Source organism: Paenibacillus sp. LHD-117 (assembly GCF_030929555.1).
In the GTDB taxonomy this organism is placed as follows: Bacteria; Bacillota; Bacilli; order Paenibacillales; family Paenibacillaceae; genus Pristimantibacillus.
Genome location: NZ_JAVFVT010000043.1, coordinates 1 through 57,671, shown reverse-complemented (window position 1 = coordinate 57,671; position 57,671 = coordinate 1). Strand labels below are relative to the sequence as shown.

At 52.8% G+C, this 57,671-nt stretch carries 36 protein-coding genes and 1 pseudogene (1 of these 37 running past the window's edge); 3 read left to right on the top strand and 34 right to left on the bottom strand.

All coding sequences use genetic code 11. The annotated features are described in order from the left end of the window. From RB620_RS25990 to RB620_RS25980, 3 genes are all read right to left on the bottom strand, one after another. A protein-coding gene (locus RB620_RS25990; RefSeq protein WP_308099487.1) for an ABC transporter substrate-binding protein crosses the window boundary here: on the bottom strand, positions 1-357 show its beginning. The gene continues 1,005 nt to the left of window position 1, outside the view; only the first 357 of its 1,362 coding nucleotides appear in the window; it begins with the start codon at positions 355-357; its stop codon lies off the left edge, out of view. Between the two features lie 360 nt (positions 358-717). After that, positions 718-1,743 (bottom strand): LacI family DNA-binding transcriptional regulator, encoded by a 1,026-nt coding sequence (locus RB620_RS25985; protein WP_308099485.1) that lies wholly within the window; start codon positions 1,741-1,743, stop codon positions 718-720. Between the two features lie 192 nt (positions 1,744-1,935). Further along, on the bottom strand, positions 1,936-3,342 hold the full coding sequence (locus RB620_RS25980) for a glycosyl hydrolase (RefSeq protein WP_308099483.1): 1,407 nt from the start codon (positions 3,340-3,342) through the stop codon (positions 1,936-1,938). 248 nt (positions 3,343-3,590) lie between these two features. Between RB620_RS25980 and RB620_RS25975 the strand changes: the two genes are divergently transcribed. Then, complete coding sequence (locus RB620_RS25975; protein ID WP_308099481.1) at positions 3,591-5,582, top strand: cellulase family glycosylhydrolase; 1,992 nt, start codon at positions 3,591-3,593, stop codon at positions 5,580-5,582. A 48-nt stretch (positions 5,583-5,630) separates the two neighbouring features. Here the strand turns inward: RB620_RS25975 and RB620_RS25970 are convergent, their stop codons facing one another. The 19 genes from RB620_RS25970 to RB620_RS25880 all read right to left on the bottom strand — a co-directional run bounded on the left by RB620_RS25970 (position 5,631) and on the right by RB620_RS25880 (position 33,401). Further along, positions 5,631-6,188: an NUDIX domain-containing protein gene (locus tag RB620_RS25970; protein ID WP_308099480.1), complete on the bottom strand. Its 558-nt coding sequence runs from the start codon at positions 6,186-6,188 to the stop codon at positions 5,631-5,633. Between the two features lie 43 nt (positions 6,189-6,231). Further along, the gene (locus RB620_RS25965) at positions 6,232-8,094 is read right to left on the bottom strand and encodes an ABC transporter ATP-binding protein (protein WP_308099479.1); all 1,863 of its coding nucleotides are present in this window, start codon (positions 8,092-8,094) and stop codon (positions 6,232-6,234) included. Further along, positions 8,084-9,829, bottom strand: coding sequence for an ABC transporter ATP-binding protein (locus RB620_RS25960; protein WP_308099478.1), 1,746 nt, complete (start codon positions 9,827-9,829; stop codon positions 8,084-8,086). The genes RB620_RS25965 and RB620_RS25960 overlap by 11 nt, the downstream gene beginning before the upstream one ends. A gap of 5 nt (positions 9,830-9,834) precedes the next feature. Beyond that, entirely contained in the window at positions 9,835-10,488 is a 654-nt protein-coding gene (locus RB620_RS25955) for a MarR family winged helix-turn-helix transcriptional regulator (RefSeq protein ID WP_308099477.1), read from the bottom strand. A 473-nt stretch (positions 10,489-10,961) separates the two neighbouring features. Then, on the bottom strand, positions 10,962-11,237 hold the full coding sequence (locus tag RB620_RS25950; RefSeq protein ID WP_308099476.1) for a hypothetical protein: 276 nt from the start codon (positions 11,235-11,237) through the stop codon (positions 10,962-10,964). Beyond that, the gene (locus RB620_RS25945) at positions 11,230-14,667 is read right to left on the bottom strand and encodes a UvrD-helicase domain-containing protein (RefSeq protein ID WP_308099475.1); all 3,438 of its coding nucleotides are present in this window, start codon (positions 14,665-14,667) and stop codon (positions 11,230-11,232) included. Before RB620_RS25945 ends, RB620_RS25950 begins: the two co-directional genes overlap by 8 nt. Beyond that, entirely contained in the window at positions 14,660-17,659 is a 3,000-nt protein-coding gene (locus tag RB620_RS25940) for a PD-(D/E)XK nuclease family protein (RefSeq protein WP_308099474.1), read from the bottom strand. The genes RB620_RS25945 and RB620_RS25940 overlap by 8 nt, the downstream gene beginning before the upstream one ends. A gap of 187 nt (positions 17,660-17,846) precedes the next feature. After that, positions 17,847-18,626, bottom strand: a complete 780-nt coding sequence (locus RB620_RS25935) for a hypothetical protein (protein WP_308099472.1) — start codon at positions 18,624-18,626, stop codon at positions 17,847-17,849. Beyond that, positions 18,614-19,156, bottom strand: a complete 543-nt coding sequence (locus RB620_RS25930; protein WP_308099471.1) for a hypothetical protein — start codon at positions 19,154-19,156, stop codon at positions 18,614-18,616. Before RB620_RS25930 ends, RB620_RS25935 begins: the two co-directional genes overlap by 13 nt. A gap of 225 nt (positions 19,157-19,381) precedes the next feature. Continuing rightward, complete coding sequence (locus tag RB620_RS25925) at positions 19,382-20,257, bottom strand: sugar phosphate isomerase/epimerase family protein (RefSeq protein WP_308099470.1); 876 nt, start codon at positions 20,255-20,257, stop codon at positions 19,382-19,384. 36 nt (positions 20,258-20,293) lie between these two features. Then, a complete protein-coding gene (locus tag RB620_RS25920) occupies positions 20,294-21,706 on the bottom strand; it encodes an alpha-L-fucosidase (protein ID WP_308099469.1) in 1,413 nt (470 codons plus the stop codon). Between the two features lie 265 nt (positions 21,707-21,971). Beyond that, positions 21,972-23,618 carry an ABC transporter substrate-binding protein gene (locus RB620_RS25915; protein ID WP_374121461.1) on the bottom strand — a complete coding sequence of 549 codons (1,647 nt, stop codon included), beginning with the start codon at positions 23,616-23,618 and terminating at the stop codon, positions 21,972-21,974. Between the two features lie 186 nt (positions 23,619-23,804). Further along, entirely contained in the window at positions 23,805-24,704 is a 900-nt protein-coding gene (locus RB620_RS25910) for a carbohydrate ABC transporter permease (RefSeq protein WP_308099467.1), read from the bottom strand. 19 nt (positions 24,705-24,723) lie between these two features. Beyond that, the gene (locus RB620_RS25905; protein WP_308099515.1) at positions 24,724-25,653 is read right to left on the bottom strand and encodes an ABC transporter permease; all 930 of its coding nucleotides are present in this window, start codon (positions 25,651-25,653) and stop codon (positions 24,724-24,726) included. Between the two features lie 274 nt (positions 25,654-25,927). After that, on the bottom strand, positions 25,928-28,159 hold the full coding sequence (locus RB620_RS25900) for a helix-turn-helix domain-containing protein (protein WP_308099466.1): 2,232 nt from the start codon (positions 28,157-28,159) through the stop codon (positions 25,928-25,930). Positions 28,160-28,965: 806 nt separating this feature from the next. Then, entirely contained in the window at positions 28,966-30,018 is a 1,053-nt protein-coding gene (locus tag RB620_RS25895) for an oxidoreductase (protein WP_308099465.1), read from the bottom strand. A gap of 54 nt (positions 30,019-30,072) precedes the next feature. Continuing rightward, on the bottom strand, positions 30,073-30,837 hold the full coding sequence (locus tag RB620_RS25890; protein ID WP_308099463.1) for a sugar phosphate isomerase/epimerase family protein: 765 nt from the start codon (positions 30,835-30,837) through the stop codon (positions 30,073-30,075). A 7-nt stretch (positions 30,838-30,844) separates the two neighbouring features. Then, positions 30,845-31,900 (bottom strand): Gfo/Idh/MocA family protein, encoded by a 1,056-nt coding sequence (locus RB620_RS25885; RefSeq protein WP_308099462.1) that lies wholly within the window; start codon positions 31,898-31,900, stop codon positions 30,845-30,847. Positions 31,901-32,465: 565 nt separating this feature from the next. After that, on the bottom strand, positions 32,466-33,401 hold the full coding sequence (locus RB620_RS25880) for an aldo/keto reductase (RefSeq protein ID WP_308099461.1): 936 nt from the start codon (positions 33,399-33,401) through the stop codon (positions 32,466-32,468). 276 nt (positions 33,402-33,677) lie between these two features. On the opposite strand from RB620_RS25880, the gene RB620_RS25875 reads away from it, so the two are divergent. Beyond that, positions 33,678-34,004, top strand: coding sequence for a winged helix-turn-helix transcriptional regulator (locus RB620_RS25875; protein ID WP_308099460.1), 327 nt, complete (start codon positions 33,678-33,680; stop codon positions 34,002-34,004). A gap of 39 nt (positions 34,005-34,043) precedes the next feature. Here RB620_RS25875 and RB620_RS25870 read toward each other — a convergent pair. The 12 genes and pseudogenes from RB620_RS25870 to RB620_RS25815 form a co-directional block, all read right to left on the bottom strand. Further along, a pseudogene (locus RB620_RS25870) lies at positions 34,044-34,655 on the bottom strand (GH32 C-terminal domain-containing protein); the annotation flags it as partial. Positions 34,656-34,771: 116 nt separating this feature from the next. Further along, a complete protein-coding gene (locus tag RB620_RS25865; RefSeq protein WP_308099459.1) occupies positions 34,772-36,238 on the bottom strand; it encodes a glycoside hydrolase family 68 protein in 1,467 nt (488 codons plus the stop codon). A 104-nt stretch (positions 36,239-36,342) separates the two neighbouring features. Continuing rightward, entirely contained in the window at positions 36,343-37,623 is a 1,281-nt protein-coding gene (locus tag RB620_RS25860) for an ABC transporter substrate-binding protein (protein WP_308099458.1), read from the bottom strand. Beyond that, on the bottom strand, positions 37,620-38,783 hold the full coding sequence (locus RB620_RS25855; protein ID WP_308099456.1) for a response regulator transcription factor: 1,164 nt from the start codon (positions 38,781-38,783) through the stop codon (positions 37,620-37,622). Before RB620_RS25855 ends, RB620_RS25860 begins: the two co-directional genes overlap by 4 nt. Before the next feature lie 4 nt (positions 38,784-38,787). Then, entirely contained in the window at positions 38,788-40,569 is a 1,782-nt protein-coding gene (locus RB620_RS25850; RefSeq protein WP_308099454.1) for a cache domain-containing sensor histidine kinase, read from the bottom strand. Between the two features lie 256 nt (positions 40,570-40,825). Further along, the gene (locus RB620_RS25845) at positions 40,826-41,479 is read right to left on the bottom strand and encodes a M48 family metallopeptidase (protein ID WP_308099452.1); all 654 of its coding nucleotides are present in this window, start codon (positions 41,477-41,479) and stop codon (positions 40,826-40,828) included. Positions 41,480-42,361: 882 nt separating this feature from the next. Continuing rightward, entirely contained in the window at positions 42,362-45,967 is a 3,606-nt protein-coding gene (locus RB620_RS25840; protein ID WP_308099450.1) for an S-layer homology domain-containing protein, read from the bottom strand. Positions 45,968-46,120: 153 nt separating this feature from the next. After that, the gene (locus RB620_RS25835) at positions 46,121-51,310 is read right to left on the bottom strand and encodes an S-layer homology domain-containing protein (protein ID WP_308099449.1); all 5,190 of its coding nucleotides are present in this window, start codon (positions 51,308-51,310) and stop codon (positions 46,121-46,123) included. Positions 51,311-51,457: 147 nt separating this feature from the next. After that, positions 51,458-51,628, bottom strand: coding sequence for an S-layer homology domain-containing protein (locus RB620_RS25830; protein WP_308099447.1), 171 nt, complete (start codon positions 51,626-51,628; stop codon positions 51,458-51,460). Next, positions 51,597-52,766 carry a response regulator gene (locus RB620_RS25825; RefSeq protein WP_308099445.1) on the bottom strand — a complete coding sequence of 390 codons (1,170 nt, stop codon included), beginning with the start codon at positions 52,764-52,766 and terminating at the stop codon, positions 51,597-51,599. Before RB620_RS25825 ends, RB620_RS25830 begins: the two co-directional genes overlap by 32 nt. Before the next feature lie 19 nt (positions 52,767-52,785). Continuing rightward, complete coding sequence (locus RB620_RS25820) at positions 52,786-53,625, bottom strand: alpha/beta hydrolase (RefSeq protein WP_308099442.1); 840 nt, start codon at positions 53,623-53,625, stop codon at positions 52,786-52,788. Positions 53,626-53,737: 112 nt separating this feature from the next. Further along, entirely contained in the window at positions 53,738-56,860 is a 3,123-nt protein-coding gene (locus RB620_RS25815; protein ID WP_308099441.1) for a hybrid sensor histidine kinase/response regulator, read from the bottom strand. Positions 56,861-57,153: 293 nt separating this feature from the next. On the opposite strand from RB620_RS25815, the gene RB620_RS25810 reads away from it, so the two are divergent. Beyond that, on the top strand, positions 57,154-57,444 hold the full coding sequence (locus tag RB620_RS25810) for a hypothetical protein (RefSeq protein WP_308099439.1): 291 nt from the start codon (positions 57,154-57,156) through the stop codon (positions 57,442-57,444). Positions 57,445-57,671 lie beyond the last annotated feature (227 nt).

Below are 57,671 nucleotides of genomic sequence, written 5' to 3'. Positions count from 1 at the left end.
CGCCAGCACGGTCGTCGTGAATTTGTCCATGTACTCTTCGAAAGGTATGTTTATGAATTCGAATTTGAAATTGTAGGCTTTCTCCAGCTCCGCCATCTTGTCGAGGCGCGCGATCTCTCCCGCCGTCTCCCCTTTGGGTTTGTCGTCCCACCAAGCCGCGATGCGGATCGTCCGTCCCCCAAGATCGATGGGCTCCGGAGTGGGCTCGGCTTCGGGCGCTTTCGTCGCCGTCGGATTGGCCTCTGCCGAAGGAGCGTTCGTGGCGTTACCGGAGCCTCCTCCGTTCCCCCCGCTGCAAGCCGTAACGACCAGCGAGCAAGCTAATAACATCATTGTAAGCACTTTCATTTTTTTCATCGTTAATCCTCCCCTAATTGTTTAGACAGAAATTAAGGCAAGTCGTTCTAAGTTGTCGTAAACTAAAACCACCTTTTAGAAACCGCTTACAATCCCCCTTAAAAAAATTTGAAAACGGTATCGGTTATTCCTACCTGACAATCGGCCCTAACAGCCGGCTGCACTAACATCATAACACCGAGCCAAACAATCGTCAATATAGTTTCGCAACAAAATATAACTTTGTTTTTCTTTATGTTATATTTTGTTTGGTTATTACCTAACGAATTACGACATGTTGCGCGCGAATCAGGGGTTACAATAAAAAACGCGCCCCATTAGGGACGCGTTGCCATATAACTTTGAAGCCCACGGCGTTCGTTAGTTCGCGGACGGCTTGGAATATTGTTCACGCACGACCAACTCGCCGGCAATGAGTTTGCGCTCGTAGGCGCTGTCCGGATTCATGATGCGCCAAATCATTTGATCGACGGCGCGTATGCCTAGCAACTCCTTGTTCACGTCGACCGTCGCCAGGATGGGATGCGTTTCGTTCGTGTTATCGAAACCCGTCACAACGCAGTCGACCGGCGTGTCGAAGCCGCGTTTGCGCAACTCGTCCACCAGGAAACCCGCGTTCGTATCGTGCGCGCAGACAAACACTTCGGGGAGTTCGGCAAGCGATAGTTTGGGCATCATCATGTAAATGTCGACCGCTTCGGGACTGATCAGGAGCGGATCCTGCTTCAGCTCGATGTCATGCTCTTCGAGCGTCGTCTTAAAGGCGATCCATCGCTCGTAATAGCTCGGTGCGTCCTTGATGCTGCCGACGAACTGGAACTTCCGGTATCCCTTACTGATCAGCTTGGTCATCAGCTTGCGCATGCCGCTCCAGTTATCCGCGAACACCGTATCGCACTGAAACGCGGGATCTTCATGGTCCACCATGGTGACGGGAATATTCAAGCGGCCGATGTCGAGCAGGATCTGCGTGGAGATGGAGCCGACCGTGATAATGCCTTTGATGGCATCCGGATTCAGCAGGCTGAACATCTTGTCCGTCGTGGGCTCCGTCAAGGTGACGATATCCAGTTTTTCTTGGTCCAGGCGGTTCGTAATGCCTTCGAATACGGGGCCCCAATAGACCGAGTCCCTGTTCTGATAGCGTATGTTCGGGAACAAAATGACGATGGAGCCCGACACCGTATGCTGCTGCGTTGGTCTGACTTCGATGCTGGTTCTGGCGGGCTCGCCAGCGGCGAAATAGCCGAGCTGGCCAGCTGCCTTCAGAATAGTTTCCTTTGTATGCGGGCTGACCCCCGGCTTGGAGCTGAGCGCCCGCGATACCGCGAACTTGGATACGCCGACCAAATCCGCGATTTCTTGCATCGTTACTTTATTCCTCATCCGCCTCATCCGTTCGTTAGCTTCGTTATTTGTCGTGCCGTATTTGCCTGTAAAGAGGTTGTTCTTGAACTCGCACTGTATAGTCCTCATGTAATGATACTATAGGCCTGTGCAATTTGGAATACTGCGAGAACCAAGCAGGTCGTGGCGAGAAATCCTTTATCTTGGCCTATTCAGGATGAGCGGCCGCGGTCAAAAATCGGGAAGCTCGTCGAGCGTCATGACGTATTCATGCTCGAGCACCTTGCGGATATGCTCCTTGCCGTTATGCGAGCCATCGCGAATAAATTCGCCGGTCCAAGTGCAATACCAGCTCCAATTCGCCTTGTATTGCACGAGCCGATCCGGGTCCGGGATCGCTCCGTTCTCGGTCATGGCGACCAGCTTCTTGTCGCCAACCAGCTTTACGAGTTTCTCATAGGAAGCGCTGACGGGACCATAGTCGCCCGGCTCAGGATAGGAGTCGATGCTGACGATATCCACGACGTCGTCTCCGGGATACCAATCAGCCGATTCTGAGTTCCAAATCCAGATCAAGTTATCGATGCCGTGCACGCTCACAATCCTGTCGTAAAGCAGCCTCCACAGCTGCTTCGCGGACTCCGGACCGTGAGCGCCCCACCAGAACCAACCGCCCTCCGCCTCGTGCAGCGGTCTCCATAGAACCGGTATGCGTGCCTCTTCCAAACGCTTCAACTGCTCGGCTATCGCGTCGATATCGCGCAAAATGAGCTTATACCCCTCGGATTCCGGAGCGGCAAGAGCACCCGGGAGATCGAACGTCGTGCCTTCCTTGTAGAACCCCTTCCACCAAGGCTGTTGTTCGGAATTCACAAGATTCGCCGGCGCGTTCCAATGCCAAGCCAGCGTCGTGATACCGCCAAGCTCATGCCACTGCTGGATATCCTCGATCTCCTTGGAGGTAGAGCCGTTCTGCCGCCGCGTCGGCGAATATTCGATCAGGTCGAATCCCGCGATCGCAGGCAGCTTCCCGTAGTCCCACTTTAATTGCAGAGCATCCTTCAGCGTCTGTTGTCCGGATAAAATAACCTTGCCGTATTGCGCGACAAGAAAGTCATGAAGCGCCATGGCCTCCGCCGAAGCGTTCGGGTTCGACAGCACCCGCCGAACGTCATGCTCCGCACGAGGTTCAGCCTTCGCGATCGTGACATAATCGATATCGTACCAGCCCCAATAGGAATGGATGGACAGCTCGTTTTCCCCTTCCTCCAGCCAAACCTTGCCGCCATCGCTTTCGGTGAACGTATCGGACGCCGCCAGCTTCAGGTCGCCGAAAGGCTCGCCGTTCAGAGATAGGCGCGCGGTTTTGTCCCCGCTAACGCTCCGATACCCGATACGCAGCTCGTAGAGCCCTTTCTCCGGCGCTTCCAGCTTCAACGTCAGCTGATCGTCTTCCGCGTCAAATCCCGTCACGTATCCTTCTCCCGAATAACCAACCGAGTCCGCCGCGACATTCACTCCTCTCATCGTCCCGTCCTCCGCCTCGAATCTCCGGACGTTCTCCTCGTTCCCGCCCGAGCAAGCCGTTAGCCCCCATGCCGCGAATGCGACGGCGGCAATGCCAAGTTTCAGCCTCATCTCCAGCGACACCGCCTTCTTCTACCCGAATGAACTGCGCAACGTTTTTGAACTTTACAGGAACCAATCAAAACATTAATATTGTTATGTAATTTGTTTTGTTAAACATAACTTTATAGGCAAACGAAACGCACGTCAATAGCGGGAGCAGATTCCGCAATTCTCGGTAACCTGAATTTCGCGAGAAATCAAACAACTTTTGATAACGCATACATTTTATTGCAGCCTAACGGAAAGGAAGTGGGAAGATGGATACCTCCAAACAAAGGAAATGGCTTGCCGCTTGTCTCGCTGCAGCCTATCTCGCGCCGACAGCCGCGGCTGCGGAAGAAGCCCCGCCTGCTCTCAGCATGCAGCATTATGTCGAGGCCATGCAGCCGGGGTGGAATCTCGGCAACACGTTCGAGGCGAGCGGCGGAGAAACGTCTTGGGGCAATCCGGAAACGACCGAGGAGCTGATAAACCACATTGCGTCGATCGGCTACAAGAGCATTCGAATTCCGATTACATGGAACCATCGTACTGGCGCCGCCCCGGAGCATGCCATCCAACCCGAATTTCTCGCCCGCATGCACGAGGTTGTCGACTGGGCGCTGGACGCCAATCTGCGGGTTATCATCAACCTGCATCACGATTCGCATTGGATCATGCCCATGACGGAGCATCCGGATGCCGTCATGACCAAATTCTCGGCGATATGGGCGCAAATTGCCGACTCGTTTAAACATTATCCCTCCGATCTCAGCTTCGAGGGTTTGAACGAACCCCGGTTTTCCGAGGATTGGGGCAAGGACTCTCCGGACTATTTTGCCATGCTGGACTCTCTCTACGTCTCCTTCCACGATATCGTTCGCCAGTCGGGCGGCCATAACGCCACGCGTCCGCTCATTCTCTCCACCCTGACGGGCTCGCCCGCGCAAGCAAGGCTGGATGAACTTTACCGCACGATCGCCAAGCTCGACGACCCTCATCTGATCGCCACCATTCATTACTACGGCTTGTATCCGTTCAGCGTCAATCTGGGGGGCTACACCGCATTTAACGACGAAGTACGAATGGATATCGTTCAAGCCTTCGATCGGACCCATGCCTCGTTCACGGCCAGAGGCATCCCCGTTATCGTTGGCGAGTTCGGCTTGCTCGGCTTCGACAAATTTATCGATACGATACAGCAAGGCGAGAAGTTAAAATTTATGGAATTTACGACCTATTACGCCAAAGAAAAAGGCTTCACCCACATGCTCTGGGATAACGGCCAGCACATGGACAGGCGCAAGTTAAGTTGGTTCGACGAGGAACTGGGCAACCTGCTGAAGGCAAGCATGTCCGGACGCTCCTCCACCGCCGCAACGGATTCAGTCTACATCGGGGAAGACATGCCTCTCGAGGATAAGAGGATTCGGCTAAACCTTAACGGAAACGAGCTTGCAACCATAAGGATCGGCGATGTTGCGTTAACCCCTGGGCGGGATTACGTCTTGGACGGCGACACGCTGACCTTTAAAGCCCGGCTGCTGGAAGACTCGCTGCGCGAACATACGCTTGGGGAAACCGCGATCGTAACGGCGGCCTTTTCTGCGGGGGCGGATTGGACCTTTCACGTGATCCAGTCCGAGGCACCGAAACTTAGGAGCGTGAGCCAATTGGCGTTGACGGGCTTCTCCATCCCGACAAGCTTTAACGGCGACAAGCTGGCAACTATGGAGGCGACTTATGCCGCGGGAGGCAACGCCGGCCCGGATAGCTGGACCTCCTTCAAGGAGTTCGGCGCTTCCTTTAACCCAAGCTACGATAACAAAGAGATTAGGCTGCTGCCGCGATTTTTTGAGGACTTGGCCGATGGCGAGATTATACTGAAGTTCCACTTCTGGAGCGGTCGAATCGTAAAGTATACGTTAGTAAAAGAAGGCAAGAAAATCGAAGGCATCGCGGACGGAGATCTAGAGCGTTCAGTGGATGCCGGCGTTGCAGGGCCAGGCTCGTCCGAGGATGGCTCAGGCGTTACGCCTGATGGAGATGCCGGTTCGTCTAACGGCTCGGCGAGCGGAGAAGCGGACGGAAGTCCGAGCATGAACCGCGGTACCATAAAGTCTGCCGATGGGGATGCTGCGGACACCGCATGGCATATCCATCCGGCTCTGCGGTTTGCCCTGTTCGCGCTGATTGTCCTGCTGGCCGCGGCGGGAGCTGCGCAGTTGTACGCGGCCGCAAGACGCAACAAAACCTCCGGACGCAAGTAGCGCCGGAGGTCTGCTTATATGCTCCTATTTCGTTATCGCTCGCGTCGCCTACACCCGGAACAACCCGTAGCCGTTCAGCGGAACGACCGGATTCGCGTCCTTCAGCAGGCCTCGGGACTCGCCGCGGAACGAGACGTCGGCCAGCCACTTCGTGAACGGCGCGACGTTCATCTCCGCCATCTCCTCGGGGCTGAAGAAACCTGCGGCGTCCACCTCGACGCCGTCCGGAGTCGGCTCGCCAGCAACGTAGTCCATCGCGAACGCGATATAAACGTTATGGATCGCCCGCGGCTGATCCCGCAGCGCCGCGACGCCCGTCACGACGGCTTCGACGCCGCATTCCTCCATCACTTCGCGCACGATCGTCTCTTCGATCGGCTCGAGCTGCTCGATGTATCCGCCGGGATTCGTCCAATAACCCTTGCCCGGCTCCTGCGCCCGCCTCACGAGCAACAGCTTGCCCTCTTTCTGCACCAGCGCGCCGACCCCGATGCTGTAGCTGCCCCAATGCACGAAGCTGCAGGACGTGCAAGCCCTTCTCGGCGTACCGTCGACATCCCTTGTTTCCATTTCATGCCCGCAGGCGGAACAAAATTTGATTTCCATGTCTTTCCATTACCTTCTTTCCATGCTGTAAAGTTGATTACGTTCATCCCTGCGCGTTTTTGAACTGCTGATGAAACATGCCGTAATAAACGCCGCGCCGCTCCATAAGCTCGTCGTGTTTGCCTTTCTCCTGCAGCTTGCCTTGGTCGACGACCATGATCGAATCCGCATCCCGGATCGTGTTCAGCCGATGCGCGATGATGAACGTCGTCCGCCCCTTCATCACCTTCAGCAGTGCTTCCTGGATATGCAGTTCCGTTCGGGTGTCGATGCTGCTTGTCGCTTCGTCGAGAATGAGGATGGACGGCTTGGCCAAAATAACCCTGGCAATCGCCAGCAGCTGCCGCTGCCCTTGGCTTAGATTGCCGCCGTTCTCGGTCAGCTCCGTGTCGTATTTGTTCGGCAGCCGCTGGATGAACGCGTCCGCGTTGGCCATTCCGGCGGCCTCGGCCACTTCCGCGTCCGTCGCGTCCGGCTTGCCGTATTTGATGTTTTCCTTGATCGTGCCGGAGAACAAGTACGTATCCTGCAGCACAATGCCGAAGCATTGCCGCAGACTCTCGCGCGTATATTCCTTGATGTCGCGGCCGTCGATAAGGATCCGGCCGCCGGTCGCATCGTAGAACCGGGTGAGAAGGTTAACGACGGTCGTCTTGCCCGCGCCAGTCGGCCCGACCAAAGCCGTGCTGCTTTCGCTCGGGGAATCGAAGCTGATCCGCTTCAGAATCGGAACGTCCTCACGGTAGGCGAAATCCACGTTGTCGAATACGACATGTCCCTTCGGATTCGCCAGTACGACCGCGCCGGGCGGATCCTTTTCCTCCTCCTTCTCGTCCAGCACCTCGAACACGCGCTCCGCGCCCGCCACGCCGGACTGCAGCACGTTGTAGATTTGGGCCATCTCGTTCAGCGGCCGCACGAACTGCCGGGAGTAGCCGACGAAGCTGGCGATGAGCCCCACGGTCACATGCCCCTTCACGGCCATGATTCCGCCGATGATCGCGATCACCGCGATGCCGATATTGTTGATGACGCCGAGCAGCGGCATGAGGAAGCCGGACCAGATTTGCGCCTTCAGCGACACCTGCAGCAGCTTGCCGTTCACTTCCTCGAACTGCTCGATCGACCGGCGCTCGTGGTTGAACGCCTTGACGACCGAAAGCCCCGTGATCGTCTCTTCGATATGGCCGTTGAGTCGTCCCAGCTGCGCCTGCTGCTCCTTGAACAGCGGCTGCGTCCGGCGCGTCACGAACTTTGCGAGCAGGAAGACGAGCGGCACCGTGACGAGACTCGCCAGCGTCAGCAGCGGACTTAAGACTAGCATCATCGTTAGTGAACCGACGATGCCGATGCATCCCGCCATCAATTGAACCGTCGATTGAGAGACCGTGTTGCTGACGTTGTCGATGTCGTTCGTCACTCTGCTCATGAGCTCGCCATGAGGCCGCGAGTCGAAAAAGCGGAGCGGCAGCTTCTGCAGCTTCCCGAACAACGTGCCGCGAAGCCCCTTCACGACGCGTTGGGAAAGTCCCGCCATCAGCCAGCCCTGCGTGAACGACAGCGCTCCTTCGCTTACGTAAGCGGCAAGGAGCACGAGAAGCACCGTCTCCAGCAGGCGGAAGTCGACGCCTCCGCCGTCGGCGGAAGTCATCGCGTCGATGCCCATGCCAATCAGGTAAGGACCAGCCACGGAAAGCGCGGAACTGACGACGACGAACAGGAAGATGAGCGTCAACAGCTTCCGCTCGTTGCCGAAATAACGCCACAGCCGCAGCATCGTCGACCGGAATTGTTTCGGCTTCACCGGTTTCCGGACTGCCGCCCCCGCGCCGGGTCTTCCGATTCCCGGAATGGCCGGCGGCACCTGCCCGCTCTGATTTCCATCCTGTCCAGACTTAGCAGACATCGGGCTTCAGCTCCTTTCCTACCTGGGATTCGTAGATTTCCTGGTAGACCCGGCATCGGTCCAGCAGCTTGCTGTGCGTGCCGATGTCGACGATCTTCCCGTGGTCCATGACGATAATGTTATCCGCGTCCATCACCGAGGTGATCCGCTGCGCGATCAGGATACAAGTCATGTTTTTGGCGTACGCCTTCAGCGACTCCTTGATTCTCGCCTCCGTCGTCATGTCGACCGCGCTCGTGCAGTCGTCGAGAATAAGAATGTCCGGCTTCCGGATCAGAGCCCGCGCGATGGATACCCGCTGTTTCTGTCCCCCGGACAGATTCACGCCGCGCTGGCCCAATACGGACGCGTACCCTTCGGGCAGCTTGGCGATGAATTCATGCGCCTCGGACAGCTTGGCGGCGGCGATGACCTCCGCTTCGGTCGCATCCTCCCGGCCCCAGCGGATATTCTCCATGATCGTTCCGCTGAACAGCATCGTTTTCTGCGGCACAATTGCGATGCGCTCTCTGAGCATGGCGGGATCCAGCTCCCTGATGTACGTGCCGTTTACTCGGATGGTACCCGAATCCGCATCGTAAAAACGCGGGATCAGCTCGACCAGGCTGCTCTTCCCGGCGCCCGTCGAGCCGACGATGCCGATCGTCTCTCCCGGCAAACACCGGAAGGAGACGCCGTCGACCGCCGCGCTTCCCGCGCTTCCCGCGGTTCCGTCGTACGAGAACGTTACGCGGTCGAACTCGATCGCTCCCCTCGCGTCGGAAGCCCATTGTCCATCCTCGCGCCATGTCATCGCGTTCTCCTGCTTGAACACCTCGCCGATTCGCTGCGCGGACGCCTTCGCCCGAATGAACATCGTAAAGACCATCGTCAGCATCATGAGCGCGAACAGAATTTGGGTCATGTAATTGACGAAAGCGACAAGATGGCCGACCGGCAGCAGCGACGCGTCAAGCCATCGGCCCCCGAGCCAAAGGACGGCCACGATGCCGAAGTTGACCGTGAGCATGATGGCGGGGTTGAACACCGACATCGCTCTCATCGCGTTCGTCGAGCGTGCACGCTGGTCCTCGTTCGACCGCTCGAACCGGTCCACCTCGTAATCGAATCGGTTGAACGCCTTGACGACGCGCACCCCCGACAAATATTCCCGAACCGTGCTGTTCACCTTGTCCAGCGACTGCTGCACCTTCATGAACCGCGAGAAGCCGACGCGAATGTTAAGCGTTACCAAAACGATGACGATCGGCACGACCACGAGCAAAATCATGGACAAATTCCAGTTGAGCCGGAACGCCATAATGAGCGCGCCTATCCCGAGGATCGGCGCTTTCACGAAGATTCGCATCATGCCGTTCAGAAAGTTCTGCACGAGCGTCACGTCGCCCGTCAATCGCGTAATGAGCGAGCCGCGGTCGAACTTGTTCATGTTGTCGAAGGAAAGGGATTGGATCTTGGCGAACAGATCCGACCGCAGCTCCGTCCCGAACTTCTGGCTGACGTGGCTGGCCACGACGTTGCGGATGGAAGCCGCGACCGCGCCCATGGCCGTAATGAGCAGCATGAACGCGCCCATCCGGAGCACGTAATCGAGATCGTTATTCGCGATGCCCTCGTCGATGATATGAGCCAGCAGCGTCGGCATCATGAGATCCGCGCCGGATTCGATCGCCACGAAGAGCACCGCGATCGAGAAGCTTTTCCAATATTTTCGAATATAGCGGGCGTAAGGCATTGGAGTTAGTCTCCTTTCCTTGGCAAATGGGACGACAGCTTCTCCATCAAAGCGGCCAGCTGACGTTTCTCGTCCTCGTCGAAATGGGCGAAGGGCTCTTCCAGCGACTCCAGCCAAGCCGCCTCCATGCCGGTGATGATCGCCCTGCCGTCCTGCGTAAGCTTGACGAGCTTCACCCTGGCGTCCTCGGCGCTGCTCTCGCGAACGACGTATCTCATCTTCTCCAGACGGTCGATCATCTGGGACATCGTGCTCGCCCGCACGTCGAGATGCTCGGCCAGCTGCCCGATCGTCCGGCCGGACTTGCACTTCAAATGCCGAAGCAGCATCCACTGCACCCGGGTGAGCTCCGGCTTGTTCCGATGGAACGCCTCCGACCTCAGGTAGCGGTGGATGCGCTGCATGTGCTCGACGAAATGTTCGAGGATGACGCGGTTGTCCGCGGTGTCGCGGTTATCCGCGGTGTCGCGGCTGTCCGCGGCGGCGCGGTCGGCTGACCCGACGCGGACGGCTGACCCGGCACGGCCGGCATCGTCGTTATGAGCGTCCCGGATATCGGTAGATTCGCTTGCCTCCAACTCTGCTCGAGTGCCGCGTTTCTCCCCGCTCTCCCTGTTCTTCCTGTTCTTCCTGTTCTCCCAGTTCTCACTTTCCTCCACGGGCTCCCCTCCTCTCCGATTGTTTATCGCTAAACATATTATATAGCGAACCTAAATAAATTTGAACAAAAAAATAACGTGATTGTTTATGACCGCCCAATAACGAGGGCAGCCATAAAAACAATCACGGAATAGACACGGCGCGTCGCCCGCATATACTCTCTAACGGAGCACAGCGCCGCTATTTGGTGCAAATGACCGCCATTTAAAACGTAACGGACTCCAGAGCCGTTATTTGCTTGGAAGAAGGCTTCTAACCTATACCAAGTTCGAAATAACGACATCTGCATCCGCTAGATTTACAAAAAGCCGTTTTTTGTTTCAATAGCGTCTTTCCTGTCCGTTAGCGGAAGCGCCACGCCGTGTCGCCCTCACCCATGTCGCACCGACCCACGCCGCGCTGACCCGCTTTTCGCCGGATCCATCACGATCCGCTCCATGCCGCACCAACTCGCACCGCCCCGACCCAAAACCTACTTCCCTCTCAACGCCCGTTCGATCAACTCCGGATCCATCACGATCCGCTCCATGCGTTCGCGATTCACTTCCGCCATGATTTGAATGCCTCTGTACATCGACGCGTACACGTCCTGCCCGATGTTAACCGCATCCGACCGCTCCGCGATCGTCAGCAACCCGACCGACATGCAATACAGCGCGAAGCCCTTCTCCCAGTACTCGGAAATTTCTTCGGCTGACAGCTGCTCAAGCGGATTCGGCCTCGGCACGAACGGGATCACGTTATCCATTCGCGAAATCGCTCCTTCTTGTTCCAATCTCGATGTAAACCCCCATCTGGGCAAAATAAAGCCCCGCTTCCTTCACCGGATAACCGAACGTATCGCGCCATTCTTCCGCGTACGCCAACACCTGCGGCTCATAAAAATCGACGAAAGGCCCCAGCTTTCCTTCCGGTATGCTGTCCGTCTTGAAGTCGACGATCACCCAGCCGTCCTCCTCCTCGAAGAGAAAGTCGATCACGCCGCGAAGCAGGAGCGTTTGTTCGTCCGCCGCCGATTGCTTGCGGATCATCAGCGGCACCTCGAACAAGCGGCGCTTCGCCCGCAGACTTCGCTGCCAGATGCCGCTCGCGAGCACGTTGCGTACGACCGCGGCCGCTTCATCGACATGCATGGCGGCGAGGCCTTCTTCCTCCGCCAGCATCCGCACGGCATCGTCGAGCCTCGCCTCCGGCAACCCCTTGCCGGCCAGCTCGAGCGCCCGATGCACGACGCTGCCGAAGGAAAGTCCCTTGCCGGTCGCCATCCACTCCGGCGGTTCGCCCGCGATCTTCGTACGACCTGTGACGGACGCCAGCTCGTAAGATGGCGCGCTTAAGCTCGCCAGCTTCTCCCGGCGCGCGGCCGCCATCGCCTGCAGATCCGGAGCAATCGTCACAGGCTGCTTCCTTGTCGGCTCCAGCCCCGGATCGTCCAGCTCGCGCATGAGCTCCATGCCTTCAACGAGTCGGGACCATGGACAGTTGGCCGGCTGCTCCGGATAGAGGCTGACTACCAACATTTGTTTCGGCCGCGTTGCCGCCACGTACAGCAGCCGATCCTTCTCCGCGTTCGCGAACAGCCGCTCCCGCTCGTTCATCGCCTCCCAGCCCGGCGGCTGGGCGACCGTCTCGCGTTTGTACTGCCCCGCATTCCGGCTAATCGTAAAATACCCCCGGGCCGTCTCCCCCGAACGGTCGATATATTCCGTCGCGTCATGATCGGATTCGCCGCAAGGGCAAGCGAGGAACACGACCGGCGCTTCCAGTCCCTTCGCTTTGTGCAGGTTCATGATGCGTACCGCGCCTCCCCCGCCCGCGTACAGACTGGACGTCTCCAAGCCGCGGTCCGCCAGCATGTCGCCAATGGCTCGGCTTAAGGCCGGCCAGCTCGAAGCCGCGCGCGGATCGCTTTGCAGCAGCTGCAGCATCCGAACGAGCGTGCCTGCCCGAATCGCGCCCGCGGGCAGCGTAGACACGTACGGCACTAAGCCGAGATCGTCAACGATGCGGGAAAACGCCGAAGCCGCGCTCGAAGCGCCGCGGATCCAATCCCGGTATGTTCGGAGCCGTACGAGCGCGGCTTGAACGGGGCGAGACTCCTCAGAGCAGTCATCCCCCTCCGGGATGCCGTGCATCGCGATTCGCCCGACCTCCTCCTTGTACCCCCACAGCGATCGGTCGCTGATCCCGAACAACATCCCGCGCAGCACCCCAAGCAAAGCCGGCGCATCCTCGGGATCGTCCAGATAACGGGCCAGCTGCCATAACGCGACCAGCTCCTCGTAGACAGTGCTGCTGCCGGACGTATCCGACGGCACGCCGTGCAGGTCGAGCTGCTCCGCGTACAGGTGGATGAATTCGCGCGTCTTCGTCAGAATGAGGAAGTCGCTCGGAACCGCTGGGCGACTGCCGCCCTCCCGCTCCTCGATCCGAATGCCGCCTTTGCCACCGCAAGCCCAGGCGATGTATGCTGCGATACGTACGGCATCCAGCCGCGCGACGGCCGCTTTGCCGCCAGGCACCTTCGGATAGGGCAAAGCGTATACGCCGTGCGGAGATTTTTTGCCGCCTGCCGGATTGTCCGATCTCGTCTCCATCCGCACGAACGCGGCCTGTTGCTCCGTCTCCTCGGACGGAAGCTTGCCGATGAACTGCCCGTTGACGAAATCGCCGACCGCGTGCGCGGACCGGAAGTTCGCCGTCAGCCGCAGCACCGCCCCGCAAGCCGCGATCCGCGCCTTCACCTCGTTGTAAATGGAGATATCCGCGCGTCTAAACCGATAGATCGACTGCTTCGGATCGCCAACGACGAAGAGCGAACCCGGCCGCGGTGTCAGCTTTCGCCAATCGCGTATATGGCCACCGCCCTCCGGCTCGCCCGTCAACAGAAACATAAGCTCCGCCTGGATCGGGTCCGTATCCTGGAATTCGTCGACGAGCAACCGCGTATAACGCCGGGCAAAATACGATCGAACCTCCCCATCGTCCCGAACCAGCTTAGCCGCTTCCATAAGCAGATCCTGAAAGTTCAGCTTGCCCGCCGCGAACCTTCGCTCCCGGCAATATTCAAGCGCGGGCCGCACGAAGGCGATCAGCTTCGGGTACAAATACTCCCGCCATTCCGCGAGCAGCGGAGCAAGCACATCCCGCTGCCATTCGGGGAACCTTTTTTTCATCTCGCTTGCGTGTTCCTTGGATGTCCAGCGGTTCAGCGTCACGTCGAGCTTCCGGTCGAAATCCTTCGCCAGCTCCAGCATTTGCACGTCATCGAACCAATCGATGTATTTCAGCTTCTGCCGGCTTTGCCGGACCAGCTTCTGCACCGCGTCCCAGCCGCTCGGCGGCTCCGATGCCGGAATATACGGCGCGGCCGCGTCAAGAAGCGGAAGCAGCGTCGCGCGAATACGGTCCATGTCGGGACGAGGGCGTTCTTCGCAAGGCAGCTCTACATCGGCGAAATAAGAGACGCGCTCGTACACCTCGCGCAGCGTGTTTACGTCTACACGCAGCGCGAGCAGCTCCTCCAGCTTTTGCCGGCCCGCATCGTCCAAGCCATTCATTGATTCGTCCCAACAAATCGACCGGAATGCCTTGTCGCCCTCCTCGTCCAGCTCCTCGAACGACGGATCGAGTCCCGACTCGATCGGCCGCTCTCTCAGAAGCGATCCGCAGAACGAATGAATCGTGCCGATGAAGATGAGGTCGAGATTGGCGAGTGCTTCCGCAAGACGAGCTGCCAACGCGTCGTTAGCCGCACCGGCTTGCGTCAAAGCCATGTTCAGCTCATCCCTCAAGCCCGGCGATTCCTTGGCGCCGCCCAAGCTTGCCGGTTCCGGCCGATCCTCGCCGCTGCCCGTCTCCGCGTCGGCCCCCGGATCTCGCGGCCCATCTCCGCGGCCTGCCGCTTTCCCATTAGCGACGGCGCTCCGGTATGCCTTCTCTAGCGCGAGCCGGAACCGCTCCTTCATTTCGTCCGCCGCTTTGTTCGTGAACGTGATGGCGGCGATCTCCTGCACGCGGACGCCCGACGCGATAAGCGCGAGTAGCCGCCCGACGAGGCTGGTCGTTTTGCCCGAGCCCGCTCCCGCTTCCACGAGCAGCGTCGTCTCCAGATCCGCGAGGATTCGCTCGCGGTCCGCCTGATCCGTTAGTTGAGACGTTCCATTCGACTTAGCCAAGCTCCTCCACCTCCAGCAGCGTTCTTAGCAACTCAGCATTGTCCGGCAGCTGCCGCTTCTCAGCCATTCTCTCCGCATGCGCTCCGCAAACCGATTGATAGTCGCACCAGCGGCATTGCTGCGGATCCGACGTCGGGATGTAGACGCCGCTAGCGCGCGAGTCAAGCAGCCCGTTGACAACGGCGGCCAGCTCATCCCTCCGATTCTGCTCTCTTCTTACGAATTCGCCCCGCCCTCGTACGGTCGGGAAGCTGTAATCTGCCTCCGCTACCTCGGCTAACGCATCGTAGCCGGACTCTCGCAGCCATTGCTCCGCGGCAACCGCGTAGATCGCGTGCTGCAGCTGCGTGCCGCCGCTGAAATAATCGTTCGGCTTATACTTGGACGGACTTCCCGTCTTATAGTCGATAATCCGGTAACGATGCGGTCCGATGCGGTCGATCCGGTCGATGAAACCTTTCAGCCTGAGTCGCAGTCCGTCAGCCAGCACGACCTCCATCGGCTCCCCGTTCTCCGCCTGCAGCTCCAGCTCGAAGAAAAGCGGATGATCGGGACTCGCGGCTTCCGTCTGATAAAAGATTTCCGCGTCCCGCCGAATCTCCTCCGCTTCCTTCGCGAACACGTGCGGGCTCGGCGCCGGTATCGCCGCCGCGAATTCTGACAGCACCGCGCCCAGCAGCCGGCCGAGCCGGTCGCGGTCATGAGCGGCAGGTTTAGAGCCGTTCCCAGTCGCCTCCACCATGTACCGTCTGTACGTCTCGTGGAGCAAGGAGCCTCTCTCGTTCGCCTGCAGCCAGCGGGAACGGTCGAACTCCGCGGACTCCTTTGGACGCAGCTTCAGCACATAGCCAAAATAATACCGAAGCCCGCAGCTCGCGTATTGCTCCAGCTGGCTGACGCTGATGTAGTCGTGTTTAGACGTCATTTCTTGGCCGCCATGCGCTCGCCCGGAGCGCAAGCTCCCGCTTCCTTCCGAACCTTCTGTCCCTGCTTGTGCCTCAGTCATGCCGCTCGCACCTTCAGCGCTTGCCAAATCCAACTCCAGCCACCCGTCATACGCCGACAATTCGTCCGCCTGCCGGAGCAGCCCCGCACGGTAACCTTCGGCCAGTGCGGGATAGCTTCGGCGAATGGCTTCACGCCCGTCAAGGCGCTCGCCGGCGCCGTTCGCCAGCAGCTTTGCCCAGGCGTCGACGGCATCGAGCGGTTCGCGGCGGCTCTCCATATCCGCTCCTTGCCGCACATCCATCACGCCATAAGGCTCGCCAAGCGCTCTCGCGAGCGCGCCAAAATCCTTCGTTTCGTCACTTGATTGAAGCCGGTACATCTGCAGCATTTCGAAAGCCGCGCTCCGGCTCTTCTGTTCGCCCGAATCGTACGACGAGCAGCTCAGCCATACTTCGCCCCGAATGAGGCCAATCCGCGATTCGCGTTCCAGCCTTTGCGAGCTAGCGCGCTTGCTCCTCGCCTCCAAAAAAGGCGACAGCCGAAGCCGCTCCTCGTCCAGCAGCACCGGATCCTGTCTCGTCGAGACGCTCCATGACCGTTCGTCCATGCCGACGATCCATGTCAGGGCGCGTCCGCTCCAGCCCCCGTCCGCCAGCGAGCTGACGTGAACCGCTCCCGGCTTCGGCGTCGGAGCTACGCGGATGCGGATGTCGTCCAGCATTCCGCGAACGTAACGGATGGCGAGCTCCTTCGACATCAGCCCAGCCGGCGATCTCGCATACCGAGCCGCCAGCTCTTGCAGCGACGAATGGACGGCCTGATCCTCCGGCGAACGCCTCGCTGCGTACCTGTCTTCGACGCCTGCCAACCATTCCAACAGCCGGATGGGATGCCAATCATCGCCTCCGTCCGGTAGGGGCACTAGCCAGCTTTTCGCATGACCGTACAACGCCTCGCCTTGCTCTTGCTTCTCCTCCGGCAGCCGATTCGGCTCCAGCAGCGCCAAGTACCTCTCCTTCCCCCAACCAACCCCGGATCTCTCAAGCAGCCGGATCCAGGAGCTTTGCGTATAACGTTCGTCTTCTATTCTCAAATGCCCATGCCTGAGCAGCTCCGCGAGCTTGGATACAGGATAACCCTCTTCGATCCAATCCAGCAGGCCGACAGCCGCCTGCCCCGCCGGGCAATACACGAGCGGCAGCCCGCCAGACAACGTCGCAGGCAGGCCCATCGCTTCGGCTTGCGCGTAAACGATCGCCGCATACGTCTCATAGTCCGACAATAGGAGCTCCGCCCGGTCGAACCTGGCATCCGGCTCCGCTAACAGTCTGCGCAGCCCCTCGCGGACTTCCGCTATCGAGCCGGATGCGCCGAACATGCCGAACGAGTTGGCTGCGAACGCCGCATTAACGGCAAAAGGCGTCTCGGCTTCCAAACGAAACAATCGACCGCCCGCGATTTTCTCGATCATTTGCCGTTCCGCTCGCGTCCAACCCGTCGGTTCCATGGCCAAATAGATCGTCTCTCCCGAGTCCGCTGCCACGTAAGGCAACAGCCCCGCAACATCCGTCATGTCTTTATCCGAAAGATACGTCTCGTATCGCGATAGCAGCTGCTTCACGTATTCCGCCTTGCCGGGATTCGTAAACGCATCGGTTAGCAGCTCCGCCGCCGTCAGCCCCGCCAGCCGAAGCTCGACCACCGCGCGATGGACACCGTCCACGATGCCGGGCTTCAAGTCATCCGCACGCACGTAGCCTTCGGGATACTCGGCCGCCAGCTCCTCCATCAGCATCTTTACAATCCAGAAGGTCTGCCCTTCATCAAGCAAAGCGATTCCCTTCACAAACAGCTCCAGCTTCGACCGCTCGGCCGCAATCCCACGCACGGTGGCGACCCCAGCGTAAGCGACCGCGCCCTTGCGTGCGCATAGTTGCTCCAACAGTTGCTGCCCCTGCGCATACGTTCCGGTCAACAGCACCTTCGGCTTAAGCGGGTCTTCGGACAACTTCTCGTACAACCGATCGATCAAATCCATAGGCATGACGGTCACCTCGCGTTTGGATTGGAAAATGTTCACTTCTATTCTAGCATCTGAATAGAAAACGTCCCATTCCAAATATGGAAAAGAGACGTTTTATTGGGAGGATGAGTCCCTGTTCTTTCAATTGTATACTAACGCTGCGACAACAAGGTGTCAGGGAATGGGTGTTCGTAAAATTCAAACTCCCTCATGCAGTTACTAGCTGTTCCTTGCATACCCCTACCTTGTCCAAATACAAACAGTTATCGTGCAAAGAAATATCGCCCGGATGGAATCGATCTCTTGTTAAGCTTGCCTCAAATTCAAGATCGTGATATGTACATGCTTCATCTGGAGAAATACCAGGCTGAAAGGAGATCAGTTCAACTATGTAGTTTATTTGATGTGAGTGAGTAGAAAGGACCTGTTCATATCCCGTGCGAGGATTTCTGTATCGTGTGTGCGGGGACGCCCCAGGCGTTAGTACTTCGATCATGCTTTTAAACGCCGTGTTACAAGCGATCCATGATTGATGTAGTTCTGATAATGGCAGAGGGTCTGCGCCCACGAATCCCGGTATTCGGGATCTGGCATTTATCCTGCGATGAATGATCCGGGAATCGGATACAGTCAGAAGAACAAAATCGACTTCAAATCCATGAGAAATGAAATGCTGAATATCGTGCTCCACTCCCCCGAGCGTCGCTCCTTGAATAACGACGACAAGATCACCATTGGGCACCTGCTGCTCGAGTACCAATTTATAGTCAGATGCAAGCAAATGAACAAGGCCTTCAGTCGTCTTCCATAATAGATCGGTTGGATTGCCGACTGAAGGCTTTTTTAGCTTTGGTGCAAAAAAATATTCATTTAGAATATCTTTGTCGATAGAAACGAGCTGAGAATTTGCATATTTTCGTTTAATGAGTTTCAAGTAAGTGGATTTCCCAACCGCAGGAGGCCCAAACAATACGATCAGTCTTGCCAATTCATGTCCCTCCTGATTAACTCCTTGACTTCATCGAAAGTGGTTCCTAATTTGCCGAATAATCTCTTATTCAGCACTTTAGGGGGGATGGATTCGAAGTCGATGTTCAATACCATATGGCCTACGCTGTAGGCTAACATCTCCTTAAGATGCACTCGATCTTCTCCCTCGTAATCCCGTTCGATTCGATCGATCTCTTCATCCATATACGCCAATATCCCGTCTATTCCCCAATCGCTGTAATCATCAGTGGCGGCAACAAACGCCGGTTGCGTCGTTATTTCTTTTATAGCTGAAACATATTGTCTATGTGCGATTATTCCATTGTTGTTCTGATAATTGCCCTTCCTCACGGTGCGGGTGAAATGCATAGTCACCGGATTCACTTTTATAACCCGTTGTACGTTCCCGCTATCATCAGAGGAGAGGATCATGACATCGCCATTATCATTCTCAAACAGCTTAGGAACCCCCACCTCGGACCAACCATTGTCGACGAGCTCTTGGACCGTTTTTAATTTGGCGCACATGTTAACCCCTCCTACAAAAATTAATATTGAATTATCTCAATCAAGTTATTAGTATCATTTTCCAACTTGACAATATCATAACATGCCTATTTTAGTAGTGCAATTAATAGACCGCCACCAGCGTTGAATTATGGTTGTGTTGATCCTTTCCTTCCACAAAAAGAAATAGACCGCCCCGGTCAGGGTTAACGGTCTATTCCTTTATCCTTCCAACCATATTCGCTATTACCCAGCCTCATCCCACAAACGCCGTACATTTTCCATACCGATTAAAGAGGCCGACTTGCATTCTTCCATGCCTTCGAACTCTACCGTAATATTTCCGTCATAGCCGGATTGCTTGATAAGTTTAATGATTTTGCGTATTGGCAAATCACCGTGACCTACGATGGCCCCCCGCAAGTAATTTCCGTTCGCGGTCGTAAACCATTCGCCGCCTCCGGGATGCTCGTCATAGGGACGGAAATAAAAATCCTTGAAATGGATAAGCGATGCATAGGGAAGATTTTTCATCACGCCGATGACCGGGTCCTCATCCACGCACAAAAAGTTGCCTATATCTAGAGTCGTCTTGAAGTTAGGACGGTCTACCGCATGCAGAACCCGCTGAACGCGATCGCTCGCTTGCACGCTGAACCCATGATTCTCGATTGTCGTTGTAATCCCGTACTGCGCGGCATAATCGGCAATGATTCGGCTGCCTTGTACGATGAGCGGCAAGCTGTCCTCAAACCACTTAATCGTCATTTGTTCGGGTTGTATCGTAAATGCCGTGACATCATGGCGCATATGCTTCACGCCGAGTCGATTCACCAAGTCAACATGCTGCTTGACGCGAGACATCTCGGCCTCGAAGTCTTGCTCCGTATGCTGCACAAAATTAGCCGGCATCGAATAATTCGATAAGGTTATGCCGGCTTCCCGCGCTTTCTCTCTGACTTCGTCGGCTAACTGCGGATTGTCTACCAGGGTGTAACCATACGGAACCATTTCCATATGCTCGCCGCCATGCTCCGCAATCCACTGAATGACGTCCAAAATGGTCATCTCTTTCGCGTTTAGAGCCTTCAGCAGACTATAAGAGCTTAATCCTACTTTCATCCCTTCTCACCTCTACTATTAAATGAAGGAAACATGCTATCGCATGACAGTCATCCGGAACACATGCGCGATTGGCGCCGATGCCGTAATGGCAGCGAGCGGCAGTTGAACCGAGATTCCATCTGCTTCTCGCGTCCAGGTCAATTCCCCTTCCATTCCAAGAAGCTCGATCGTTTCCAGCGGACCCTGATAAGGAATGGAAATGGTCTCTGAAACTTTCGTATCTGCCGAAGGGTATAGATAGGCGCAATAGACCTTATCTCCTTTTTGCGTGAAGGCATGGCTCCCTGTATAATACGGCGCGCAAATGCGCGTGCCATAAATAGCTTCTCCGTTCACCTTCAGCCATGCGCCTAGTTCTTTCATTCGTGCGATTGCGCCTTCCGGCAGCCTGCCGTCAGGCTGCGGAGCAACGTTTAACGCCAAGTTGCCGCCCTTAGCGACGACCTCGAACAGAATCTTTACGAGTTGGCGCGTTGATTTGTATTTATCCTCATAGCGGAAAGAGAACGAAGTGCCCATTGTAATACAGCTTTCCCAAGGCACGTTCAAGGCCGTTGACGGAATCGTCTGCTCGGGGGTGACGTAGTTCTCGTAAGGCCCTCCAACGGTGCGGTCCGCCGACAGCAGCCACGGCTGCTGCTCTCTCGCTTTCTCCACGATCTCGCCAAGACGTATGTCCTGCCCGTCGCGTATCGGCTTCACCCAGCCGGCGTCCAGCCATAACACGTCGATCCGGCCATATTGCGTCATCAATTCGGTAATCTGTTCATGCGTAAACCGAACGAACTTTTCCCACAGCTCGGGATGCTGTCGCGGATCATAGGTCGGCCCCCGTCTTGTATTCGTAAGGCTGCGCTCCATATCCGGAGCCCAATAGTAAGGCGTGTGCCAATCCGCTTTGGAGAAATAAGCGGCGATCGCCAGTCCTTTGGCCCGGAAAGCATCGAATACATGGCGGCATATATCGGCGTATTTATGGGTATGAAACGGAGTTTGCTCGCCGGTAGACCGGTAATCCGTCGTTTTCGTATCCCACATGCAGAAGCCGTCGTGATGTTTCGTCGTAAAGATTAAATACTTAAACCCGCCTTCTTCGGCCAAATCTGCCCATACGTCGGGCTGAAAGCGCACCGGGTTAAACGTCTTGTTCAGGCCAAAATATTGCCGCTTGAACGTTTCCCCGTCCGTTTCCCAATCGATGCCTTCGCGCGACCAATCCGCATCTTCATCGCTGAGCGCCCAGGATTCCACGACGCCAAGCTGCGAATACGGTCCCCAATGCATCATCAAAGCCAGCTTCTGGTCTTTGAACCATTCCAGACGCTCCAGCGTGATTGGATTATCGGGGCGTACCCATTCCTTCTCGCTGCTGAAATTATGCACGCCTTCATGCAATTCTTGTTCTTCGTTCTCTTCTTGCACATGATCAAGGGTTTGATCGCTCACGTCGCAAAACCTCCTAAAAGTGCGTGTTAAAAGTGCGTGTTCAAAAAGTCCGGTTTTCAGTACCGAGAAGATTGAATGAAGCTAGAAACTGAGTAGCGGAGCGTAGCAGAGCTACGTGAGCAACGGAAGTTTCGGCTGAGTTCAATATTCGACGTCGAATCGGCATCTTGAGATTCTACGTAATGGAAAGCGGACTTTTTGAACTACCATGGATTGAGGCCGCTCCACCGACACTCTCTGTCTGTGGAGCGGCCTCTTCGTTCCCTTATTGGGCGCCTAACGCTTTCTGATAAATCTCGATATACTGACCGAGCTGCAGGCCGTCGAAGCCCTTCACATAGGCGTCCCAATCCTTGCCGATATCTTTGGAGCCCGTAATAAACTGCGCCATATTCGACTTCGTGTAATCCACGATCGTCGTTTTCAGCTGAGCTGCGATTTCCGCATCTTCTTGAGCGATAAATACGCCGTTTGGATACATTTCTTTGGAATGGAAGGACTCATATTTCTTCGATTCCGTATTGAGCCGCGTCCCATAACCGCCGTCTGCAAGCGGATCCTGAATCGCCATCCAAGAGGAACGGTATTTATACGTGCGGAGGGAAGGTCCGATCTGCTCCCAGCCATCGTTATGCGTTTGCTTACTCTCCTGTTGAATGTGAGCGTATTTGGCCTGATTGCCGTCGATGTCCATTTCCCCGTCCTTGGCCTTGCGCCAGCCCTTATCTTCAGGACCATTCTCTTGCAGCACAATCGCTTCTTCCGTGTACAAATAATCAGCCAGCCTGATCGCAGCGATCTGCTGCTCTTCCGTCGCTTTGTTCGTAATTGCAAATTGCGATTTGCTGATGCCGGCGAAGTTAAGCGACTGCTGGACGCCATTCGGCCCTTTAAGCGGAGGCAGCGTCACGTAATCTTTGTGGCGAGGCTGCTCGTTTGTCATATTATAGCCATAGCTAATGAGCGCTGTTGCTACGGCTCCCATAACGTTATCCGGTTCCCGATTCGCCAGCTGCTGGATCGCGTCCGCGTTTTGCGTAAATGCAGCCGGATCGATTAACCCTTCCTTGTACAATTTGTTCAAATATTCAAGCCCTTGCTTCCACTCGTCTTTGTTCGCCGTGAAGTCGACCTTGCCATCCTTCACGGATAAGAAGGTGCCGGCGTTCTTTTCGGTATAATCATCCACGATAAATGAATTCATCAAGAAAGCGGATACGTTCCCCGTCCACATTTCATCGGAGCCCGTTAGCGGAATCTCATCCTGCTTCCCGTTGCCATTCGGGTCTTTTTCCTTAAATGCCTTCATCACCTGGTAGAACTCTTCCGTTGTCGTTGGCAGCTGAAGCCCAAGCTTATCGAGCCAAGCCTTGTTGATCCATAACTTTAAAGCATTGTCGCAATGGTAACATTCATTGATTTGCGGCAGGGCATAGATGTTTCCGTCCGGAGCCGTAATCGACGATCTCATATAAGGAATTTCTTCAAGCGCCTTTTTAATCGTAGGAGCATACTTGTCGATCAAATCGTTCAGAGGGAGGAAAACGCCCTGCTTCCCGTACTTCATCTGTTCCTCTCTGGTCAGGGCACCGTGCAAGATCACTTCCGGATAATCACCGCTGGCCAGCATCAGCTGTTTGCGGTCTTCAAGAGCATTGTTTGGAACGAGATCCCAGGCAATCTTTATGTTGGTCTTCTCTTCCAGATGCTTCGTAAATGCGTTGGTCTCCATGTTCTCGATCGTAGGAAGCTGAGGGGCAAACATTTTTAGCGTCAGTTGCTTATTCACGATCGGATACGAACCTACAGCCGTGAATACATCCTCTTGCACTTGATTGTTCTCTTTCTGACCGCTTTCCTTATTGCCATTTTCAGGCGCCTCCGTGCCCTTGCTGCATGCAGAAAGGAACATGACAGAGCTAAGTACGATGCTCAATAAGATTGCACTTGAATTTTTCCATGTTTTTCTCATCGAAACGACTCCTCCTTGTAATAATCTTGACACTCCCTCTGGCATGTACTGGCTTTATTTCCGAATCGATATGACCGCCCCGGCCCCAAAGGCGACCCATCCCCCCTTTCACGGAATCATTCCTATTTAGCCTTTCAACGAACCGATCATGACTCCTTTAACAAAATACTTCTGGACAAACGGATAGATAATGAGCACCGGCCCGCTTGCAATGACGATCAATGAATATTTCAACAAATCCTTTAATCCCTGCTGGGCCAGCATCTGATTCGCATTCGCGATCATGGACGCATCCACCGTGTTCAAAATAAGCACGTTGCGCAGCACGATCTGTAATGGGAACAGATCTGGGGAGCGCAGGAATATAAGAGCATCAAAATACGCATTCCAATGGCCTACCGCATACATGAGCATCATAACGGCCAAGATGGGTTTGGAAAGCGGCAATACGATGCTGAATATAAACCGAATGTCGCTGCAGCCATCCAAATCGGCCGCTTCGGACAGCTCCTCGGGAATGGTCGACTGGAAGAAGGTTCTCGCTATGATGACTTGAAATACCGCCAAAGCTCCCGGCAAAATCATCGCCCACCGGGTATCCAGCAGATTTAGATCCTTTACGACCAAATAAAACGGGATAAGCCCTCCCTCGAACATCATTGTAATGACTAACAGCACCATGAAGAAATTCCGTCCGTAGAACGTCCTTCTTGCTAGCGGATAAGCAAGCATGACCGTCAGGATCACGTTAATTAACGTGCCGGCAACCGTGTAGAACAGAGAATTCAGAAACCCGGTACCGATCTGCGGGTTGCTGAATACGGCCTTATAGCCGTCGAGCGTAAAATGGACCGGAAACAGCCATACTTTGCCCGAGACTACGGCTTGCGGCGAACTGAATGAAGAACTTAAGATGTAGAGAAGCGGCAGCAGCACGACTAACAGGACCAAGGTCAGAAACGCATATACCAAAACCATGAATACGCGGTCTCCGGCCGATTCTCGAATGGATACGGTTTTAGCCATATGATCTCCTTTCCGAAAGCTACCACAAACTATTGTTGGACAGCTTCCTCGCGATAAAGTTTACACCGACAAGCAAAACGAGATTAATAACCGAATTAAACACGCCGATAGCTGACGAGAAACTAAAGCTCGAGCCAAGAAGTCCGACTTTGTACACGTAAGTGGAAATGACCTCGGAAGTCGCAAGATTGAGCGGATTCTGCATCAGATATATTTTCTCGAAACCAAGTTTCATTAGGTTGCCAAGATTAAGAATAAGCAAAATGACTGATACCGGAATCAGAGTCGGGATGTCGACATTGATTATTTTCTGGATTCTCGATGCTCCGTCGACCTTTGCCGCTTCGTACAGCTCAGGGTTGACGCCCGCTAGCGCCGCAATATAGATGATGGCCCCGTATCCAGTGTGCTGCCATACATCCGACCAGACATAAATGGATTTGAACAACGACGGTATACCCATAAAGTTTGTATTTTCCACGCCGAGCATCTGAAACAGCTTGCTGACTATACCAACATTCGGAGTCAAGTTAACGATTATGATGGATACCATAATAACCGTCGAGATAAAGTAAGGCGCATAAGAGACCAGCTGCACGCTTTTCTTGAACAGGCCATTGCGCACTTCATTGAGGGCAAGCGCCAGGATAATTGGTGCAGGGAACCCGACGAGCAAGCCGTATAGGCTAATGCCGAGCGTGTTTTTCATATACAGCCAGAAGTTCGGGGATTCAAAAAACTGATTAAAGTACTTCATTCCGACCCACGAGCTTCCCCAAATGCCTTTGATGACGTTGTAGTCTTTGAAGGCGATCATGATGCCGGCCATGGGGATGTATTTGAAAATAATGAGATAGGCAATCGGCAAAAGGATGACGATATACAATTGCCAGTGGCGCGCCAGCTTACGTATGGGTGCATACCTTCTCGTCGTCGGAATAAGAGGCATCGATACGGGGTGCAATTCGTTATCAAGTTTTGACATGGACTAGCCTCCTTTTCAACAGCCTGGTTTGTTTGCCCTTTCATGTGATCATCATATAAGCTCCCGGCTCCCTGCCACAAGAAACAATAAATTTTCGCTTAACCTTTTTCGCGATCGCCGCTGCACAAGAAACGGCAGCACCTGATAAAACCCGGTGCTGCCGCCTATTCGTCAACCATTTTTCTTCTCTATGATTAACATTTTTCTAGAACTTAACCCTTTTCTACACCATGCTCCGCTAACTGTTTAGCTGCCTTTGCGTCTCTGTACGGTATTCGCCCGGCGAAGACCCGACGACTTTCTTAAAAACCCTCGTAAACGATATCGCGCTCGTATAGCCGACCTCCTCCGCGATGTCCTGAATCGGCCGCCGCGTTTCTGCGAGAAGTCTTTTCGCCTCACTCAAGCGGATATCGATTAAGAAATCGATGAACTTATGTCCAGTTGTTTCTTTGAACAGCTTGCTCACATATTTCGCATTAATGTTGAATTTCTCGCTTAAATATTCAAGCGACATGTTCGGATTAACGTATTCCGCCTCTATGAAGCGGCGCATTTCCATAATGTTACCCGCATGCTGACCACTGTAACGTAAGTCTGCAAGCGTATTCCCAAGCTCTGTCATTTCACCGATTATGGCTTCGCGCATTTCATCAAGAGAATTGCACTTATCCAGTTTATCCGTCAAATTCTTTAAGACTCCCGTTTCCCACATGACCTGATGCTCCTTGCCCATCCCCGACAATTCGCGTCCCAAACTGTAGATCAAATAATTAATAATGTTCATGATCTCATCCTTGGTCAACAAGCCTTGCTTCAGCTGGTTAAACATATCATCCAATAGCGCTCTCCAATTATCATCCGATTTGCGGAACGCATGTGCAGCAGATCGAATGATCCCAAGATAAGAGTATACTTCGACTTGGCTTTGACTCATCCTGTCTTCGCGCGTAATGAGGCGATTTTCACCAAGCACCATCTTATAATCAAGCGCTTTCGACGCTTGATTATAAGATTTTGCGATTTCGAATAAATTTACGGCCCGATCCCCGATCCCAACGCTAATTGTAAATTTCATATTCTGCTCTGTCCAACCGCGGATACTGTCGCATAGCCGAATTAGCCAATTGCCGTCAACCTCGTCTCCATTCTCGAACAGAAGGACGCTGAGACGGGATGAGGCTGTCCATTCAGCCCAGCATTCGTATCCGAACTTTGAAGATTGTTCATAAGTAATGCTGCGCAAGGCGAACTTAAACAAATTTTGATCGCTGCGCGAATAACGGCTGCAAAATTCCCCATACTTGTCCATTTCCAGAACGATCATGGAATGACAATCCGCAGGCGCGGGAAGCTGCAACCGTTCGGCTTCGCGCCGCCAATCTTCCAGTGTCAGTGCTGTTCCTTCTTCGATCAGCTGATGGAACAGGTTGCGGGTACGCAAATGCAGATCGTCTTTGTATTGCTGCTGATGCTGCTTGGCCTGCTCCGTCAAATTATCGAGGGCCGATTCGATAAATGCGAATTCATCCATTCGCCCGGAACGCGCCCCCCCTCCGGCAATTGGCAGCATATACCCGCTAAAACGTGAAACAATCTGTTCAACCGGCCTAGCGTTGCGCCTCGTTATAAAAATCATCCATAAGAGACCTGCCCCAATCATGATCAGTCCGATCACAAACCACGCATTGTACAGCAATGACACCGTATGTATGAACGCGCCTTGTGCAAATCCGCTTACATAGGACCAATTCGTATACCCCGATTTATAATTCGCATAGATGCGCATCGATTCCAAAGGCTCTTGCAGAGAAAGCAGTCCGTTGCCAGCCCGGTCATGAATCTGAATGAAGCTCACTTCCGAGTCGTACAGCTCGTTAACAAATCGCTGCAAGGAATCGGCCGCCACATTCACGACGATCATGCCTTTTTCGTTCGTCATGAACGGGGCGCCTCTCACCAGACTGACTACCTTCTTGTCCTTCAAGCCGGCAAACTGTCGAAACATCCGTACATCCGACCACTTTTGCGAGATCGACGCGCGGTTCTGCTCGATAAAGGATTTGTCCGGATACGTTGCGATATGGCCATTCGTCGCATTGCTTAACACAACCTGGTCATCATAGCGTACAAGATAGATGGAATCGATCATCGGATAATAAGCGATCATCTCTTTCATTTTCATAACGGCACTAATGTTGATGTACGGATCGCCGTCCTCCTTGCTATTGAAGAAATCGTTAAGCGGCTTGCTGTTGATGGATTCTTTCATGACCATATTATCGATAGCCCGTAAAGATGTGTCGATTAAACGAATCGCTTGCGTAGACAACATGTTGTTGGCATTGATCGCTTCTTTGCGCCCCTGATCACTGATCAGTTGAAAAAAAACGAAAAAAGTAAAGGTGACTACGATAATAAATATCGGCATATAGGACAGAAGCAGTCGATTAAACCACGATTTGCTCATCATTAGCCCCCATTTTTTTCCGGAATGAACGGCTCCATCCGCTTTCTGGTTGGTAACCTCCTGTTTATAAAATTTTAATATCAATATTCAAACAATACAATAAGCCAAATTGAGGAGTCCTGTTTTTGTTTGCGGTTGATTCGGTCGAAAGCGCCAACGTAGGGCCTACGTATACGAAATTTCGTACACATTCGGCTGGGGAGCGCCAAAGTGGGGGCCACGTATACGAAATTTCGTACACATTCGGCGCGGAGCATCAAAGTGGGGGCTACGAATACGAAATTTCGTGCACATTCGGCCGCGGAGCGCCAAAGTGGGGGCTACGTATACGAAATTTCGTACACATTCGGCCAGGGAGCGCCAAAGTGGGGGCCACGTATACGAAATTTCGTATACATTCGGCCGGGGAGCGCAAAAGTGGGGGCCACGTATACGAAATTTCGTACACATTCGGCCGAGGAGAGCCAACGTGGGGCCACGGATACGAAATTTCGTATACATTCGGCCGAGGAGCGCCAAAGTTGGGGCTACGAACACGAAATTTCGTACACATTCGGCACGGAGCATCAAAGTGGGAGCTATGTACACGAAATTTCGTATACATTCGGCCGCAGAACGCCAAAGAGGGGGCCACGTATACGAAATTTCGTACACATTCGGCCGAGGAGAGCCGATGTGGGGGCCACGTATACGAAATTTCGTACACATTCGGCCGCGGAACGCCAACGAAGAACACCCCCTATAATGGACATTGGAGTAACACCTTGGTGTTATTCCGATGAACGCTATAGGGGGTGCTTTGGGGGTTACACTTTGATTGTGCGCTGCTCGGCATGGCTCAGATAAGCCAGTTCGATCAGCCGAATGGTTTGAAGCGCCTCTTCCGGCTTGACGGCTAGCTCTTCTAGTCCCACTATGTGCCTGTAAACATTCTCGTAGTAGGAAGTGTAGGATCCCGGCAACGTCTCTACCAATCCTTCGACATGCAGATTGCCCGCGGACGTGTTGATGGTGCCCCACCATTCGCGAGATTCTTTTCCCCAATGGGCCGACTCTCCGGGGCTTCCGCCTGCAATAAGCGCGGCCTCTTGCGGGTCCGTTCCGTATTTGACGAACGACCCTTTACTGCCATACAGCGTATATCTCGGGCTTCGTTCGCGGACGAAACGAGACGACTTCATGACGACCTTCAAGTTGCCCGGGTAGCCAAGTGCTACATCGAAATAGTCGTCCGTGATTCCGCCTTCCCTGGTCACGCGAATATCGCCGGATATCGTCTCCGGAACTCCGAATAATTGCAGCGCTTGATCGATAAAGTGGCTGCCCAAATCGTAAAACACGCCTGTCGCCGGGCCGCTTTGATCCCGCCAATTGTCGGACTTCATGATCGGATTAAAACCGTCCCAACGAAATTCGCATTCGGCCAACTCGCCTAACAGCCCCTGCTCGACAATGCTCTTCACGGTCAGGAAGTCGCCGTCCCAACGTCTATTGTGGAATACGCTCAGCATCTTGCCCTGGCTTTTGGCCAGTTCGATCAACTGTTCCGCTTCCTCGCTTGTCGCGGTGAACGGCTTCTCGACGACAACATGTTTGCCCGCCAATAGTGCATCCCGCGTGAATTCAACGTGGTTCGTGCTCGGCGTCGTCACGACGACGAGATCGATCGTCGGGTCGGCGTACAGCTCCTCCACGCTCCCGACGACGTCTACCCACGAATAGCGGACCTTCGATAGCTCGCTTTTCCGCTCGACCACTTTTGCGAGCCTTAGACCAGGCACTGCGGTGATGACGGGAGCATGAAACGTTTTTCCGGCAAACCCGTATCCGATAAGCCCTACTCGTAATTCTTTGGACAAGTTAATCTACCTCCTATAGCTGTCCAAACATCCATTTCATCGTCCGTCGACAGCTTAAAGCAAGCCCATCTCTTTCAAGTTCAAATAGCTGACGGTGGCGGTCTCGATCCCGGTAAGGTTACGGAGCTGGTCCTGCTCGACCGTCATCCATTCCACACCGATTTCCGTGGCGGCTTCAATCGATTCCTTGATGTTCACCACGCCCGTTCCGACCGCGGTCCACTTGCCGACCTCGTCGGTGCCGTAAACGTCCTTCAGATGGATGGCCGGCACGCGGCCCGCCATCTTGCGAAGAATATGCGCCGGATCGGCGCCGCCAAGCGTAATCCAAGCGACGTCCATGCGGAAGTAGAGATGCTGGGGATCCGTGTGCTCCGCCAAAATATCCAGCGAGTACACGCCGTTAAACACGTTTTGGAACTCGTGAGCGTGGTTGTGGTAACAGAATCGGAGGCCCTCTGCCTTCATTCTTGCGCCTGCGGCATTATACAATTCGGCGTCGCGAAGCAGCTGCTCCCGATTATCCACGACGTCCCACCAGAAAGTGATATCCTTCGTTTGCAGCGCGAGCGCTTCCCGGATCACTTGATCGAGCAGCTTCTCGTCGCGCAGCTGTTCCTTATTTATGCTGTGCGTCGCGACTTGAAGTCCCATTTCATGGAACCTCGCCATGTTCGCTTTCACATCGCCTTTTAGGAGCTCGCCTCCGCCTTCGATCCCCTTATAACCAATCTCGGCAACGCGCTGCATCGTTCCCCAAAAATCCTGCTTCGATTCCTCGTTCACGATTCCGATTAATGCAAGCTTAGGTCTCGTCATGGTTTGGTTACGCTCCTTCTTTGGCAAATTGGCCGTTCTCTAACATCGTAATAAACGGACTGTCCGTAAAACCTTCGAGCGGCAGCTCCACGCGCGCGTTGCGGCGCACCGATTCATAGAACGCGAAAATAATTTCCGAAGCGCGGAGCGCCTTGGCGGAAGAAACCTCGGGCTCTTCGCCTGTCCCCAAGCAGTCGATCGCATGGCGGACATAACCCTCCATCTGCTCGGACATCGAACACAATTCCATCTCCGGCTTCCAGGATGGATCTTCGTAACGAATGCCTCTGACGATTTGGCCGTCCCACATGACTTCGATAAAACCTTCGGTGCCGTGCACGCGCACGCCTGCCCAGGTTTTTGTCATATCCGAAGGCGGTTCCCAAGTATCGATGGAGCCCGAGTAGACGTTGGCAAGAACGCCATTCTCGAATGCGATCAGCCCGGACGCTCCGCATTCGGAAGGTACATTGAACCAGTTATACGTTTCGGTCGTGTCGACGGCGCCGAGCACCGATTTCGCCGGCGTTTCATCCATGAAGCTCATGGCCTGGTCAAACGTATGGATGCCGCAGTCCAGCAGGTTCGGCGGGGAATACAGGTCCATCCGCACCACTTGACCGATTTTTCCTTCCTTGATCAGACGGCGCACCGTTTGATTCCCTTTTGCAAAACGGCGCTGAAGCGAGAAGGTCAGCTGGCAGCCCGTCTCCTTCGCGATCCGGTCCATCTCCTGGCATTCTCCCCAGGTCGCCGACATCGGTTTCTCGCATAGAACGGCCTTCGCGCCGGCTTCCGCGCAATCCCGGAAAACAGGCAAGTGTAACCCCGTCCATAAACAAATCAGAACGACGTCGGGTTTCTCCTTCGCCAGCATTTCCTTGTGGTCCGTGTAGGTCCGCGCTCCAAAACCAAACTCGGTATTAAGTCTCTCGGCCGACTCGGCCGAAATATCGGACAGCGCGACAACCTCGCATCTGCTGTCTGCTTGCACGCCGACGGCATGCTCGTGCGCACGTTTGCCACAGCCGATGAAAGCTACTCTATAGGAAGGTGTGTTCATTTTGGAATCCTCTCCTTAAATGGTATTTATCAATCCGTAAGGACCTTGCAGAACATCCTGGGCCGTCTTTTCGTCTTCGAAATAAACCGCTTTCAACAATTATTCTTGTTAGGCAGCCCTCCTTTGTATACATAACCATCATCCATGTTTTTTCATCGAAACGTTTCGATTACTACAGAGATACACAGCTTCATCTCTGCTATTAATTAAGATTTTGGAGGGGGTTAGCCAAAACAACTCGTTAGAAAACCCTTTCATACATAGATGCAACATCGAAACGTTTCTATAATTTGAAGAATACACCATGCTCCCTATGAAATCAATCTTTTATTTTTATCCACTCTTATTCATCTAACGAACGAAAAAAAACATCAGTGGAGTTCACCCTAACGGTCTCTTTGGATTTGAAGGCAGCAAAGAAGAACAACCCCCAAAGTGCAGTTGTTCTTCTCACTTCAAATATCTTTTTTCAACCTGTGCTGTCTGCCAGTGCCGGCGCGAGAACTCGCCCTCGCCAGCACCGGTTATCAAACTTTCATTCCATTTGCTCCTCTCCAACGAAAATTTAGAAAGGTGCCGCTTGGGTAATGTTAAGTAGATCCTCATTAGAAAGAAGCGGCCTTACGGAAGCAGAAGCATTCGCCTCTACCTGTTCAGGTGTTTTCGCGCCAGGAATCGCGGAGGATACAGCCGGATGATTAAGAACGTAACGCAGCGCTACTTGACTTAGTTTACGTTGCTCATTTTCCAGTGGACGCAAGCTGTCTACCTTTTTTAGACTTTCTTGAAACCATGGCTCATCCGGCCAGTTCTTACGAATATCCCCTTCAGGAAATATAGTGTCTTTGGAAAACTTGCCCGTAAGCAATCCCATCTTTAACGGTCCTCTGACGACGACTCCGATTTGATTTTCTTCGAGATAGGGAAGAACCTCTTTTTCCGTTGAACGATTCAGGATGCTGTAATCCAGTTGTACCGCATCAAGCCCGGATTCACGATTGAAATGTTTGATATAATCGAAATTCTCAGTTGAGACGCCAACGCTCCTTACTTTTCCATCTTTCTTCAGGATCTCAAAAGCACGCATGAATGCTTCCGTCTCCTCTTCTTTGTCCCACCAAAGATGACAGAAATAAATATCAATGTAATCCGTTTCAAGACGGCGCAGGCTTGCTTCACACGCTTCAACAATCTTCTCTGGCTTATCATAAACCGGTGCTCCTTTGGGATCGCGGTGATGTCCCCACAATCCCCCTTTTGTCGAAACGATGATTTTATCCCGCCTTTCTTTAATGACCTTTGCGACAAGCGTTTCACTATGTCCGCTTCCATATACATCCGCTGTATCAATAAAGTTGATTCCGAGTTCCAATGCCCTGCTCATCGCATTGATGGACTGATTGTCCTCGACCGGCCCCCAGGCATCACCGCCAATCGCCCACGCGCCGAATCCAACTTCAGAAACTTCAATCCCTGTTTTTCCAAGTTTACAATAATTCATAATAAGTCATCCTTTCATTACGGGATAAACATCTGCGATCAGGTTTCATTTCTTCGATTACCGTATCTTCATAAGCGTGTCTTGTTCCGTTCATTGTTGCTCCCTCCCCTGAACTAGCTGCCAAGCAGCTTTCAGGTTAGATAATAGTACATGAGAATAGAAATATGAAGTACGCACTTTCTTTTTACCTGGTAACCTTGAGGTAACCTTGAGGCCTCTTTTTAGGTAGCATATAATGAAGTTAATAGATAAAGTCAGACTTGAGGAGAGACTCGAATGGAAAAAACGGAGAATCAAGTAAACGATTTTCATTGTTCGATTGAAAAATCACTTGATATTGTCGGAGGAAAATGGTCTTTTCTTGTCATCCGCGAAATGATGTTTCATGAGAAAAAAAGATTTGGCGAATTAAAACAAGTCTTGAGCGGGATTAGTTCCAAATCGTTGACCGATACGCTTCGCCATCTTGAAGATAAAGGAGTTATTACCCGGACGGTCTATCCGACCGTACCGACAACGGTAGAGTACGCTCTTACCGATAAGGGACATGCCCTTCACGGAATCATCCATGAAATGAAGAAATTTGGGAATCAGTGGGCCTAGTGAGTATTATTGAACAAAAAAATCAATGTCCACACTCGACTAATCTTTGTTAAAGTGCTTGATTACAACATTTTCAAAGATCGAGGTGCCACCTTCGGAAAAAAGAGTAATTGCTTTATCGTTTGTTTCAGGGAATATTTCGTTGGAAAAAACGATTTCACCATCATCAATAAAAACTTCAATACTTGTTTTATCAATAAGAATCTTTAAGTGGACTTTTTTCTTTTCCCCCTCAAATGGCGCTCTGCTTTCAACATTTCGATTACTATTGTCGGGCTGCTCTGTAAAAGCTCTATTGACGTAAGAATATTGACCTTCCACAAACACTCCGACATCTACATGGCGGGTTTTATTTGTTGATTCTCGAAGTCTTAATCCTACATTCTCCGGGATAAATTCCTTTCCATCAAAGTTTCCGGTCCAGTAGGCGTAGGTGTTTGGTTTTCCTATCGATTTACCATTTGCGCTGGCTCCAAGCACCCATTTCAATGTACCATCATTCGCCCGCATCATAAAAAGATCGGGACACTCCACAATTCCGATATTTTCCGTAATGAAGCTGCCTGTATAGTGCCAATCTTTTAAGTTGCGAGACTCGTAAAAACCTATTTTCTTTCCTTCCGCCATGGCCATCACCCATTTATGAGCTTGGTGAATTTCATTCATGTCGACACCTCGCTTGCCTATTTGCCCCATTATTAAAAAAAGAAAACGCCAATTTAAAATTGGCATTTTCTTTTTTTGTTATTTAGGAGGCTTGTTATCAGTTAATCGTTAATTGTCAATTGCCCTTGTTCCAAAATGCTGTTTTGAACAACTGAAGTCTTGGAACCTTTAATCTTCATCAAGAAGCTCGGTGCAAAAGTGGAATGATGATCGTCAAAGTAGCCTCTATTCGTCATATAGCTTGTGATGACCACGTTATTGCCTTCAACTTGCGGAATCGCAAAGTGAGCATAAGTCCAGGTAATATCATAAGGATCAAGATCTTGATGAAGAACAAGTCCCGTGTCGTTCAATGGTTTGTACGGTCCTTTTAAAGAATCCGATACGTACCCCAACATGTAGATGTCTTCTTTATCGATTCCATCAATGAACATTTTAGATCCTCTTGAGCTTGTGAACAAATACCATTTTCCATTCAGTTCGAATACGTTGGCGCGTTCAATCTCATCCGTTACGGTATTGGATGCAAGCAGCGGCTTCATTTCTTTTTTGAACGTATAATCGTCATTCAATTCAATGATACCGATTGCGCCATTCGCAATTTCCGCATACGGCTTGGCAGGGCTTTGCAGTAATTTGTTTTTCTCAGCCTGGAAGAAGGCTTTGTTGCCGCCATAGTAAGCTTTGTTAAATAAGGATTGTTCTCCTTGGTAACCTGTTTCCGTTCCGGTATTCGCTTCAAAAACAAGATATTTACGGCCGTTTTCCTCCACGTAATGAGGGTCTCTTAAAGTATGATTATCGATCGAGTCTCCCTTGCTGAAACCGGTGATATCGACGTTTTGATAAATTTTGCCGTCTTTGCCGTCATAGATCGATTTGAAATCTTCTACGCCGTCCACTTTCAGCGTATCGTTATCCGGTTGAGACACGTTGATTTGAGCCGTCGTTAAGGTTTGTTTCCCGTAAAATCCCCGACTCGGATCCCAAGGGTGACGATTGGTGTAGAACAAGCGAACTTCGCCGTCGGAAGTCAACGTTGCGGAACCCGACCATTCTTCGGCTTGATTGTTTAGAATCGTATCATTCGGTACGAATTTGTCGCTATCCTTAAATACCCGGCCGGCATTTTTCCAGCTGTCAATCGATGTATCCCCTGCCTTCTTATAGAACAAGTAAATAAATGTGTCCGATCCTACTTTAGGGTCTCCCGCCAAACCAAAAACGATTTGGTAGCCATTATAGTTTGCCACGGTTCCGTCCGCATTCTGAAGCGGCCAAGTATCCCAAACATCCAATTCAATACTGTTGCCGTGCTCATCGTATTTGATTGCGGCTGGAATATTCTTAATGGTTGAAGCATCGAACGCGGGCACTTTGAATTGTTCGCTCTTCTGTTGTTCAGGCAATTTCAACATGTCAGCGCGCGTGATATGGGAGAAGCCATATCCTTTTTTATGATCTCTGTTGTCTATTTCTTTCGCAAATGCTTGAGTTCCTCCTCCTACCAGCAATATCGTGGCGAAGGTTGCTGCTGTTGCTTGTTTGATCATTTTCTTGAAATTCATAATCGAACTCCTCTCATGTTCTGTTCTCTCTTTCAATGTTAATAGAGACGAATCGTTATGGACATGTTGTGAATTGATCTATCTACGGGCTTATATTGATTGGGTTATTGCATCTTCGTTTTTTCCCATGACTTTTGGAGCTCCTGAAGCAATTGATCGCGGCTAATCTGGTTGCCTACATAAGCTTGCATGAGATAGCCAAACTCCTCTCTTGCCCTTGGAGGAAATTTAAACCAATTCCATGACAATGTTTTCTTCTCATTGGCGTAACGAATTAGATCATCCGAGAGCTGTCCTGAACGGTCCGTTTCTATATGTCTAAACGCCGAAATAAAATGGAATCGTTCCTTCATAAACGTTTTTCCTTGTTCCGAAGAAACCATCCAGTTTAAAAATTTTTTTGCTTCTTTCTTTTTCTCCGGAGAAGATTGTTTATTTACAGCCCAATTATTGGATACGCCGACCGGCAACGCATCGTTTCCGGCATCATCATTAATCGACAGGGGTAAAAAACCGATGTTCATCTTCGGTGTTATTTGATCAATCTTGGATTGAACCCAATTTCCTTGTTTCAGGATCGCTGCTTTGCCTGTTGCAAACAACTCAACTTCCGAATTATAGTCTGTCGTAAGAAAATCTTTATTGCCGTATTGAACGGTCAAATCCAACATTCGAATCATATCTTCAAACTTTTTGTTCCCGTGCATGGTCTGCGTTCCATCATTTAATGCTTGAATAAAAGCGTCCGGGTCGTCTTGTTGCGCGAAAGCAATATTCAACATGAGAACGAAAAACCAACTATCCGAATAGCCGACCGCAAACGGAGTAATTCCTGCGGCATGCAGCTTTTCCGCCGCTTCCTTTAATCCGGTAAAGGTTGTTGGCGGCGTATCGATCCCGGCCTTTGCGAATAAATCCTTATTGTAGATAAGGCCATAACCTTCAAAATTGATAGGCATCCCGTATATTTTCCCGTCCATTTTCATCGGCTCAAGCGCCTCATCAAAAACTTGTTTCACCCATGGTTGATCGGACAAATCCTCGAGGTACCTTTTCCAGACTGCCGCTTCTTCATAACCGCCATTAGGAAAGATATCGGGACCTTTATTTGCCGCAAATCTCGCTTTCAATTCGCCAAGGTAATTTGCCCCTCCGCCAAAGGTTAAAACATTTATATGAACGTTCGGATTTTCTTTCTCGTATTCTCTTACCATCTGCTCGAACGGTATGGAAATTTCCACTTTTGGATTAAGCACCTCTAAAGTAATGGTCTCATCGGCAGCTTTAGCAACCGATTCCTCCATCGGACGATTATCCTCTCCGCATGCAGAAAACGACAGGGTGATCAATCCGGTTAAAATAAATGTAATAACCCTTCTTCTCATGATTTTCCCCCTGCATTCCGATATTCAAGAGGCGTCATGCCGACGTTTTTTTTGAACAGTCTCGAGAAGTAATTCTCGTCCTGGTAACCGAGCTTTAGTGCAATCGAGTACATCTTCTCATCCGATTCGCTTAACCACCGTTTGGCTTGATTAACTCGTAATTGCGTGACGTAGCTGGATAGAGTTATCCCTATTTCTTGCTTGAATCGCCGCGAGATATGTTCACGGCTTAGGAAGAAACGGGTCGACAGTTTGTCCAAACTTAACTCTTCCGTATAATTTTTTTCTACAAAAGCGACAATGTCATGCATGCGCCTTGCATCATCCAAATCCGCCAAACGATGTATGGCTCTGAAGTTTTGTTCGACCATTGCCCTCTGTGCAGCTTGAAAAGAATGCGGGAGCTCTTCCAACGATTCGATTGGATGGCCGCTAACCAGACGAACGGGAATATCAATGTGCTGGGTAATCCATTCCTCTACCCTGATGAACTGGCCGTGAACCGAAAGGATCACACAGCTATTAGGGTCGTTCTGAAGTACATAGGCATTCCCCCACTCCCGCATTGCCAGTTCATCGGTCAAAAGCCGAAGATAGGGATCCGGGCGATGGGTTTGGTAAAAATACATCATCGTAAGATCGTACGCATCCGCTTGCGGGAGAGACAAAGCGATTTCGCCGGAATCAAACGGTTCACCGTTGCTGGCAGCGGTAATCTCCCTGTTTAAGCGAAACTGCTTAACATCCTCATAGAAACCCGACTCCGTCTTGCGGCGCTCTTCCTCTCCCGTTTCCCAGGCTTTTACCGCTCCCGCCAAGGTTTCATTCAGCATTTCATCTTCGATGGGCTTCATCAAATAATCAAAGCATCCGAACTTGAACGCATTGCGCATGAAACAATAATCGTCAAACCCTGAAATCATGATCACTTTTCCCGGATAAGCATTGGCATCCAACCACTCGATCAACTCAATCCCGGTATTTTTGGGCATTTTCACATCAGTCATGATAATTTCCGGACATTCCCGTTCAATTAGCACTTTAGCCTCTATGCCATTTTTGGCTTCGAAAACATCGGTAATCCCGTGTTTCTCCCACTGTCCCAAAAAACGAATAATTTTTCTTACATTGATCTCATCGTCTACGATAAGAGCTTTCATCACGTTATTCCTCCTTTAGGTAGCTCGGAATCACCAGCCGCACGGAGAAACCTTGTCCCTGCATAGAATCCAGTTCAATTCCCGCCGACTGATCATAATGAAGCACCAAACGATCATGAATGTTTTTCAAGCCGATATGCTGGGGTGAATAGTTCCCTTCGTTAACCGGCGCGTAGATTTTGTTTTTTAGTGCCACTAACTCGTCATCCGTTATGCTTCTTCCGTTATTTTCAACAACCAGATTCAAACATTCATCTCGAATCTCGCCGTAAATATGCAAGTGGGCTTGATCAAACCCCTCGTCGTAACAGTGTTTAAAGAAGTTTTCAACGAGCGGCTGCAATATCATGCTCGGAACCGGAATAGGAAGAATGGCTTCGGGCAACTCTATCAAGAAGCTAAAATCGGTTTGAAAACGTTCCTCTTGCAGGTTCAAATACGCTCTTACGTAATCCGCTTCACTCCGAACCGTAGACTTTTGATCCACACGAATGGAGTAACGCATCATTTTGGATAAGGAGGTTATCAGTTGATATACTCTTGGCGATTCGGAAAGCAGGGCAACCGCAGCAATGGATTGTAGCGCATTGAATAAAAAGTGTGGGTTGATCTGAGACTTTAGCGCCCTGTGCTGGTTTTTCCTATTCTCGATCTCAAGCTTGTACTCCCGATCGATGTGAAGGTTGATCCGGTTCATCATTTCCTTGATGTGCCTTTCCAGATTACCGATTTCATCCTCCCTCTGATCATCAAACTCGGCATTCAAGTTACCGCCTTCAATGCTCAGCACTTTTCGGCTAAGCAGCTTTATTGGCCGTGTAACTTTGTATGAAATAATCGCTACCATGATCAAGCCAAGACCGACCACGATTACACCAACGATGATATTCGTATAGGCGGTTTCCCTTACGTTTTCAAATAAAAATTGGCTTGAGGTTATTTTAGTAAAGCGCCACTCCTGTATCGGTTCCGGCAATGTTCTGGTGAAGACAATATCCCCTTCTGGAGATTGTGCGCCTGCGGCCGACGAATGGATTCTGTTTTGCAATTCGGCCGGAACCGTCTTTCCGATCAGGGCTTCATCGCTTGCATAGATGACATAGCCGTCCGAATCGGAAAGCAATACGGTTTCCTTATTTTTTTGAACAATATGATTGGAGATGCGAGCTATCTTGTCCAAATCAATGTCTATCGTGATGATACCGAGAAATTTTTTCGATAAGGCATCCAATATTTTATGATGAACCGTCAATACCATCGATTTGTCCGACTCGGGTATAAACGACGTATTGTTATAGTTCTCGATCCGATGAGGCGGTTCGATCAGATAGTTCCGATCAGAATTTATCAGCTTCTGAATTGAAGCTTGCTTCAATAAATCCGGCTTCCGCTTACGGGCGCTTAACACGGCATTATAAACGGTAAAAGAGCTTTTCCCTTCGTCGATGTAAAACCGAATCTGCCGAATCTCGCTTCTCATCAAATAAAAGGTAGTCATGCCTTTATTGATTTCAAGCTGGTTGAAATATAGAGAACTTTCAAAACCTTGTTCAAACACCCCGAACAAGTCTGGATTTCGATATAAAATATACGGAAGATTAATGATGTCATCAAAATATTGCGCCAGATCTTCTGACGCCTGTTGCATTTGCTCGCGGCTGTTCTCAAGTTCATGCCGTTCCACATTCTCTTTCGTTTGCCGATAGATCAACAGCACGGACAGAAAATACGGAAGGATTATAAAAATAAGCAGCAAGATTAATAAGCGGGTTTGAATGCTTTTCACAATATGCTCCTTTTATTAAAAATCTCCTTTTATCATTATAACTTCCCAGCATGGCGAATTGTTTTCCAATACACGGAATATAATTATCTCTTAATGAAGGATTAGTAAATTTTAATATATAAAAAAATACTTGTTATTAAGTAACAAGTATTTTGAGGAAAAAATCTACTCCATATGATTCGTTTTTGCAACGTTTTTTGGGAACAAACGACTATGGATACGAGGATGTTAAAGAAGGGATCGCGGAGGCTGAAGACTAAAGTGTCATAGCTTGACCAAACCTTGCCAAATACTCTTCCTTTTCTTTATAATCCGGCATTATGCTTCCTACACGTCTCCAAAATGACCGATCATGATTCATATGAGTGAGATGACAGAGTTCATGGATGATAACATAATCAATCACTTCAACCGGTGCCATGGCCAAACGATAATTAAAGGTTACTTTTTTGTCCGAGCTGCAGCTTCCCCACTTGGTTTTAGATTCAACGATCTCAATCGTTTTGGGTTTTACTTTCAGCTTAGTTTGATATATCTTGATGCGTTCCCCTACAATCTTCTTGCAGCTTGAGAAATAGAACTTCTTAAGACTATTTTTCAGCTCTTCTTCATTCAGATCTTTCGTCTCGATTAACTCATGGAGAAAATAATATCTCCCAAGATGAAGGAACTTTCCTTTATCTTGATACTCCCTTGTCGTAGGGATATTAAGTGCTTCCACAATCGAATTCAATTGTTCCAAGATCCGTTTCCCATACCGTTTCACGGCGCTCGTAACCATCTCGTTGCTTGTGCCATTAGGAGCTTTAACGGTTATGAGACCCGCAGAATCAATATGAACCGATATCTTTTTTCTAATGCCATATAGAACGTTAAATTCTATCGTATTATTTTCAAATTCAATTTTCATAATCATCATCCTTCCTACTTAAAGAAAGGATAAAGAGATGGGGGATAAAGGATTTATCCTCTACTCCGCTTTCCCTTTAACCGTATTTTCATGACTTAATTTTGATTTTAACAAAAAAATGTTGTAATCCGCAGAAAACTTGATTTTCGGGCTTTTCACCGATGGTCTTCCGTTCTGGAAGGCTCCATTCCGATGGTTTCTGTTGATGTTTTACATCAATTTTACATCAACATCAATTCGATTTCGGATTTAGTTGGGGCGTTTAGGGCGGTTGGGATACCACATTCATCCACCCACTGTCATCGTAACCAACAAGCAGAAGACGACCTTTCCCGGCTACTTAGGCACGAGTGACATTGAAATCGAGGCTCTGGAGCAGAGTATATCTCCGTCAGACCTGCTTGTAATGAAAAAATCCTGCGAGTGGAGCAGGCGGTTAATGGAATTCATCCATCGCTAGACGCAACGAACCCTTACCGCTTAACTCAGCGGTGAAGGGCTCGCTGCTGTGAATTGAGAAACTGACAAGTGATCTGTGGCGGATATTCCGGGAGCATGGTGAATTGCTTGACTGCCCAAGTCGTTACTTGTGGCCAAGCAAACAGCATGATACCCGTAGGAATCTGCTGCCGAAGCCTCAACCGGGAAATGATAAGGGATGGTTCCCATTAGCAAAAAGAAAGATACGAGCCAGCGTATTCCTCTTGCAAAGCTTCTTGATCTTGACATTCCTTTGTTGCCTCCTCCGTTGTCGCATGCCGACTTCACTGCAATCGTAGCTTTAGACATTTGACGACAGGATAACAAAGCGCTCTCCTAAAATTCTCACAAAAAAAGAGAGACACGAGGTCTCTCTTCACGCATCATACGGAATCGTCCACCTTATAATTTCAAAACCTCCAGCAGCTTATAGATCATCGCCGCCGCTTCCGATCGGGTTGCTTGATGATCGGGCCGGAAAGTTCCGTCCTCGTAGCCGGTCAAAATTCCTGCCGCAACTGCCGCCTCAATCGACGCTCGGGCCCAGTCCGGAATGGCCGCAGCATCTTTGAAGCGATTTGCACGATTCACCTCTATGTTCGCGTCCACGTTCAAGGCGCGTGCGATCATGACGGCCATTTCCGCGCGAGTGATCGTTTGATCGGCTTTGAACCGTATAACCCCTTGCTCCGGATATCCGCTGATGAGACCGGCTTTCACTGCTGCGGATACGGCAGATTTGGCCCAGGCCGGAATCTCGCTGTCATCCGCAAAATCCGAAACGTTCGCGGGTGCCGTAAGCCCCAGCGCTTCGGCAAGCATTTTCGCAAATTGCGCCCGCGTTACCGCTGCATCCGGACGGAACGTTCGATCCGGGTAACCTTGAATCACTTTCATACCAACTAACCGGTCGGTATAAGCCGTCGCCCAATGCCCTGCCAAGTCGGCAAACGATGCCGGCTCAACCTCGAATACGGCGAATTTCGTAAAATGATTGACGCTTACCGTTACCGTTCCGTCCACGTTAACCTTACCTCCGATATAAATCCAGCGCTCCTGCTGCTCGTTGTAGTAATAGATAGCCACTTGGCGCCCTGCCTTGTCCTTATCGTAGAAAAACGTCATTTCTACCGGTTTGCCGAACGTACGGCCGGTTGAGCTTGTAAATTCGACTACCGGACTTGCCGCTTTGAGCGAGCCTGTCGGCGGAGCCTGATCAGGGGAGACAACAGCCGCGGATATATTGCCGTCCGCCGGCACCGCTCCTGCCTGAACCTTCAGCCTGACTACGCCTTTCAGTTCGCCTGTTCCTCCTTGCTCCGGAGTTACGTTCATTTGCAACAAACCATCGCCGTTCGGGACTGGACCGGCTGACGGAGCCGGACCGCTGCCACCGCTGCTGACAGGAGTCGCGCCAACCTGAGCGGAATTTGAGCTTTCCCCAATCGAGTTGTGAGCGGTGACCACATAATAGTACACGGTTCCGTTTGATAACCCGGTATCGGTATAGGCCGCCGATGAGAGATTCGTCGCGATCCGCATATGCGGGCCTCCACTGGACGCGCTGCGCTTCACGGAATAAAACTCTGCAGTCCCAACGGCATCCCACGTTAAGGCAACTTGGTGGTCGCCTGGCGTAGCCGCCAATCCCGCAGGCGCAGTCGGCACCGAAAGCGGCGTCGCACTCGCCTGATTCGACCGGCCGATCTCTCCGGTCTCATCGGCAGCAGTTATAATGTAATAGTAGGTCATGCCGTTGATTACGCTCGTGTCGGTATAGGTTGCCGACGCGCTTGACGCGATCGTTTCATACGGCCCCCCGTCCGTCGTGCCGCGCTTCACGTTATAGTAGACGGCTTCCGTTACGCTCGTCCATGCCAAATCGACGAAACCGTCTCCCGCCGTTGCGCCGAGTACCGCATCCGTACTTGACAGTCTGTTCACGATGATCGTATACGTCTTCGTCATCGACTCGTCGAATGACGTAATCGCGATCGAAACTGGGTTCTCGCCTACACGCAAATTAGTAGTGTATGATGTTACTCCACCATATACAACTCCGGTCACCGTTCCGGACGCATCCGATACGCTGACCGTCGACAGCGGGTCCGCCGGCGTCGGCGTAATCGTTACGGACTTCACATTCGCGGCGACAGATACCGTAAAGGATACCGTGTTGCGGTCAAACGCTGGGCTGAGCCCTCCGGCAGAGAGCATAATCCCGTCTGCATCGGCGACGTTGTCAGGCATATATTTGGTGACTTTCGATTCCTGACTGACATATACAATTCCGGTGCCGTCCACGGCAATTGTCTCCGGATATTCCGCAGCCCAAAGGGTAAGAAATTGGCCGTCTGAATCGAACTGCTGAATCCGGCTATTGCCCGTATCTGCCACATATACGTTCCCGTAGCCGTCTACTGCCACTCCTCCCGGGCGGCCGCCGCCAAATTGCCCGTTGCCGCTGCCATTGGTTCCCCATGCGGTCACAAATGTACCGCTCGAATCGAACTTCTGAATCCGCGTATCCGCCACATATACATTCCCGATTCCGTCTACCGCCACTCCTATCGGGCCGTTAAATTGCCCGTCGTCGCTGCCCCAGCTTCCCCATGCGGTCACGAATGTACCGCTGGAATCGAACTTCTGAATCCGATTATTTTCCAAATCCGCCACATACACGTTCCCGCTGCCGTCTACCGCCACTCCCGTCGGCCAGTTAAATTGCCCGTTGCCGCCGCCAGTGCTTCCCCATGCGGTTATGAAAGTACCGCTCGAATCAAACTTCTGGATCCGGTTGTTTTCAGCATCTGCCACATACACGTTCCCGCTGCCGTCTACCGCCACTCCGACTGGAATTGAAAATTGTCCATTGCCGCCGCCATAGCTTCCCCATGCGGTCACGAATCTGCCGTTTGAATCGAACTTCTGAATCCGGTTATTATTCGTATCCGCCACATACACGTTTCCGCTGCGATCTGCCGCCACATAGCTAATGTCCATGGATGGAGAGCCGAACCCTCCCCATTTCCCCAGAAAATTTCCGCTCGCATCGAATTTTTGAATCCGGTTATTGTTACTATCCGCCACGTACACGTTCCCGCTGCCGTCTACCGCCGCTCCTCTAGGAAATTTAAATTGTCCATCGCCGCCGCCATTGCTCCCCCATGCGGTCACGAATGTACCGCTCGAATCGAACTTCTGAATCCGGTTATTATTCGTATCCGCCACATATACGTTCCCGCTGCCGTCTACCGCCACTCCTTGCGGACCTGAAAATTTCCCAATGCTGCTTCCGGTTCCCCCCACTAAGGCAAATGCACCTTCCGAATCGATCTTCTGTATCCGGCTATTGCCCCAATCCGCCACATAGATGTTGCCGCTGCCGTCTACCGCCACTCCTTGCGGACCTGAAAATTTCCCGATGCCGCTGCCATGGCTTCCCCATACGGTCACGAATGCGCCGCTCGAATTGAACTTCTGAATCCGGTGATTATTCGTATCCGCCACGTACACGTTCCCGCTTGCATCTACCGCCACGCCTGCCGGTGCTGAAAATTGCCCGTCGCCGCTGCCAAGGCTTCCCCATGCGGTCACGAACGCACCGTTCGAATCGAACTTCTGAATCCGGCGATTTCCCCTATCCGCCACATACACGTTCCCGTTGCCGTCTACCGCCACACCTGCCGGCTCGATAAATTGCCCGTCGCCGTTGCCATAGCTTCCCCATGCGTTCACGAATATACCGCTGGAATCGAACTTCTGAATCCGGTTATTATTCGTATCCGCCACATATACGTTCCCGCTGCCGTCACTTGCGATCCCGACCGGATAGGCAAACTTGCCATTCATATCATATTCCCAAGTACCGCTGACAGGTACAGGATGATATCCGTGGGAATCTGCCTCCGAAGCCTCAGCCGGGAACTGATAAGAGATCGTTCCCATGAGCAAAACGAAAGTTACGAGCCAGCGTATTCCTCTTGTAAAGCTTCTTGATTTTGACATTCCTCTGTTGCCTCCTCCATTGTCGCATGCCGACTTCTCTGCATTCGCAGTTTTAGACATTTGACGACAGAATAACAAAGCATTCTCCCAAAATTCTCACAAAAAAAGAGAGACGCAAGGTCTCTCTTCAAGCATTATATGGATTCATCCGCCTTATAATTTCAAAACCTCTAGCAGCTTATAGATCATCGCCGCCGCTTCCGCCCGGGTAGCTTGCTGATCAGGACGAAAAGTTCCATCCTCATAGCCGTTCAAAACTCCTGCCGAAACGGCCGCCTCAACCGATGCTTGGGCCCAGTCCGGAATGGCCGCAGCATCTTTGAAGCGATCTGCTCCGCCATCGGCTGAGTTCCCATCCGCACTCAACGCGCGCGCGATCATGACAGCCATTTCCGCTCGGGTGATCGTTTGATCGGCCTTGAACCATATCGCCCCTTTATCCGGATACCCGCTTATGAGTCCGGCTTTCACCGCTGCGGCTACGGCAGATTTGGACCAGATCGGAATTTCGCTGTCATCCGCAAAATCCGTAACGTTCGCGGGCGTCGGAAGCCCCAGCGCTTCGGTAAGCATTTTCGTAAATTGCGCCCGCGCTACCGTTGCATCCGGACGGAACGTTCGATCCGGGTAACCTTGAATCACTTTCATTCCGACTAACCGATCGGTATACACCGTCGCCCAATGCCCTGCCAAATCGGCAAAAGGTGCCGGCTCGTATTCGAATACGGCGAATTTCGTGAAATGGCTGACGCTTACCGTTACCGTCCCGTCCGCGTTAACCGTTCCTCCGATATAAATCCATCGATGCTGCTGCTCGTTGTAGTAATAGACGGCCGCTTGACGCCCATCGCCGATTTTCTCCTGATCATAATGGAACGTAATCTCCACAGGCTTACTGAACGTATGGCCGGTCGAGCTTGTGAATTCGACCACCCGGCTTACGGCTTCAAGCTCGCCTGTCGACGGAACCTGATCGGCGGCGACAACAGCCACGGATATTTTACCATCCGTCGGCACCGCTCCTGCCGGAACCTTCAGCTCGGCCAAATCTTTTATTTCCCCTGACCCGCCTTGCTCCGGAGTTACGCTCATTTGCAGCGGACCGGCGCTATTCGGGACTGGATCTGCTGACGGAGCTGGACCGTTGTCGCTGCCGCTGCTGCCGCTGTCGCTTCCGCTGACAGGCTTCGCGCTAACCTGAGCGGAATTTGCGCTTTCTCCAATCGCGTTGTGCGCGGTGACCACATAATAGTACGTGGTTCCGTTTGTTAAACCAGTATCGGTGTAAGCTGCCGATGTGAAAATCGTCGCGATCGTCACATAAGGACCTCCGTCGGTTGTGCTGCGCTTCACGGAATAGAATTCCGCTGTCCCCACGGCACTCCACGCTAAGGCAACTTGGCGGCTGCCTGGCGCAGCCGCCAATCCCTCAGGCGAAGTCGGTACAGAAAGCGGCGTTACCGGAGCCGAGGCGACGGACGCGGGTGAAGTGCCATTCGCGTTGACCGCGACTACGGTGAAGGTATATGCCGTTCCGTTCGTCAGACCCGTTACCGTGATGGGGCTAGACGAACCGGATCCCTCTTTGACGGCCTGTCCATCTTTCCAAGCCGTAACCTGGTATTCCGTGATCGGTCTCCCGCCATCATTCGAAGGTGGCGTGAAACGGATCGTCGCCAGTCCGTTGCCCACGGAGGCGGTCACTCCCGTGGGTGCTCCCGGTATCGTTCCGGGACGAACAATCGACAAAGGCGTTGCGCTTACTTGCTCGGACCTCTCACTCAAGCCTATCGAGTTCCCGGCTTTCACGATAAAGTAATAGGTTGTGCCGTTCGTCAGGTTCTGGATCGTGTAAACAGAGTCCGCTACCGTTGCAACTGCAATCTCCCCAAACTCTCCTGGAACGTCTGCCAAATAAACCGCATAGTAAGTCGCCCCCGTCACCGTGTCCCATTCAAGCGCAACCTGACTGTCTCCTCCAACCGAAACAAGGTTCTGCGGATTCGCAGGTACTTCAGAAACCGGCGCCGCCGTGACCGTTATCGTTGCCGTGCCGCTCTTGGAACTATCCGCCGTCGATGTTGCGGTAATCGTGTAGTCGCCCAAAGCGGCGTCGGCTGCGACCTTGACCATCCCCGAAGAATCGACGGCGACTTTCCCGCTCGCATCGCCGCTTGTCCAAGCAACCGTCTGGTCCGCTCCTCCCTCGACGGTTACGGTCGCCGTCAACTGCAGGCTTTCCCCTTGAGTAACAGTTGCGCTGGCCGGGCTTACAACCACGCTCGTGACGGAGGGAGTCGGCGTCGAGTCGCCGATCGTGATGGTTAAGGTCGGATCGGTTCCCGCACTCATGTCGAACGTGAATACTTGATCTCCCGCATCCAAGGCGGCCAAATATTCCTTCTTGATTGTCACCGTGTCGCCGGTAACGGTGTAGTCGGAACCCGAAATCAACGGCGTACCGCCATTCGAGATCTTCTGAAGCGTATTACCGTTCAGCGTCATCGTTGCTATGACGTTCGCCTGCGCCGATGCGTTCTTGTCGAAGGGAGCCGTCTCCGGACTGATCACGCTGTCCAAGGTAAACCTTGATATCGTGACCTCAAGCATCCCTTTTTTCGTCGGATCGGTCTTCGAAGTCGCCACTAGTGTGAACATGCTCTTGTCGGCCGCCGAATCGGTGACCGTAACCTCCCCTGAATCCGCATCCACGCTGACGCCGTCAACCGCACTCTGCAAGCTCCACGTTACCTGTTCACCCGTCAATACCGCACCGTTTTGATCTTTAACCGTAACCGTATACGTTTCCGTCCCCGAATGACCGCTCTGCAAGTTGATCGGCGTCGGCCCCGAGATCTCAACCGTCGACACGACGGCAACATCGGCGGTCGGCGTGAAAACGATCATCTGCACTTCGCTCGGCAGCGCGGCGGCCGTCGCGGCCGTCCTCACCCGGATCGTTTTCGTGCCGGACAAATCCGGCGGCGTCGAACCGGCCATCCATGTCGATCCGCCGTCCAAGCTGTATTCGTAAGCGTCCGTCAACCCCGTTATCGTGTCCGCCGTATCGTCGTATTCGAGATTCGGCGCAGCCGCCGGCGGAGCGATGACCGCGACCGAGCGGACATTCGTATGATCCGAAGCTTCTCGAACATAGACGTTACCGGCAGCAAAGGCGATGCCCAACGTCTCCCCATCGCTTGCGGTGCTCCAATTCCCGTCCGTTCCATCCGTAGAATCTAGGCTGTATTCCATGCCGGAGGTCGTGCCCGTGATTTTGCCGGCCGCCACGTTGACGGCCACATCCAACATGTGGTCGCTCGTACTGGCCGCAGCCCGCGTAACGTTCACAGTGTAGGTTTTCGTCGTGACCCCATCCTGGCCCTTGACGACGATCGGGATCACATTATCCCCTACAACTAGCGGCACCGTAACCGCATGCCCGCTCGTATCCGGATTCCCGTTCACCGTCATCGTCGTCGCGCCGTCCGCGAGCGTCGGCGTAATATCCACGCTTGCAATAGGGTAAGCGACATTGACCGTATAGTTCGTGTTGTCTGCATCAAATGACAGCGATCCTTCGCTAATCGTCAAACCGCTCAAATCCGCATACGAACCGATCGCGATTCGGCTAATCCCGCTTCCTCCCGCGAACAACGTGCCATTCAGATAGGCGAAGTCATTTGCAAAATACGGGCTGCCGTCAAGCTTTTTCCACATGCCGTTCCGGTTGGTCCATACGCCGTCGTACGCCCCGACATAAAGCGTGCCGTTTAGCCCGAACATGGAGTAAACGACGCTCGGCGAGCCGCTCAGCGGCGTCCAGATGCCGTCTTTATAGACTTGTATCCCGGAAGAGCTCTCTACATACAGAGCACCATTCAGGTTGACGAAGTGATTCACGCCGGCAGGCGAGCCTGGAACGAGCGTCCAGCCGCCTTCGCCGTACGTCCATATATCCTGAGAGGTCGCTCCGTACAGCATTCCGTCCGTTTCGGCCAATACTCGGATACTACCCGTAGGCATCGTCCCCGTCGTCTCCGACCAAGTTTCGTTAAGGAAAGCGTACACTTTCAAGTTCGTAGCCGCGTACAACGTACCGTTCACGTACGCCAATGATATAACGTTATCCGGCGAGCCCGGCATTCGTGCCCAATTGCCGGTTTCGAACGTCCATACCTCGTTGACATCGGATGCCGCCATCGATCTTGTCCCCGCGTAGAGCGTGCCGTTGGCCTGGATCAAATCGAACACGGTGCTCATCGAGGTAACGATCTCCGTCCATTCTCCGTTGCGATTAGACCAAAATCCGCTGCCCGCCCACGAATACAGCGTTCCGTTCAAAACTTCGAGTTCCTTGATGTATCCCGGCGTTCCCGGTATATGTGTCCAAGTCCCGCCGCTGTAAGTCCACATCCCGTTGCTGCCGACATCCGAAACCATAGCCACCAGCATGCCGTTCAGGGGCGCCAACGCGGTTACGTTGTTAGGCGATCCATCGATTTTCGACCATGTGCCGTTCTCATCCGTTTTCCAAACGCCGTCGTATTTGGACAGCGCATAGACTGTGCCTTCCACAACACTCAAGCTGTTCACATAACCAAGCGAAACGCCCGTTTGCGAAAAATTACCGCTTGCGTCCATGGACCAAATCGCTTGACTCCTTTCATTCGTGACCACATGCAAGGTCCCGTTCGCATAAGCGAAGTCCGTCACAGAGACTAACGAATCAGGTGGAACGAACACGTTCGTCCATGTTCCATCCGTCTTATCGTACTTCCACACGCTTTTATCGCTTCCGGCGTACAGCGTACCGTTCGCGTTCGCCAGCGCTGTTACCCGTCCTAAATTACCGCTCGTCGCCGACCATTCGCCGCTGTTGTCCATCTGCTTGACGCCAGAAGAGTGGTTCGCGGCATAGAGAATGCCGTCTATGTACTCGAGATCAGCCACGAACCCGTATACCTCGCTGGATGGAATCAATTCCCCGCTCTTGCCCATCGACCAGACGGATTGACTGCCGGAAGAGCCCGCGTATAAGGTTCCATTGGCGTATTCAAGGGTACGCACGTTCCCTGGCGAGCTAAAGTGCCCCCACATGCCGTCGCCGTATACCCACAAGCCGCTACCAGGAGAACCCGCGTACAGCTTTCCGTTCGCCGCGACCAGCGACGTGACGTCGGCAGGGGGTTCGAACGGCACATCCGTCGTCCATGTCGGCGCTGCCGAGCTTGCCGTCATCGCCGGACCGGACAGCACCGATAAGACGATGGCGGGCAGCAATAGCCATGCCGAGACCCGCCTCCGCATTGTTATCCCGAACCCAATATAATGCTGCTTCATCAAAGCACCTCTAATCAATAGAAATCAACAGATTCGATCTATTGACGATAGGGTACCAGACGATTCTCCCAAAATTCTCACAAGACGACGACAACCGGCATGAAAAAAAGAGACTCCGCTTCAGAGTCCCTTTGAGCAAACCCGATATCATCGACTCACAACAAACTCCGCACGCGTCACGGTTTTATCTGGTTTGAATGTTCCATCCGGATAACCGCTGACGATTCCAATGCTTACCGCTTGCTGGATGTTAGCTACTGCCCAGTGTCCAGAGATATCTCTAAACTTAATCGTCGGTTTGGTGTCTGGCGTTGGCACAACTTCCGCTTGGCCTACATATGGATAACCGAGCCGCCAGCTCACGAATCGATTCCGCCGGCTCAATGCCGAGCTCGGCCTTCAGCCGCTTGGCGTATTGCTCGTAATGGTTCCGGAACGAAACCGCTTCACCGCTTTCCGCGTACAGTCCGAGAAGCTCCGCGTTCATCTCCTCATCTAGCGGTGAATCGGACAAATAGGAACGAAGCGTCTCCTTCGCGGCTGCATATTCCGCGATTCCGCGGTAATAGGCCGCCAGCATACGGGCAAGCGAGGACTGCTGCGCCGACACTTCGGCCGCAAGTCCCGAGCTCCATACGTAGTCCTTGCTCCCGAACAAGGCTCCGCGGCAGAACCGGAACAGCTTCTCGCCCTCCGCCGCGTTCCGTTCGTCGATCGCGGACGTCCGGCTCATAAAGTCCCGGAAGCTTTCCAAATCCGTGAAGGAAGGGGAGATGCTGAACAGGTATCCTTCGTTGCTGTGAGTCAAATCCACCGGCAGTCCCGCTTCCTTTAACGCCTTTTTCAGCCGGTAGACCGCATTGTGAACGTTGTGGAGGGCGCGGTCCTCCTCCATCTCCGTCCAAAGGAGATCAGCCAGCTGCCACTTGCCCGCCAGCCGGTTCGGATTAGCGAGTAGATAGGCGAACAGCTCTTCCGTCTTCCGGGTCGGCCAGCCGATCAGGCTTCCGTCCGCCTTCCTCGTCTCGAACGTGCCAAAGCAGCGGACGGGCGGTTCCTCGGCGGCTGACGAAGGCCGCAGGGCGGAGCGCAGCGAATGGTTCTTCGAGAGTCGGGCCACGACCCTCTCCAGCTCGTCCGACGTAACCGGCTTGAGCAAATAATCGACCGCGCTTACGCGGAACGCATCGACCGCGTAGCCGGGATAAGCCGTCGTGAACACGACCTGAAACTCTTCGTCGATCGCCCTAAACTTGTCCGCCAGCTCAATACCGCCCATCTTCGGCATCTCTACGTCAAGAAAGACGGCGTCGGGCTTCAGCTGCGGATACCGCTCCAGCGCATCGAGCGGACTCGTGAACGCTCCAGCGACCTCAAGCAGCGGATGCCGTCCGACGAGCCTCTCCATCAGATCCAGAGTTGGCTTCTCGTCTTCCACAATGATCACGCGAAGCATGCTTTCTCCTCCTCTGGCTTCAGTTTGCCGCCGAATGCCGATCCATCCAGTTCAGCATATCCGCGAAGAAACGCTCCCGCCCAAAATCGTCGAACAGGCGGTGACGCATGGCGTCGTATTCGTAATTTTGTTTATCCCCTGTACCGACCGAGTGGTAAAATTCCCGCAGCTTCGCGGGGGGAGTAATCTCGTCGCCAAGTCCGTATTGCAGCAGCAGTGGGAGCTGCATGGACTTTACCTGTTTCATGACCCGGGATACGGCTTGCATCATGCCGAGGCCCAAACCCGGCGTTACCGTGTCGTGCCGCAACGGATCGGACGCCAGCCGGGATCGGATCTCGGGATCTTGCGTCAATAAATCCGGGCTCCCGGCTTTATGAACGGTCAGATCGGGTTTCAGTTTCCCCATGAGAGAGATGAGACATTTTTCATAGACGGTCATTTCATAGGAAATGGCAGGCGCAATCAACGCGAGCCCCGAAATCCCATGACCATGAAATAACGAATAATCCGCGCTAATGAGTCCGCCCATACTATGTCCGATCACATAAACGGGCAGCCCGGCTGTCTCTGAAACGACCAACTCCCTGAACGCATGCAGATCTCCCCGATACTCCTCCCATTTGCGGATAAACCCCCGGATCCCCGGGCTTTTGCCATGTCCCCGCAAATCGTGGGCATAGACGTGATACCCGCTCTCCGCCAATCTTTCAATCAGGTTCTGCAGGCCGCCGCTGTGATCGCCGTGTCCATGTACGGCAATGACCGTCCCTCTAGCCGCTTCCCTTGATGCAAGGACTTTCCTGTAAAACAATTCAACGCCGTTCACCCCATAAAAAGTTCCTTCCGTAACAGTCAAAACAAGTCCCCCTCGCAACTATACGATAATACCTATTTTACGAAAGATAGCATAGCCTGCTCCCAAAATCCTCACAAGAACGGACATTCGCTTTCTTGCGTTCGCCGTCCGTCTAAACCGCGTTCGATGCCGACGCACCCTGCTTCGGCAAATAGACAGTCACCTTCGTCCCCCGCTCCAATGCCGAATCGACCGTCACGCTCGCGCCCGGGATAGATGCCAGCCGCCTGCGGACGTTCGTCACCCCGATGCCGGCGCCTTCCGGACGTTCTCCCGCACTTAGGCGGTAGAGCAGATCATCCGCCATGCCGACGCCGTCATCGCCAATATCGAATCGGATATAACCATCGCCGTCCGAGATGGTCAACATTACCGTTCCGTTGCCTTCTTTTTCGAACAGGCCGTGCCGGATCGCGTTTTCGACGAACGGCTGGAGAATAAGTGAAGGAATGACGCTCGTTTCGAGTCCCGGATCCATCTGCAGCTTGTACGCCAGCCGCTCGCCGAATCGGGCTTTTTCGATTTCCACGTAAGCTTTAATAAGATCAAGCTCCACGCTTAGAGGCACGAACAACGCCTTTTGATCACGTTCAAACACGATTCGCAAATAGCGGCTCAGCATGGACAGCAAATAAGCGGCCTTTTCCCCGTCTGTATAGCAAAAAGAGACGATGCTGCTGAAAGCGTTGTACAGAAAATGCGGTTTGATCTGCGCTTGCAGGAATGCCATTTCGTTCTTGACGGCCAAGTCCATCGAGGTTTTCATCGACAATAACGTCCGAACCCTTGCGGCGAGCGTCTTCGGATCGAACGGCTTGGCGATGAAGTCGTTCCCCCCTGCCCGGAAGCAAAGCTCGATATCGTGCAGGGAATCCTTCACCGTCGCGAACAGAACGGGCAGCTCCAGCACTGAGCGCGTTTCCCTGACGGTCCGGCATAGATCGATGCCCGACATTTCCGGCATCATGACGTCCAGGATCATCAGATCGATCCGAGGATGATCTTCCAGCTTGCGGAGCGCCTCCTTCGCGGAAAAAGCCGTCAGCACGTTATATTCGTCTCCAAGCAGGTTGAGCAGGATACGGATGTTGGACGCCTCGTCGTCGACAACGAGCACGGTGTACTCCCGCGTCTGATCGACGATATCGAGCTCTATCAGATATTCCGTGCGTATCCGTTCCGAAGCAGCGGCAACATAACCTTCTGCGGATGTCCTGGTGCCCGGATCTGCTGCCGGGAGGGTGAACACCATCCGCGTGCCTTGCCCCGGCTCGGAACGCTCCACGCGAATTCGGCCGCCCATCCGTTCCACCAATTGGCGGCTGATGTACAGTCCAAGCCCCATTCCCGTGTACCCATCTTGCGGCGCGTGTTCCGCTTGCTCGAAATAACCGAAGACCGCTTCATGGCTTTCCTTCGGAATCCCGATCCCCGTATCCTCGAGCCAAAGGGTTACCTGACCGTCCGAGACGGTCGCGCCGACCGCGATCCATCCTTTTTTCGTATGCTTAATCGCGTTATGGATCAGATTGTACAGCACCTGACGCACCCGATTTTCGTCCGCACGGACGAACGTGGCCGGCACAATGCGGTTCTCCCATCGCACATCCTTACCCGCCAGCTCGAACTCCAGCACCTGGAACGCCGTCTGCGCGGCGACCCGCAGGTCCAGGACCGATTCCTGAAGCCGCAGGTCCCCCTGCTTCAACCTGACAACGTCTACAAGGTCGTTCACAAGCGCGGACAGCTTCGTCGACGTGTCCTGGATGAGAGACAGCTCTCTTCGCTGTTTGTCCGTAAGCGCGCCCGCCTTCCCGTCGAGCAAGTAGGAGGCCATATTCTGGATGCCATGCAGAGGCGTTTTCAGCTCGTGCGACGTATTGGCCAGGAATTCATCCTTCAGCTTATCCCGCAGGATCAATTGCTCCGTCAGTTGCTCCGTCCGGTCCGTGGCGCGGGTGAGACGGAATGCGAGCAGCGTGTTCATGAACGCGATCGCCACAAGGAACGCGATCCGCCGCCCAAGGTCCGTATCCACCCATCCGATGGAATAGAAGAACCCGACCAGCAATATCGACACGATGGACACAAGCACGCCGCAGAGCAACGCGGTTTCCTTGCGGTCCAGCTGGCCGTCCTGCTTCGCATATAACCGCACGGCCCGGTACAGGTAGAACGCGACCAGCAGCAGCGCATAGTTCCAAGGCATATTGCCGGCGGCGGAATACATCTCGTATGGAAGCGCCGCGACAGCCGCGAGATAGACGGCGAGCGGCGCGACGAGCGCTTGCAGCAGCTTACGGGACAGCAGCTTGCGGTCCAAATGATGAAGGAAAATACCCAGCACCGCGATATTCGATAACCCGCCGATCAAATAGAGCTTATCAGCCCATTCATAGGAAAATCCCGGCGCAAGTTTGAGCAGTAGGTTATCTCCGTCGAACGCAATGAAAGTCAGGAAGGTCAGATAATAAAGACCGCTGTATAGATAGGCTTTGTCCTTCAGCCTCATGACATAGATGCTCAAGTGGTACCCGCCGAACAGTAGCAGAATGAACAGACCGAAAAACTCGAAAGCGAAAAAGAGTTCATCCTTGCGGAGCATGTCCGCCTGCGACCCGAGCTGTAAATCCTCGAAGCCCCCTATGCCCGCGGGGTTGTCGCTGGCCACCTGCAGTACGACATCCAATTCCCGGCCTTCCGCACGGAAGAATGTCGTATAAGGCTTGTTTTCCGCTCTGTATTCCTGTGGATTGTCGGACGGGTTCCCCCCGTTCCCGGTCTGAATGCCGTTTACGTACAACCGGTGTGCTCTGTTAATGTTGTTCACCCGGATGCCGTAGCTGCCGCCGCTTTCCTGCAGCTTGACTGTCAGCCGGTACGTGCCGTACGGCGTCCGGCTCGCCTCGTCCGGCGGATTTCCTCCGAACCAGGCGTTCGGAATGCTGGCGATGATGGTCCGGGTACCGCCTTCTCCGCCACTGCGGAAATCATCCGGCGACAGCAGATGGTTCGGGTAGAACGTCCACTCTCCGTCGAGATTGACAAACCCCATCTTGCCGAAATCCCATCCGCTTAGATCCAGAACGCCATGCCTGGCCTCCGAGGCCGATCGGTTCGGTAGCATATAATCGTAGATCCCTGTCAGCAGAAGAATCGAAATAAGCGGAATTAGCGTTAAGCCTAACGCCCGTGAGCCGAAACGCACTCCTTTTCGTAAATCAAAGCTTTTCAATGCGGTTCCTCCCGCCTTCCCGTTTTCGCCAGCATAACATCTTTCGCTCCCAAAATACTCACAATGCCATTATCACTGAAAGATTGACAGCCTGCCACGAGAAACCGATCCTATTACCAGAAACATAGATTTTGACCCAGTTATACCACGACTATCTCCAAAAATCTACAACATATAAAAAACTCAAGTAATGATCAACCGATCAACTTGAGTTCTATATCTTTGCTTTTAACATCAAGTCGCTGCTGGTTCGCGTCCAGACGATCGCGCGGGATTGCTTGGCGGTATCGCTAATGCGCCTGGACGCAGCAAGCTATCAAACCGTGCCCCATGTGCATGACGAAGTCGGTGCGGAGCTCGGCAGCCCCGAGGAGCTCGACCGGATGTTGGCGATCATGGCCGAGCCGATTGCCTGGGCACCGGGGCTTCCGCTGAAAGGCGGGGTTCGTGACAGAGTTCTATATGAAGGACAAACGGACTACCCCTCTTTTAAAATGATATCGACTTTATGTTTGCATTTTGGACAAGGCGTTGTAGCAACGAACCGTTTCTCTTTATTTAGCTCAATGATGTTAATTAATTGAATAAAAATCCCCGGTAGTGAGATAAGACCTAGTGAAAGACTGACATAGTTAACGGTGCTACTGTTATTTAGTTCTTTGCCATTGCCATCTGCTAGTATGCCCCAGATGAACCTAAATTTCGAAAGCCCATAATATCAAGCAACTCGAATAGGGCGATCAGGAAACTACAACCAGTTATGGGTGGGGTGTTGTAGCAAATGCCCGTCTAATCGCGGTATTAGCAGACA

What these genes read in the sequence shown, in the direction of transcription:
- RB620_RS25985 (WP_308099485.1), bottom strand. Translation starts at nt 1,743, where the DNA reads ATGAGGAATAAAGTAACGATGCAAGAAATCGCGGATTTGGTCGGCGTA.
- RB620_RS25980 (WP_308099483.1), bottom strand. Translation starts at nt 3,342, where the DNA reads ATGAGGCTGAAACTTGGCATTGCCGCCGTCGCATTCGCGGCATGGGGG.
- RB620_RS25975 (WP_308099481.1), top strand. Translation starts at nt 3,591, where the DNA reads ATGGATACCTCCAAACAAAGGAAATGGCTTGCCGCTTGTCTCGCTGCA.
- RB620_RS25970 (WP_308099480.1), bottom strand. Translation starts at nt 6,188, where the DNA reads ATGGAAATCAAATTTTGTTCCGCCTGCGGGCATGAAATGGAAACAAGG.
- RB620_RS25965 (WP_308099479.1), bottom strand. Translation starts at nt 8,094, where the DNA reads ATGTCTGCTAAGTCTGGACAGGATGGAAATCAGAGCGGGCAGGTGCCG.
- RB620_RS25960 (WP_308099478.1), bottom strand. Translation starts at nt 9,829, where the DNA reads ATGCCTTACGCCCGCTATATTCGAAAATATTGGAAAAGCTTCTCGATC.
- RB620_RS25950 (WP_308099476.1), bottom strand. Translation starts at nt 11,237, where the DNA reads ATGGATAACGTGATCCCGTTCGTGCCGAGGCCGAATCCGCTTGAGCAG.
- RB620_RS25940 (WP_308099474.1), bottom strand. Translation starts at nt 17,659, where the DNA reads ATGCCTATGGATTTGATCGATCGGTTGTACGAGAAGTTGTCCGAAGAC.
- RB620_RS25930 (WP_308099471.1), bottom strand. Translation starts at nt 19,156, where the DNA reads ATGTGCGCCAAATTAAAAACGGTCCAAGAGCTCGTCGACAATGGTTGG.
- RB620_RS25925 (WP_308099470.1), bottom strand. Translation starts at nt 20,257, where the DNA reads ATGAAAGTAGGATTAAGCTCTTATAGTCTGCTGAAGGCTCTAAACGCG.
- RB620_RS25915 (WP_374121461.1), bottom strand. Translation starts at nt 23,618, where the DNA reads ATGTTCCTTTCTGCATGCAGCAAGGGCACGGAGGCGCCTGAAAATGGC.
- RB620_RS25910 (WP_308099467.1), bottom strand. Translation starts at nt 24,704, where the DNA reads ATGGCTAAAACCGTATCCATTCGAGAATCGGCCGGAGACCGCGTATTC.
- RB620_RS25905 (WP_308099515.1), bottom strand. Translation starts at nt 25,653, where the DNA reads ATGCCTCTTATTCCGACGACGAGAAGGTATGCACCCATACGTAAGCTG.
- RB620_RS25900 (WP_308099466.1), bottom strand. Translation starts at nt 28,159, where the DNA reads ATGAGCAAATCGTGGTTTAATCGACTGCTTCTGTCCTATATGCCGATA.
- RB620_RS25890 (WP_308099463.1), bottom strand. Translation starts at nt 30,837, where the DNA reads ATGACGAGACCTAAGCTTGCATTAATCGGAATCGTGAACGAGGAATCG.
- RB620_RS25885 (WP_308099462.1), bottom strand. Translation starts at nt 31,900, where the DNA reads ATGAACACACCTTCCTATAGAGTAGCTTTCATCGGCTGTGGCAAACGT.
- RB620_RS25880 (WP_308099461.1), bottom strand. Translation starts at nt 33,401, where the DNA reads ATGAATTATTGTAAACTTGGAAAAACAGGGATTGAAGTTTCTGAAGTT.
- RB620_RS25875 (WP_308099460.1), top strand. Translation starts at nt 33,678, where the DNA reads ATGGAAAAAACGGAGAATCAAGTAAACGATTTTCATTGTTCGATTGAA.
- RB620_RS25865 (WP_308099459.1), bottom strand. Translation starts at nt 36,238, where the DNA reads ATGAATTTCAAGAAAATGATCAAACAAGCAACAGCAGCAACCTTCGCC.
- RB620_RS25860 (WP_308099458.1), bottom strand. Translation starts at nt 37,623, where the DNA reads ATGAGAAGAAGGGTTATTACATTTATTTTAACCGGATTGATCACCCTG.
- RB620_RS25855 (WP_308099456.1), bottom strand. Translation starts at nt 38,783, where the DNA reads ATGAAAGCTCTTATCGTAGACGATGAGATCAATGTAAGAAAAATTATT.
- RB620_RS25845 (WP_308099452.1), bottom strand. Translation starts at nt 41,479, where the DNA reads ATGAAAATTGAATTTGAAAATAATACGATAGAATTTAACGTTCTATAT.
- RB620_RS25840 (WP_308099450.1), bottom strand. Translation starts at nt 45,967, where the DNA reads ATGTCAAAATCAAGAAGCTTTACAAGAGGAATACGCTGGCTCGTAACT.
- RB620_RS25835 (WP_308099449.1), bottom strand. Translation starts at nt 51,310, where the DNA reads ATGAAGCAGCATTATATTGGGTTCGGGATAACAATGCGGAGGCGGGTC.
- RB620_RS25825 (WP_308099445.1), bottom strand. Translation starts at nt 52,766, where the DNA reads ATGCTTCGCGTGATCATTGTGGAAGACGAGAAGCCAACTCTGGATCTG.
- RB620_RS25810 (WP_308099439.1), top strand. Translation starts at nt 57,154, where the DNA reads ATGCGCCTGGACGCAGCAAGCTATCAAACCGTGCCCCATGTGCATGAC.